This window comes from Rhodococcus sp. ACS1, from assembly GCF_002300155.1.
GTDB classification, from domain to species: domain Bacteria; phylum Actinomycetota; class Actinomycetes; order Mycobacteriales; family Mycobacteriaceae; genus Rhodococcus_F; species Rhodococcus_F koreensis.
Genome location: NZ_NSDZ01000002.1, coordinates 286,601 through 342,793, shown reverse-complemented (window position 1 = coordinate 342,793; position 56,193 = coordinate 286,601). Strand labels below are relative to the sequence as shown.

Sequence of the window (56,193 nt, the reverse complement as noted above, 5' to 3'; positions counted from 1 at the left end):
ACCGGAACGCCCCAGTCGAACGTCGTCCGCGAGATCGACAGGTCCTTGAGACCACCCTTGACGAAGCTGACGATCTCGTTGCGCCGCGTCGCGGGCGCGATGAAGTCGGGATTCTCGTCGTAGAGGGCCAGCAGCTTGTCCTGGTACTCGGACAGCTTGAAGAAATACGTGGACTCCTCCGTCCACTCGACCGGGGTACCCGTCTCGGTGGACAAGCGCGAACCGTCCTCCTGCAGCGTGGTCTCGGCCTCGGTGTAGAACGCCTCGTCGCGGACCGAGTACCAGCCCGAGTACGTGTCGAGGTAGATGTCGCCGTTGTCGAGCATCTTCTGCCAGATCGCCTTGCTGGCTTCTTCGTGGTCGGCATCCGTCGTGCGGATGAACCGGTCGAAGGAGATGTTGAGCGTCTTGTCCATGGCCTCGAACACATCGGAGTTCCGCGCGGCGAGTTCGCGGACGTCGATGCCTTCCTTGGCCGCGGTCTGCTGCATCTTCAGACCGTGCTCGTCGGTTCCCGTCATGAAGAAGACGTCGAACCCGTCCAGACGCTTGAACCGTGCGAGGGCGTCGGAGGAGATGTACTCGTAGGCGTGGCCGATGTGCGGGACGCCGTTCGGGTACGCGATCGCCGTCGTCAGATAGAAAGGTGGCCGCGAGGCGGTGGAATCAGCAGCATTCATGGTGCGACCACTCTATCTGCGCGCCGACGTTTCGTGACGCGCAGATTCGGGATCTAGCCCGGGCCGGCGCCGTCCTCGCCGGTGACGGTGCGCGACTCGTACGCCGCGCGAGCCGACTTGTCCGTGGACCGCACCTGGTCGGGAACCATCCGCCGGACCGCGAAGTCGCGGGCGAACTGGGGAAACACGGTGACCAGCCGGGCCAGCGGCCCGACGTACCAGGGGATGGTCACTTCGAACCGGGGACGCCGGATCGCCGCGACCACCGCCTTCGCGACGTCGGCCGGCTTCAGCAGTTTGGCCGCACCCGTCGCCGTCCCGGCCGCGAGTTCGGTGTCCACGACCCCGGGCATGATCACCGAGATCTGCACACCCGAACCGCGCAGTTCCTCGCGGACCCCGGTCAGGTAGCCGAGAACCCCGTGCTTGGTGGCGGCGTACGTCGACTCGCCGGGCGGTGCGACCTTCGACGCCGCCGACGCCACCGTGACGATCTGGCCGCGGCCCCGCTCGCGCATCGCCGGGGCCGCCAGACGCACTCCCCGGATGACCCCGTGCAGGTTCACCGCGAGCTGCCGGTCCGTCGCGGACTCGGGTTCCTCGTCGAAGCTCCCGACCCACATGACGCCCGCATTGTTGACGAGCACGTCGAGCGGTCCCCAGTGATCCTCGACGGCCGCGAGGAACGCCGTGAACGACGCGGTGTCGGTCACGTCCAGTTCGAGGCCCTCGACCGTCCCGCCCGCCCGGCCGAGTTCGTCCGCCGTGCGCCGGGCCGCGGCACCGTCGACGTCGCCGATCGCGACCCGGGCGCCTGCGACGGCCAGCTGTCGGGCGATCTCCCTCCCGATTCCCCTCGCGCCGCCGGTCACCGCGATCACGCGGCCGTTCATCGAACTCGAAGTCATGGACACGGCTCCCTCCCCGTCGGGGTGAAAAGTACCGCATGTGACACGTGCGGTGGCGGCGTCGACAATGTCCGCATGAGCAAAGACCGTCCCGCCCCGGAAGCCCCTGCGCCGCTGTTCCCGCTCGTCGACTCGCACACGCACCTCGACGCGTGCGGTGCCTCGGACGCGGCGAGTGTCACGGCGATCGTCGACCGGGCGGCCGCGGTGGGGGTCGAACGGGTGGTCACGGTGGCCGACGACCTGGCGGCCGCGCAGTTCGCCGTCGACGCCGCCCACTGGGATCCCCGCGTCTACGCGGCCGTCGCCATCCACCCGACCCGGGCGAACGTGCTCGACGACGTGACCAGGGCGGAGATCGAGCGGCTCGCCGGTGATCCCCGGGTGGTCGCGGTAGGGGAGACGGGGCTCGACTTCTACTGGCCGGGGAAACTCGACGGCTGCGCCACCGTCCCCGAGCAGACCGACGGCTTCCGCTGGCACATCGACCTCGCGAAGCGGCTCGGCAAGACGCTGATGATCCACAACCGGGAGGCCGACCAGGCGCTGCTGCAGGTGCTGCGCGAGGAGGGAGCCCCGGAGACGGTGATCTTCCACTGCTTCTCCTCGGACGCCGAGATGGCGCGCGAGTGCGTCGACGCCGGTTACGTCCTCAGCTTCTCCGGCACCGTCAGCTTCAAGAACGCGAAGGCCCTGCGGGAGGCGGCACCGCTGGTGCCGTCGGATCAGCTGATCGTCGAGACGGATGCGCCGTTCCTCACCCCGCACCCGTTCCGGGGCGCTCCCAACGAGCCGTACTGCCTGCCGTACACGGTCCGGGCGCTCGCCGAGATCCGCGGCGAGGACCCGGACGACCTCGCGAAGGCGTCCACCGCGACCGCCGAGCGCGTGTACGGCCTCCGGCCCGTGAGTGGGTAGCGAGTCCCTGGACTCGTCGGGCGCGCACAGGGCCGCAGGCCTTAAGTTGAAGTTTCAACCTAGAGAACTTAGGATCGTTGCCTGTTCAACCAATGGTCGTCCCGGTCGCGCGGGGACACCTCGATGAAAGGCGCATCCATGAACAACCCCGCAGTTCGGAACCTGGGAATTCTCGTCGCCCGCCTGGGCATCGGCGTCATCTTCCTCGCTCACGGCTGGCAGAAGGCGTTCACCAACGGCCTCGACGCCCAGACCGCCGGCTTCGAGGCCATGGGAGTTCCGCTTCCGGGCATCTCGGCGTTCCTCGCGACGTGGATCGAGCTGATCGGCGGCATCGCGCTCATCGTCGGCGCCGCAGTCCCGGTCTTCGGGATCCTGCTGTTCCTCGACATGGTCGGCGCGTTCTTCCTCGTGCACATCGACAAGGGCATCTTCGCGAGCGAGGGCGGCTACGAACTGGTCCTGGCGCTCGGCGTCGGGTCGCTGCTGCTCGCCGTCGTCGGATCGGGCCGCTTCGGTGTCGACGGACTGCTCGGCGACAAGCTGCCGTGGGCTGCGAAGGAACCCGCCACCGTCTGACCCCCATGTGAGTGGCGAAGTGTGCCCCGGCACGCTTCGCCACTCACATGTCAGAGGACCTTGTTCAGGAAGTCCTGGGTACGGGACTGCTGCGGGTCGCCGAAGATCTGCTCCGGAGTTCCCTCCTCCACCACGTACCCGTCGGCCATGAAGATCACCCGGTCGGACACCTCGCGGGCGAAGCCCATCTCGTGGGTGACCACGACCATCGTCATGCCGCCCTTCGCGAGGTCGCGCAGAACCTGCAGCACCTCGCCCACCATCTCGGGGTCCAGCGCGCTGGTGGCCTCGTCGAACAGCATGATGTCCGGGCTCATCGCCAGGGCCCGTGCGATCGCGACGCGCTGCTTCTGCCCGCCGGACAGGTTCGCCGGCTTCGCGTCCGCCTTCTCCGCCAGCCCGACCTGCTCGAGCAACCGCACGGCCGTCGCCCGCGCCTCCTCCTTGGAGGCCCGCTTGGTCTGCACGGGCGCGAGCATCACGTTCTCGATCGCCGTCATGTGCGGGAACAGGTTGAAGTGCTGGAACACCATCCCGATGTGTTGGCGCACCCGGTCGATGTCGATCTTGGGATTGCTCACGTCGAAGCCGTCGACGACGACGTTGCCGCCGGTGATGTCCTCGAGCCGGTTGAGGCAGCGCAGGAACGTGCTCTTGCCGGATCCCGACGGCCCGATCACGCACACCACCTCGCCGCTCGCGATGTCGACGTCGATGCCCTTGAGCACCTCGTTGTCGCCGAACGACTTCTTCAGGCCCTTCACCCGGATCTTCGGGTCGGCGGCCTCGGCCTTGTTGTCCGTCACCGGTGTCTCGGTCATCTGTTGATCCTCTTCTCGAGCCGGTTCGACAGCTTCGTCAGCGCCATGATGATGATGAAATACATCGCGCCGATGATCAGCCACATGTTGAAGGACTGGAAGTTGCGGGCGATGATGATCCGCCCGGTCTGAGTGAGCTCGGCGAGCCCGATCACGGACAGGATCGACGTGTCCTTCAGCGTGATCACGAACTGGTTGATGTAGGACGGGATCATCGTCCGCACGGCCTGCGGCATCACGACTTTCCGCATCGACTTCAGGTAGCTGATGCCGAGGCTCCGGGACGCTTCCATCTGGCCCTTGTCGACGGACAGGATGCCGCCGCGCACGATCTCGGCCATGTAGGCGCCTGCGTTGAGGCTCAGTGTGATGATGCCCGCGGTGAACGCCGACATCTGGAAGTCCAGCGCCGCCGGGATGCCGAAGTAGATGAAGAAGGCCTGCACCAGCAGCGGAGTGCCGCGGAACACGTCCACGTAGGTGGTGCCGATGCCGCGCAGGACGATGTTGGTCGATACCCGGAACAGGCCGAAGATCGCGCCGAGCACGAGCGCGATGGCGATCGAGACCACGGTCAGGACGATCGTCAGCCACAGACCCTCGAGTAGCAGCGGGTAGGTGCTCTTGATCAGGCCGAGGATCGAGTTGTCGTCGTCGGAGGCGTCGGCGTTGAGGTAGGTGTCGAGGATCTCGTCGTACTTGCCGCTCGCCTTCACGTTGGCGAGACCGGTGTTGAACTCCTGGAGGAGCTGCGCGTTCTGGCCCTTCGCGACGGCGAACCCGTAGCTGGCGCCGGGGACCTTGTCGGTGACGGTCTTGAACCCGTTGCCCTGCTTGATGCCGTAGGCGAGGACGGGGTAGTCCTCGAACACGGCGACCGAGTTACCCGTGCGGACCTCGTCGAACATGCTCGACGAGTCGGCGAAGTACTTGGTGGTGAACCCGTACTGGTCCTTGATGGACTCCGCGTACGTGGCGCCTTCGGTGCCGTTCTTGACGGCGACGGACTTGCCGCGCAGGTCCTCGTACGACGTGATCGAGTCGTTGGACTCGAGCACGCCCATCTGCACACCCGACTCGAAGTACGGGTCGGAGAAGTCGAACGTCGCCTTGCGGGCGTCGGTGATCGACATGCCGGCGATCATGCCGTTGGCCTGACCGCCCGTGACCGCCTGCAGTGCGGCGTCGAATCCGACGGCGTTGACCCGGTAGGTGAATCCCTGGTCCTCGGCGATGGCGGCGAGAAGGTCCATGTCGATGCCGACGAGTTTGCCGCTCTCGTCCTGGAACTCGAACGGGGCGAACGTGATGTCGGTGGCGATGGTGTAGTCGTTGCCCGGAGCGGGCTGCTGCGCGACGGCGATGCCGGGCGCGACGAGTGTGACGAGCAGCGTCAGCGCGGCGATCACCGAGGGCACTCTCGGACGTCTGACGAGTCTCAGAAGTCGATCGGATCTGCTGCGCACGGAACCCCAGCTTTCTTGTCAGTAATGCCCGGTCGCTTCCGGGCTTCTTGGTGCAAGTCGCAAGATACTGCGTTTCGAGGGTGGTCCGGACCAGAAGCGATTGATCCCGGTAAAGCGAAAACTGTCCCCGATCTCAACCTTTTCGTGATCTAGGACGCAGGTCGTAGCGGCAAAGTTGCCAGACCATCGCCGATTCGTTACCGTACCGTGATCAAACGTCCGCCAGCCTTGGGAATTCATGTGTCGCCTCTAGCCAGAATCAACAACGCCAAATCGCCCCTTCTCTACGTAGTTGTCGCGGCACTGCTCGCGACGCTCGTCCTGGGCGGTGCGTTGGCAGTGGCACGGCACAAGACCGTCACGCTCGACGTCGACGGCGAGACCATCTCGCTCGGCACGATGGCGTCCGACGTCAGCGGCGCGCTCGACGACGCCGGATACACCGTCAGTGAGCGTGACGCGGTCGCTCCCGCGGCCGACGCGTCGATCTCCGACGGCGACACGGTGGTGTTGCGGCGGGCGCGCGAGATCGACCTCACCGTCGACGGGCAGCCCAAGACCGTGTGGACCACCGCGCTCACCGTCGACGACGCGCTGAAGCAGTTCGAACTCGCCGACGACGTCCACGTCTCGGCGTCCCGCTCCGAGCGTCTGCCGCTCGAGGGCACCTCGCTCGAGGTCGTCAACGCCAAGCTCGTCAAGGTCGCCGACGGCGGCGCCCCGCTCACCGACGTCCGCCTCGCCGCCCCCACCGTCGGCGAACTCCTCGCCGCCAACGGCGCCCCGCTCGAGCAGGCCGACACCGTCGTCCCCCCGGCCGACGCCCCCGTCGTCGAAGGTGCCGAGATCCACGTGACCCGCGACCGCACCGAGACCCGCACCGAGACGCTGCCCATCGCGCCGCCCGAGAACCGCGTCGACGATCCCTCGCTCGACAAGGGCAAGACCGTCGTCGAGAACCCCGGAGTTCCCGGCGAGCGCACCGTCACTGCCTCCGTGAAGACGGTCAACGGTGTCGAGGCCGGACGCCAGGAACTCAGCTCGCAGGTGCTCCGCGAGCCCGCACCCGCGCTCGTCAAGGTCGGTGTGAAGGAACTCGCCATCTCCAACGCCTCCACCTGGGATTCGATCGCGCACTGCGAGGCCACCGGCAACTGGGCCATCAACACCGGCAACGGATTCTTCGGCGGACTGCAGTTCACCCAGAGCACCTGGGAGGCGTTCGGCGGAAGCCAGTACGCCGCCCGCGCCGACCTCGCCTCCCGCGAACAGCAGATCTCCGTCGCCGAGAAGGTCCAGGCGGCGCAGGGCTGGGGCGCATGGCCCGCCTGCACCAGCAAGCTCGGACTCCGCTGACGATCTGAAGTAAAGGAACCCGATGTCACCCTTCGCGAAGATCAACTCGGCTCGCTCGCCGCTGCTGTACACCGTGGTGGCCCTGCTTCTCGCCACGCTGATCGCCGGCGGAGTGATGGCCGTGGTCCGGCACAAGAACGTCACCCTCGACGTGGACGGCGAGACGATCTCGCTGAGCACCATGACCACGAGCGTCGACGCCGCCCTGGCCGACGCGGGGTATTCGGTCACCGACCGCGACGCGGTGGCGCCGGAACGCGACGCGACTCTGTCCGACGGGGACACCGTGGTTCTGCGCCGCGCGCGTGAGGTGTCGCTGACGGTGGACGGGCAGCCCAAGACGGTGTGGACGACCGCGCTCACCGTCGAGGATGCGCTGAAGCAGTTCGATCTCGGCGAGGACGTGCACGTGTCCGCGTCCCGTTCGCAGCGACTTCCGCTCGACGGCGCCGCACTCGACGTGCTCAACCCGCTCGTCGTCAAGCTCGCCGATGGTGCGCTTCCGGTCGCCGACGTGCGCATGGCCGCGCCGACGGTCGGGGACTTCCTTGCCGCGCACGGTGCGCCGCTCGAGCAGGCCGACACCGTCGTCCCGGCCGCGGGCACTCCGCTGACCGAGGGGATGGACGTCACCGTCACTCGCGACCGCACCGAGACGAAGGTCGAGACGGTGCCGCTGGCTCCGGCGGAGCAGCGGATCGAGGACCCGACGATGAACAAGAGTCGCACCGTCGTCGAGAGTCCGGGACTGCCCGGCGTCCAGGACGTCACGTTCGCGGTCAACACCGTCAACGGCGAGGAAGTCGGACGCAACCAGGTGTCCGCGACGGTCACGACGCCGGCTCAGCCGAAGGTGATCCGCGTCGGCGCGAAGCCGGGCACCGAGGTGCCGCCCGTCGAGAACGGTTCAGTCTGGGACGCCCTCGCGCAATGCGAGGCCACCGGCAACTGGGCCATCAACACCGGCAACGGATTCTTCGGCGGCGTCCAGTTCGACCAGAACACATGGGAACGTCAGGGCGGCCTCAAGTACGCACCGCGCGCCGACCTCGCCACCCGCGAGGAGCAGATCGCCGTCGCGTCGCAGACGCAGAAGACGCAGGGCTGGGGAGCGTGGCCGTCGTGCTCGGGCAGGCTCGGCGTGCGTTAAAGTTCGGCTGGTGTCCGAAGCCGAAGTACCCCCCGTCGCTCGAGGTCAGGCCGCACTGCTCGGCCCCGCCGAGGTGCGTGCGTTAGCCGAGGAGTTCGGTGTGCGCCCCACCAAGCAGCTGGGGCAGAACTTCGTGCACGACGCCAACACGGTCCGGCGCATCGTCGCGACCGCCGGAGTGGGACGTGACGACACCGTCCTCGAGGTCGGCCCGGGGCTCGGTTCGCTGACGCTGGCGCTGCTCGACGTCGTCGACAAGGTGATCGCCGTCGAGATCGACCCCAACCTCGCCGCACGACTCCCGGTCACGGTCGCCGACCGTGCCCCGGAACTCGCGGACCGGCTGACCGTGGTCGGCGCGGACGCGATGCGGGTCAAGCCGTCCGAGATCCCCGGTCAGCCCACGGCTCTCGTCGCGAATCTGCCGTACAACGTCGCGGTGCCCGTGCTGCTGCACCTGTTCTCCGAACTGCCCAGCCTGCGAACCGCACTGGTGATGGTGCAGGCCGAGGTGGCCGACCGCCTGGCGGCGTCCCCGGGCAGCAAGATCTACGGCGTGCCCAGTGTGAAGGCCAATTTCTTCGGCGCCGTTCGACGTGCCGGCGCGGTCGGCCGGGCGGTGTTCTGGCCCGTCCCGAAGGTCGAGTCGGGTCTCGTCCGCATCGACCGGTACGCCGAACCGCCGTGGCCCATCGACGACGAACACCGCCGCCGCGTGTTCGCCGTCATCGATGCGGCTTTCGCTCAGCGCCGCAAGACTTTACGAGCCGCTCTCGGTGGTTGGGCGGGATCACCCGTCGAGGCCGAGCGACGACTGCTCGAGGCAGGCATCCCACCGTCCGCCCGCGGCGAGACTCTCGACGCCGCGGCCTTCGTGCGTCTTGCCGCCACCCACCCGTGAGTACTTGTTAACCGCGGGCGGTTAACAAGTACTCACGGGTGGGAACCGCACCCTGGGGGAGACAACCGACCGGATGTGTGGTTCACTATTGGAGGTCGTAAGTTTTGTGTTTGTGTTTCCCACGCTCGCAAATCGATGGTTGCGAGCGTTTGGACGTCCTCCACAGGAATTGTCATAGACGGTCGTGTTCAATGACCCAGGTAACCGAGCCGGTTGCCTGAAGAAGTTACTGTGTTAGAGGAGATTTACATGGCAGAGGGCATCGTGAAGTGGTTCAACTCCGAGAAGGGGTTCGGCTTCATCGCCCCCGAGGACGGCAGCGCTGACGTGTTCGTCCATTACTCGGAGATCCAGAGCGGCGGCTTCCGCACGCTCGAGGAGAATCAGCGTGTTTCGTTCGAGATCGGCCAGGGCAACAAGGGCCCGCAGGCCACCGGCGTCACCCTGATCTGAGAACGGCCATGACTTCCCGGTTCGCCGGGACATGACGTTCGAGCAAGGCCCCACTCGTCACGGAGTGGGGCCTTGTCTCGTCTCCACACGCCGTCGCTGCTAGGCCGATCTGAGGTGCGCGGCCTGGTACCCGAGATTCATGGCGCAGACCAGCCAGAGTTGCAGCGCCGAACTCTCCGACGGCCCGAACAGTCCGATCACCGCAGCGGCTCCGAGGGCCGCGGCGACGAAGAACGTGGCCGTTCCGAGTGCCCGCCGGGGCCTCGACGAGAAGATCACCGTTCCCGTCACGAAGAGCGCCCACAGCGTGGTGGAGACGATGGCGGCGGCGACGAACCAGGCCGCCGAATACCTGCCTGGCCACGTCCACGGCTGCGCTCCGTTGTCCAGTGTGCAGACGAACGCCAACGAGAACGCCATGATCACCACGGTGGCGCCCCCGAGCGCCAGGTGGCCCCCGACCAGCACCTTCCCGACTGTTCCCGTCCCCGCAGGCGCCCGCGCGCGACCCTCCTCGACAATCGTGTGCTGCATCCCCGACTACCCCGGCCTTTCGTTGTCGTCACCTGGTTGGACGCCGCGCAGGACCGTTCGGTTCCACGGGATTTTCGGTCCGCGGTGACGGCTGAACGGCGTCTCGGTCAGGCGTTACCGTAGCGGTCGGCGAAGAGGCGGTGACGCTCACCCACCCGTCGGCACTCTTCGCGCAGCTCAGGTGGGTCGAGGACGGTGAAGTCGACGCCGAATGCGCTGAGCCAGTTGGCTATCGACGGCACCGAATCGCCGCCGAGCGCGACCGCGCACTGGCCGTCGGGCATCTCTTCGAGAGTTCCCCAGTCTTCGTGCACGAGGACCGCCATCTCGTCGATCGACGCGTGCAGCAGCACTCGTGCGCGGATCCGGGTGACGGCGCGGTTGATTCCGCGTGCGACGAACTCGGCAGCGCCGCCGGGCGGCAGTTCGCGGGGCGTGAACCGTGGTCCCGTCGGGATCTTGGGTGTCAGGCGGTCCACCCGGAACGACCGCCAGTCGGCGCGGGTGAGGTCCCAGGCGACGAGGTACCAGCGCAGTCCGGAGCGCACGAGCCGGTACGGCTCCACTTCGCGGCGGCTCTCGGTGCCGTCGTGGGTGCGGTAGTCGAACCGGAGTCGCTCGTGGTTGTGGCAGACCGACGCGACGGCCGACAGGACCTGCGCGTCGACGGCGCTCTTCGCGGGCTCGCGGTGGACGACGTCGACCTGCAGCGCCTCGAGGCGGTGCCGCAGGCGGGACGGCATCACCTGCCGGAGTTTGGTGAGTGCTCGCATCGACGCCTCGCCGATGCCGACCACGGAGCCGGTGGCGCCGGATTGGAGGCCGAGCGCGACGGCCAGTACTTCCTCGTCGTCGAGCAGCAGGGGCGGCATTTCCGCGCCGGCGCCGAGTTGGTACCCGCCGCCGACCCCGACCGTCGCGTCGACCGGGTAGCCGAGGTCGCGGAGTTTCTCCACATCTCGCCGGACGGTGCGCGGAGTGATGCCGAGCCGGTCGGCGAGTTCTGCCCCGGACCAGTCCTTTCGGGTCTGGAGCAGGGAGAGCAGCCGGAGGAGTCGTGCCGAAGTTTCCCGCATGCACCTCAGGATGCCATCGATAGAGGACATCTTCTGTCCTCTATCGGCGGGAGATAACGGTAAGTAACGATTTTCCCACCAGCCCCACGAGTGTCACTACACTGGCGCCGACGCTCCACGGACCATCGCATGAGTACTTCGTGAAAAATCCGACGGAAAGGTCTTAGCGTGACGCACTTCCGTGCTCGACCCATCACTTCGGCGGTCAGGGCGCTGCTCGCCGCAGTCATGACCACCGCCTTCTGCGTGGCGCTGGCGGTCTCGACCACCGCCACCGCGTCCGCCTCGGCGGCGGACCTCTTCAACAGCGCGCAGGGCAGATTCGCCGCGGGGGACACCCGCGGTGCCCTCGCGGACATCGGCGGCGCCGTCGCCGGAGAGCCCGGCGACACGAACGCGCTGGCGTTGCAGGCCATCTACGCCGACGCCGCGGGCGATCTGATTACCCGTGAGGCCGCGCTCGCCCGGCTGGGCGCGGCGGACGGCGTTATGCGCGCCGGCGTCGACGGGTTGCTGAACGCGATCAGAATCGCCTCGTTCACGCCCCCGAACCCACTTCCGGCAATTCAGGGTCCGTCCACCGCGATCATCGTCCTCGGGTTCGGTCTGCTCCCAGACGGCACGATGCGGCCGGAATTGGTCAACCGCCTGCAGGCCGCCATGGTCCAGTCGTGGGTCTCGCCGATGTCGCCGATCATCGTCACCGGCGGCAACCCGCAGAACGGCGTGACGGAGGCGGCCGCGATGCAGGGTTGGTTGCAGGCGCACGGTGTGCCTGCACAGCGCATCCACCCCGAGCATCGTGCCGGATCGACGGTCGGTAACGCGCTCAACTCGGTTCCGCTCGCCCGCTCGCTCGGTGCGGGCGGCGCGATCCTCGTGACGTCGGCCAACCACATCCGCAGGGCAACGGTCGATTTCAACGTCGCCGGACTGCCGGTGGTCGGGGCGATGAGCGCGATCACCAGCGCGGGTCAGCTGATCGCCGAATTCATGCCCCTGACCAAGGACCAGCAACTGGGCATGTACCGCGACGCGATCAGGGTGTTCGGCATCCCCGCCAGCTATTGACGCGACTGCGCGTCGCTGTCGGGCGGCGGGTGAGGCGGTCATGGGGAGACGGTCAGGGCGGCGCTGTGACGGGTTCGTGTCACGAGTGTTTCCGGGGTGAGAACGGCGGGGTGAGGACGGCGGCAGTTCCGGGGCGTGGGCGGTGGCGGGGTGCAGTTCGTGGCAGTATTGCGACGCACCGACCGCAGGAGGACACATGCGCTTGTCGCCCCACGAGCAGGAGCGTCTGCTCCTGAGCTACGCCGCGGAACTCGCGCGTAGGCGCCGGCAACGCGGACTCGTGCTGAACCACCCGGAGGCCGTGGCCCTCATCACGGATCACATCCTCGAAGGGGCCCGCGACGGCCGGTCGGTGGCGGAGCTGATGGTGTCCGGCCGGGAGGTGCTCACCCGCGCCGACGTGATGGAGGGCGTCCCGGAGATGCTGCACGACGTGCAGGTGGAGGCCACGTTTCCGGACGGCACGAAGCTCGTCACCGTCCATGATCCGATCGCGTAGGGGTGACCGTGATTCCAGGTGAAGTCTTCTGCGCCGAGGGCGTGATCGAGCTCAACGAGGGTTCTCCCCGCACGGAACTCGCGGTGGTCAACACCGGTGACCGGCCGGTGCAGGTCGGTAGCCACGTTCACTTTCCGCAGGCCAATCACGCGCTGCAGTTCGACCGTTCCGCCGCCCACGGGCTGCGGCTGGACATTCCCGCGGGCACCGCGGTGCGTTTCGAACCTGGTATCGCGCAGACGGTTTCACTCGTGCCGCTGCGCGGGACCCGGGAAGTGCACGGGCTGAGCCTCACTCCTCCCGGAAAGCTGGACGCGTCATGACCGATCTCAGCCGCGCACGGTACGCGGAGCTGTTCGGTCCCACGACCGGCGACCGCATCCGGCTCGCCGACACCGACCTTCTGATCGAGATCACCGAGGACCGCAGCGGCGGACCGGGGCTGGCCGGTGACGAAGCGGTGTTCGGTGGCGGAAAAGTGTTGCGCGAGTCCATGGGCCAGGGTCGCGCCACCCGCGCCGAGGGCGCGCCCGACACGGTGATCACCGGCGTGGTGGTCGTCGACCACTGGGGAATCATCAAGGCGGACGTCGGCATTCGGGACGGACGCATCGTCGCGCTCGGCAAGGCGGGCAACCCCGACACGATGTCGGGCGTGCACCCCGATCTCGTGGTGGGCCCGTCCACCGAGATCATCGCCGGGAACGGCAAGATCCTCACCGCAGGCGGTATCGACTGCCACGTGCACTTCATCTGCCCGCAGATCATGGACGAGGCGCTGGGCGGCGGCATCACGACGATGATCGGCGGCGGCACCGGACCCGCCGAGGGCAGCAAGGCCACCACCGTGACCCCCGGTTCGTGGCACACCGCCCGGATGCTGGAGGCACTCGACGGCTGGCCGATGAACATCGCCCTGCTCGGCAAGGGCAACACGGTCAACTCCGAGTCGATGTGGGAGCAGTTGCGCGGCGGTGTCTCCGGGTTCAAGCTGCACGAGGACTGGGGTTCGACACCGGCGGCGATCGACGCGTGCCTCACCGTCGCGGACGCCGCGGGGGTGCAGGTCGCGCTGCACTCGGACACGTTGAACGAGGCCGGTTTCGTCGAGGACACGATCGCGGCGATCGCCGGACGTGCGATCCACGCCTATCACACGGAGGGCGCCGGCGGCGGCCACGCACCAGACATCATCACGGTGGCCGCGCACCCGAACGTCCTGCCCAGTTCGACCAATCCGACCCGGCCGCACACCGTGAACACCCTCGACGAGCACCTCGACATGCTCATGGTGTGCCATCACCTGAGCCCGAAGATCCCGGAGGACCTGGCGTTCGCGGAGAGCCGCATCCGGCCGTCCACCATTGCCGCGGAGGACCTGCTGCACGACCTGGGCGCCATCTCCATGATCGGCAGCGACTCGCAGGCGATGGGACGGATCGGCGAGGTGGTGCTGCGCACCTGGCAGACCGCGCACGTGATGAAACGCAGGCGGGGTTTCCTGTCCGGCGACAACGGCGCCGACAATCAGCGCGTCCAGCGCTACGTCGCCAAGTACACGATCTGCCCCGCCGTCGCACACGGGCTGGAGGACGAGATCGGGTCGGTCGAGGTGGGCAAACTCGCCGATCTGGTGCTGTGGGATCCGGCGTTCTTCGGGGTCCGGCCGCACGCGGTGATCAAGGGCGGGATGATCGCCTGGGCCGCGATGGGAGATGCCAACGCGTCCATACCGACTCCGCAACCGGTGCTGCCCCGTCCGATGTTCGGGGCGGCCCCCAAGGTGGCGGCCGCCACATCCGTGCACTTCGTCGCACCGCACGCCCTCGAGGACGGACTGGCGGATCGGCTGGACCTGAACCGGCGACTGGTGCCGGTCGCGAACGTGCGGTCGCGGGGCAAGGCCGACATGCCGCGCAACGACGCACAGCCGCGGATCGAGGTGGACCCCGACACGTTCACCGTCCGCATCGACGGCGAGGTGTGGGAAGAACAGCCGGCGGCGGAACTGCCGATGGCCCAGCGATACTTTCTGTTCTGATGCGCCTCGCTCACCTGATGTCGCTCGCCGACTCGCGGCTGCCCACGGGCGGTCACGTGCATTCGGGTGGCATCGAGGAGGCCGTCGCCAGCGGTGTCGTCCGCGACGTCGCCACGATGGAGGCGTTCCTGCGTCGCCGGATCCGGACCGCCGGGCTCGTCGGGGGATCGATCACCGCGGCGGTGTGCGCCGGCCGGCTCACCGCCGGACACGCCGACGCCGAGATGGATGCGCGAACCCCGTCCCCGGCGGCGCGGTCGTCGTCGCGGGCGCAGGGGAGAGGTCTGCTGCGGCTGGCCCGCACCACGTGGCCGGAGCACGACTGGTCGCCGGTCGGGACGCGTCCGCACCTGCCCGTGGTGTCCGGAGTGGTCGGATCCGTCACCGCGGTCGAACCACGGGAGGCGGCGCTGGTCTTCGTGTACACCACCATGACCGGGTGCGCGATCGCCGCGCAGCGTCTACTCGCTCTCGACCCCGCGCAGGTCGCCGCGTGCACGTTCGCGCTGGCCGACCTGTGCGACGACATCGCAGACCGGTGCGGCACCGGGCTGGCGAGCGTGTCCGACCCGTTCCTGGACGTCGTCGCCGAACGGCACGTTCTGCGGGACCGCCCCCTGTTCGTGTCGTGACACCGCTGTACCCAGTAAGGAGAAATCAACCATGCCACCACATTTCATCGACGGTGAACCGCACGACCATCAGCACGACCGTCCCCGGCGGGTCCGGGTGGCGGGGGAACCGGTCCGGATCGGGATCGGCGGGCCCGTCGGATCGGGCAAGACGGCGCTCGTCGCCGCGCTCTGCCGGCAACTGCGCGAGGAGTTGTCGCTGGCCGTGCTGACCAACGACATCTACACCACCGAGGACGCGGACTTCCTGCGCCGCCACGCCGTGCTGCCGGACGAGCGGATCGCCGCCGTGCAGACCGGTGGCTGCCCCCACACGGCCATCCGCGACGACATCACCGCCAACCTCGACGCGATCGACGACCTGATCGCGGCCAACCCGCCGCTCGATCTGATCCTGGTGGAGTCCGGCGGCGACAACCTCACCGCGACGTTCTCCTCGGGCCTGATCGACGTGCAGATCTTCGTCGTCGACGTCGCCGGTGGCGACAAGGTTCCCCGCAAGGGTGGCCCCGGTGTGACGTTCTCGGATCTGCTCGTGATCAACAAGACCGACCTCGCTCCGATGGTCGGAGCCGATCTCGGGGTGATGCGCCGCGATGCCGAGCAGGTTCGCGAGGGCAGGCCCACCGTGCTGATCTCGCTGACGGAGGACCCGTCGTCCGGACCGGCGCTGGCATGGGTGCGGGAGCAGGTGCGCACGCTCGCCGCCGTGCACCCGTAGTGCGCACCGAACTGACGATCGTCGCGTCCCCCGACCGCAGTGCGCGGATCTCCGCGGCCGGGGGACTGGCGGCCCGGATCACCGGCCGCGACACGGTCCACGTGATCGGCACCGCCGCGACCCCGCTAGGCGGCGACCACTGGGACATCACCGTCCGGGTGCTGCCGGGTGCCCGGCTGACGCTGCGCAGCGTCGCGGCGTCCCTGGCGCTGCCCGGCCGCGGTCGGGTGCTGTCCACGGCGCGGTGGTCGGTGGAGGTCGGGGACGACGCGGTCCTCGACTGCGCACTGGAACCCACCGTGATCGCGGGCGGCGCGGAGCATCGCGTCGAGACGACGGTGACCCTCGCCGAGTCGGCGACGGTGCTGCTGCGTGAACGGGTGCAGATCGGGCGGGCGGGGGAGAGCGCGGGACGCTGGGTAGGGGTCACCGACGCCGATCTCGGCGACCTGCCACTGCTCCGGCACCAGCTGGAACTCGGTGTCGGCACCGTCTCGCACGACGTGCTGGACGGTCCGGCGGCCGTCACCAGTGAACTGCGGTACCCGGACGACCGGCCGGCTGAAGTCACGGGTGACATCCGGTCGGCGCGGACGCGTCTGCCCCTCGCCCGCGGCGGCAGCCTCACCACCCGGCTCGGCCCGCACCTGTGACGCACGTGAGTGGCAAAGTGCGTGATGGTGCGCATTTCCGCACCCGTACCGGGAGCGCCTAAGCTCTACCCTTGTGCTTTCCGTCGTTCCTCGCCCCGTCGTCGTCAGGGCCCCGTCCAAGGTCAATCTGCATCTGGCTGTCGGGGACCTGCGTGACGACGGCTATCACGAGCTGAAGACGGTGTTCCAGGCGCTCTCGCTCGGGGACACGGTGTCCGTGGTCCCGGCGGAGACGCTGTCGGTGAAGGTCCGCGGTGAGGACGCCCGCGTCGTGCCCACCGACAGCGGCAACCTCGTGTGGCAGGCCGCCGAGATGCTCGCCGCCGAGGCGGGGCGGCGTCCGGACGTCGAGATCGCCATCGACAAGGGCATCCCGGTGGCAGGCGGGATGGCCGGCGGCAGCGCCGACGCCGCGGCGACGCTGGTCGGTCTGAACGCGCTGTGGCAACTCGACCTGTCGCGGGAGGAACTCGACGGGTTCGCCGCGAAACTCGGCAGTGACGTGCCGTTCTCCCTCCACGGCGGCACCGCGGTCGGGACGGGACGCGGCGAGCGACTGCTGCCGGTGCTCTCCCGCAGCACGTTCCACTGGGTGCTCGCGCTCGCGAAGGGCGGCTTGAGCACCCCGACCGTGTTCCGGGAGCTGGACCGGCTGCGTGCCGACGGGAATCCGCCACGACTCGGCGGACCCGAAGACCTGATGCACGCCCTCACGACGGGCGACGCTGCCACGTTGGCTCCGTTGCTGGGCAACGACCTGCAGTCGGCCGCGCTGTCGCTGAATCCGGGACTGCGGCGGACGCTGCGAGCCGGGGTCGCGGCGGGCGCCCTGGCCGGGATCGTCTCCGGGTCCGGCCCGACCTGTGCCTTTCTATGTGCTGAAGCGGATGCCGCGGTCCGTGTCAGCGCAGAACTCGCAGGTGCGGGGGTGTGTCGCACGGTGCGAGTCGCCAGCGGACCCGTACCGGGCGCCCGAATAATCAACGACGCGGCGGAGGGATCGCACTGATGGCGAATCTGATCAATCTCGAGCAGGTATCGAAGTCCTTCGGCATCAAGCCGCTGCTCGATTCGGTATCCCTCGGACTGCAGGAAGGCGAACGCATCGGCGTCGTCGGCCTCAATGGCGGTGGCAAGACCACCATGCTCGAGGTGCTCGCCGGGGTGGAGGCGCCCGATTCGGGACGTGTCAGCCGGGTCGGCGGCCTGCGCATGGCGGTCGTGACCCAGCGCGGTGTCCTGCCGCCCGGGTCCAGCGTCGGCGACGTGGTGCTCGGACCGCTCGGGGTTGCCGACCACGAGTGGGCGGGCGACGCCCGCATCCGGTCGATCCTGGCCGGGATCGGCATCGACAACCTCGGGCTCGAGGTGTCGGTCGACGGACTGTCGGGTGGCGAGCGGCGACGCGTCGCGCTGGCGGCCGCGCTCGTCCAGGACCTCGACCTGCTGGTGCTCGACGAGCCGACCAACCACCTCGACGTCGAGGGTGTGCAGTGGCTGGCGGAACATCTCGTCGGCCGGCGCAGCGCGCTGGTGGTCGTGACCCACGACCGGTGGTTCCTCGACACGGTGGCCAACCGCACGTGGGAAGTGGTGGGCGGCAGGGTCGAAAGCTACGAGGGCGGCTACAACGACTGGATCTTCGCCCGGGCGGAGCGCTCCCGGCAGGCCGACGCCTCCGAGGAACGCCGCCGCAACCTCGCCCGCAAGGAACTGGCCTGGCTGCGGCGCGGCGCGCCCGCCCGCACGTCCAAGCCCAAGTACCGGATCGAGGCCGCCGAGGCGTTGATCGCGGATGTCCCGCCGCCCCGCGACAACGTGGCGCTGGCATCGTTCGCGCAGCGCAGGCTCGGCAAGGTTGTCATCGAACTCGAGGATGCGCGCCTGGAGACGCCGGACGGCCGGGTACTCGTCGACGACCTCACGTGGCGGCTGGCGCCGGGCGAGCGCGTCGGTCTGGTCGGCGTCAACGGCTCCGGCAAGACGACGCTCCTGCGCACGCTCGCCGGGGAGATCGCGCCGGCGTCGGGCAAACGCATCCAGGGGCAGACGGTGCACATCGGCTGGCTCCGTCAGGAACTCGACGACCTGCCGACGAACATGCGGGTGCTCGAGGCCGTCAAGGACGTGGCCGAGCGGATCACGTTGGGCGACAAGGAGGTATCGGCCGGGCAGCTCGCCGAACGGCTGGGCTTCACCCCCGCCCGGCAACGCACACCGGTCGGTGACCTGTCCGGTGGCGAACGTCGCCGGCTGCAGCTGACGCGTGTGCTGATGTCGGAGCCGAACGTGTTGTTGCTCGACGAGCCGACCAACGACCTCGACATCGACACGCTGCAGCAACTCGAGGACATTCTCGACGGCTGGGCGGGAACGATGGTCGTCATCAGCCACGACCGGTACCTGATCGAACGCATCTGTGACTCCACCTGGGCGTTGTTCGGCGACGGCAAGCTGACCAACCTGCCCGGGGGGATCGAGGACTACCTGCGTCGGCGAGCGAAGATGGTCGACACCGGCGCACCGTCAGTGGCGTCGACGGCGACCGGTGCGTCCGCGCCCAAGCAGGTGCGGGACGGGGCCGCCGAACGCGCCGCCCGCAAGGAACTGTCGCGTCTCGAGCGGGCCGTGGCGAAGCTGGACGACCGGGAACGCAAGCTGCACGAGAAGCTGGCGGAGGCCGCCACCGATCCGGACAAGCTGCAGAAGCTCGACACGGAGCTCAAGCAGGTCGTCGCGGAGAAGGAATCCACCGAGGAACAGTGGATGGAGCTGGCCGCCGAGCTGGATTAGCGACTCCGGCCGGTCACCACTCGAGTCGGTAGTCGTACATCCAGCGCAGGCTGTCGCGGCGGCCGATCATCCGCATGACCGTCGGCAGGGTGAGGTCGCGGATCGCGCGCCCGACCGGACCGGGTGCCTTGCCGCTGCCGTTTCGCTTGCCCTGGGCGCCGATTCGCTCGACCCGGGCGCGCCGTGCGGTCTCGTACGCGGCCAGGGCGACGGCGGTGTCCCGGTACTCGCGCAGGCATCGCGCGAGCACGACGGCGTCCTCGATCGCCATGGAGGCGCCCTGCCCGGACGACGGTGACGTGGCGTGCGCCGCGTCCCCGATGATCACCATCCGCTCGTTGCGCCACGTCGGCACGGTCGGAAGGTCGTAGGTGCTCCAGCTGCCGATGATGTGCTCGGTGGCCTCGACGATCTGCAGCGCGGGCCCGGCGTCGCGCGAGAACAACTCGGTCAGTTCGGCGCGCTGCTGCTCCGGCGTGATCGAGGCGAGTTCGCCTGCCGACGGTTCCGTGCGGCGCCCGGGATTGGCGAACCACCAGACGTCGCCGTCCGGATGGATCAGATAGCCGAAGAAGCACCGCTTGCCGAAGACGAAATGGGCCGCGCCGGGTTCACCGTCCAGGGCGAGGCCGGTCGCGAATCCTCCGGTGTTGAGGAGGCTGAGGTATCGGGGTGTGGGCGCCTGCGGGTCGAGGTGGGACCGGGTGCGCGACCACAGCCCGTCGGCGCCCACCAGCAGATCGCCGTCCGCGGACGTGCCGTCCGCGAAATCGGCGTGCACCCGATCGTCGCCCTGGCGGGCGTCCCGGAGTTGTTTGCCGTACTCGATGCGGATGCCGCGCCGGAGTGCTTCGTCGCGCAGGGTGCGGTAGAGGTCGGCGCGGCGCAGCGTCCGAGACGGCGTGCCGAAGGAGGTGAGTCCACCGTTGTCGAACTCGGCCAGGCGTTTCCCGGTTCCGCTGACGATTCGCATCCTGCGGGTGCCCATTCCGAGCGCGGTGACCTGGTGATCGAGGTCCAGCAGGTGCAGTGCCTCCAGGCCGTTGGTGGCCAGGGTCAGGAACGCGCCGACACCGTCGGCGCCGTGACCGCGCGCTTCGTACACCACGGGATCGAGTCCGGCCTTCTGCATGGCCATCGCCGTGACCGGGCCGGCGATGCCTCCTCCGATGATCACAACCTGTTTAGTCATATAAAGACTATACATAAAATGACTAATTACGGTCGACCGATATGCTCGGCAAATGTCCTCACCGCGTAGATCCGTGCTGGCGATGGCCGTGTTGTCGATGCTGTCGGAAGAGCCGATGCACGCCTACCGCATGCAGCAACTGATCAAGGAGCGACACAAGGACGAGGTCGTCAACGTCGCTCAGCGCAACAGCGTGTACCAGACGATCGAGCGCCTGCTGCGCGACGGATTGATCGAGGTCGAGGCGACGGAACGGGCCGAGAATCGACCCGAGCGCACGACGTACCGGCTCACCGCACCGGGTGCGACGACGCTGACGCGCTGGCTGCGCGAGATGGTTGCGGAACCGGCGCGCGAATTCCCGGAATTCCCTGCCGCGCTGGCATTCCTGCCGAGTCTCGACGCCGGCGACGCGCTCGGCGCCCTGCGTTCGCGGATCGCCTCGCTCGAACGGCAACTGGCCGGGCTCGATGCCGGCCTCGCCGAGTCCGGGGCGGTTCTTCCGCGACTGTTCCTCGTCGAGGACGAGTACCGCCGGGCGGTGGTGGCCGCCGAACTCGACTACGTCCGGTCGCTGGCCGACGACGTCGCGGGCGGCGACCTGCGCTGGTAGCGCGTCACGCTAGCGCGGGCCGAGGTATCTGTAGATTCGGGGTCACAGCAATCGTGTCCGACGTTCGGTGCGGGCGGCTCGCCCCGTGCGGCCCGCGGCGGCAACGTTCACTGAAAACGCTGTGCAGCAATGGGATTCGAGCGTCACGGCTCCGGGCATGCCCGGAGGATCGCATCACTATCAGGTGAGGCTGGCCTAAGGTAGGGTGGAGTGTGTGCTGGAGCGCAGGCCATGCAGTCATTTCGTAACCTTTTCGTGTCCCGGATCACGGCCTGAATATGCATGATCCGGGCAAAACGGGGGAATCCAACGCGAACCTGCAGATTCTCGGACTAATCTGCAGTCCAGGGTTTGCATGTCGCTGCACAGGAGGCGGGGGTCATGGATCTCGAAGCGATCAAACAGATCGAGCAGCTCAAGCACCGTTACTCACGTGCACTCGACACGAAGTCGTGGGTGGAGTTCGCCGACACGATGGTCCCGGACGTCACCGCGACGTACAGCGAATACCTCACGTTCGACTCCCGTGACTCGTTCGTGTCCTTCCTCGAGAACACCCTCGGGACACACGTCATCACCGAGCATCAGTGCGGCCAACCCGAAATCACCGTCACCGGTGACACCGCGGTCGGCGTGTGGTTTCTCGCAGACACCACGCTGATTCCCGAGGACGGCATGCTGCTGCGCGGGTCCGCCTACTACCACGATCGTTACCTTCGGTGCGCCGACGGCAACTGGCGGATCACGCACACCGGGTACGAACGCACCTGGGAATCGGTTGCGGCGCTGTCCGATTTCCCGAGTTTCCGGCTCACTTCCAACAAGTGGGCGATGTTGCAACCTCCGGCGTCCGCCTGAGGGGGCACACTGGGACTCGACGCATCACGGACACTGGGAGGTGACGACGTTGCCCGAAGTCCCCGTTCCCGGCGCGCTGCCGTACCTGACGGTGCGGCGCGGTGTCGAGGCGATCGAGTGGTATTCCAAGGTGTTCGGCGCCCAGGTGGTGGGTGAGCCGATCGTCATGGACGACGGCCGGGTCGGTCATGCGGAACTACGGTTGCCGACCGGCATGATCTATCTCGCCGAGGAGTTCCCCGAGATGGGTCTGACCGCGCCGGAGTCCGGGTCGACGTCCGTGAGCCTGATGTTGTCCGTCGACGACCCCGACGCCGTCCTGGTGGGTGCCCGCGACGCCGGCGGCACCGTGGAACGCTGGATCTCGGAGGGTCACGGACACCGCAACGCCACCCTCATCGACCCATTCGGGCATCGCTGGATGCTGGTGGGGCCTGCCGATCCGGCCGTGTCCGACTGAACGATCCGGGCCGCGGCTACTGTCGGCACATGCCGAACATGCCGACTGCACCCGACCGCTCGTCGTTTCCGGACACCCGCGCATGGATCCGCGCACTGCCCGCACTCAGCGGCGCGACGCCTGCGCCCGTCGACACGCTGCCGGACTCACCGACGGCGCTGTTCCTCGACTGGATCGAGCAGGCCGCAGAAGCCGGCGTGCCGGAACCGCATGCCGCTGCGCTGTCGACCGTCGACGCCGACGGAAATCCGGACGCACGTTTCCTGCTCCTCAAGGACGTCACGGAGCAGGGCTTCTGGTTCTCGGGGGACACCCGCTCACCGAAGGGACATGACCTGGCCGCGAATCCCGTTGCCGCACTGTCATTCTACTGGCGCGAGCAGGGCAGGCAGGTGCGGGTGCGTGGCACCGTGATCGAGGGGGAGCCGGCGCTGTCCGCACGCGACTTCCGCGAACGGTCGGTCACCGCACGCGCCGTGGCGGCCGCCAGCAGGCAGAGCGAGGTGCTGGACGATCCCGCCGAATACGAACGCGCGGTCGCGGCGGCGGTGGCCCGCTTCGAGGCCGACCCCGACTTCGTGTCGGCGACCTGGCGGGCATGGTGCATCGTCCCCGACAGCGTCGAATTCTGGCAGGCGGACGCCGGACGCAGACACGTGCGCCGGCTGTACCGCCGGGAGTCGGACCGGTGGATCCGTGAGGTGCTGTGGCCCTGACCGCGCCCGGCGGCAGGAGTCAGCGCGCGGTCGAGGGCGAACGCAGGTCGACGACGATCGACTGGCCGTTCAGCTTCGCGTGGATCTCGGGGCGTTCGAACCCGGCCGCGACGAGGTACTCGCCGAGCAGCGCCAGCAGTTCGTCGGCGTCCACGGTGGGATCGGCGGAGTGGCTGCTCGCCGACGCGAGGTGCTCCTCGAGCAGTTCGGTGTGTGCAAGACGGCCCGCGACTCGCACGGCTGCCACTCCCATCGCGTTGCGTCGCATGACGGTGCGTCCACGAGATTCGGGCGGCGCCGTCGTGTCGGAGGCCGCGGCCGGTTCCTCGGTGCTGTGCGAACCCGAACTGCGCGTCGGCAGCGGGAAGGTGAACGTCTCGGCGGAGCTGGTCGTGGACTTGCCGTTGCCGTTGCTGCTGCCGGTCAGTCCGCCCGTGCCCGGTTCGGCGAAAGGGGACCCCGTCGCCGGGCTCCCCGCGGAGCCGTTGCTGCCCGATCCGTTCGTGGAAATGCCGTTCTCCATCGTTTCGCTTCCTGCTCGTGGCCAAACGGGTACCGCGCAAAGCCCGTCAGTGTGCTCGATTCGGTCTGAAAGCTACCAGCAGCGTCCGGCGGGCCGCGCACCTCGACGGCTCACGACACGGCCCCGTCGCCGCCCGGACTCTCGGCAACGCTGTGTCAGCGGACCCCCTCCGTCCGCAATTCCCTGGCCCATGCCGACGCGTGCCTCGTCAGCACGCCGGCGATCCGCTCCAGCTCACCCGGGTACGACGCGACCTCGGCGGGCATGGACACACTGAGGGCGTCGGTGGCGGGGATCCGGTAGGGCACCACGGTGGCGATGCACACCACGCCGACCGTGCCCTGTTCCCGTTCGAGGGCCCACCCCCGGTTGCGGACCTCGCCGAGTTCGGTGACGAGGTCGTCGAGGTCGACGATGGTGTTGTCGGTGAACCGCTCGAGTTTCGCGGGAAGCAACTCCCGTACCTCGCCGGTGGTGAGTTCGGCGAGAAGGGCCTGCCCGAGTGCGGTGACGTGGCACGGCAGTTTGCGGCCGACGCGGTGCATCCGCCGAACCTCGACCTTCGATCCGCGGCTGGCGAGGTAGATGACGCTTTCCTCGTCGCGTCGCGCGAAGTGCACGGTGTGGCTGACTTCCGACCGGAGCGCCTCGAGCACCGCCGCCGCCCTCGACACGACCGAATCCTTGTCGAGATACGACGTGCCGGTGAGCAGCGCGTGGGTGCCGATGCCGTAGCGGGAACCGGACTCGTCCGCCTCGATCCACCGCAGATCCTTGAGCGTGCGCAGGAGGGCGTGCAGACTCGAGCGCGGATATTTGCATGCTTCCTGCAGCTCGCCGAGGCTCATGCGGGTCGGCGACGCGGCGAGCGTCTCGAGGATGTGGATGGTGCGTTCGGCGGATTTGACCGGCTGGGATTCCGGGGCCGCCCCACGCGTGTCTTCTGTCACCATGAAGACACTATCTCTCATTCTGAACGCGATATCACCTACTGACCCGTGCCCGGTACCGGCGAGGGGTCGCACTCAGTACTCCGCGACGAGGTTGGCCGCGATGTACTCGAGATCGATGTCCTCGCCGAGACCCGGCCGCTGTGGCATCGCCACCATGCCGTTCTCGTCGACGGGGTCGACGATGGACTTCAGGTGCGGCGGCACCCAGTCGTAGTCGACGTGCGGGTGCAGAAGACCGCGCTCGTACCACTGGACGTTGTTGGCGGCGCCGACGAGCGCGAGATTGGGGGCGCCGTTGCCGTGGATCTCGCAGTCGAGGCCGAAGCCCTCGGCCATGTGCATCGTCTTCAGGGCCGGGGTGATGCCACCGCCGTTCATGGCGCCGACGCGCAGGATGTCGCACGCGTCGTTCGCGATCCAGTCGGCACGGGACCGGTGCCTGCCCGGTGTGGTCTCGGGTCCGATCACCGGGGTGTCGATCTGGTCGGCGAGCCACTTGTACGAGCGCAGCGAGAACTCGTCCATCGGCTCCTCGAACCAATCGAACTTCAGCCGGTCCAGTTCGCGCCCGAGTCTCAGGGCGTCGGTGCGTGAGTACCAGTGGTACCCGTCGAGCATCAGCGAGAAGTCCTCGCCGACGGCGTCGCGGACCGCGGCGCACGCGTCGATGTCCCGGCTCAGGCTGGGGGCGCCCGGCAGCGGCGGCATCCAGGTGTGCAGTTTGATGCCCTGGTAGCCACGCCTTTTCAGCTCGACGGCGAAGTTCGCGTAGTCCTCCGGGGTGGCGAGGCCGCCGTCGATGTCGTCACCGCACATGGTGCTGGCATACGCCTTGACCTCGGTGCGCGCGCCGCCGAGCAGTTTCCACACGGGTGTGTCGAACTTGTTGCCCGCGAGGTCCCACAGCGCCTGGTCCAGGTAGCTGCAGGTGTGTTCGGGAAGCTCGACCGCCCGCGTGCGCTGCCGGATCGCCCACTTCTTGTCCGCCGCCTCCCGTGCCAGCGGGTCGGAACCGATGAGGACGGGCCGGAAATGCTGCTCCACCTGGTCCTGACGAAGGTAGTTCGGCTTGCCCAGGACGTACCCGCTGACGCCGTCGGAGTCGGTGATCCGCAGCAGCGCCCCGGTCGTCGGCACGGACGGGCCGGGATGGCGATGACCGTACGAGTCGACCGAGGTCCGTGCCTCCGTCTTGAAAACCTGCACGGCGACTTCTGTGATCACGCTGGACATGATGATTCGCTTCCTCTTCGAAATGTCTTATTTGCCCTGGCGGGCGACGTACTTGGCCATGGAGCGGTCGAGTTTCTCGGCGAAGTCGTCGGCGAAATCCTGCGCACTGAGCTGCCCGATGAGCACCTTCTGCCACTGGCCGAGCATCTGCACCTGAACGATCTTGCCGAAGTCCGGCAGGTAGTCCGGCGGCGTCACCAGCACGGTTTTCGGGTCGTCCAGTGCCGCGAGCGCGGCCTGCACCGACGGCATGCTCGCGAATTCCGGCGCGGAGCGGGCGGCCTTGTTGACCGGGATCTGCCCGACCCGCTCGTTCCAGTACGCCTGCGATTCCTGGGACGTCATGAACTCGAGGAACTTCCACGCCGCGGCCTGGTGCTTGCTGCTCTTGAACACGGTGTACGACGGGAACGGGTCGGTCATGACGGTGCGCTTTCCGTCCTCGTTACGCGGCAGGGCCACGGCGCCGGCCTTGTCGCCGAGCGCCTTCTGGTGGTTGCTCAGCGAGCCGAGGTTGTGCTGCATCATCGCCACGGATCCGCCGCCGAAGCTCGCGACCATCTGCGGGAAGCCGTTGTTGACGTCGGCGGTCGGGGTGGCGACGTCGTAGAGCGCTGCGAAGCGTTCGATGGCGTCGACCATCTCGGGACGGTTCAGCGTCGACTCGCCGTCCTCGAAGAAGCTCTCGATTCCGGTGCTGGCGAACATGTACTGCAGCAGTGGGTAGATCGATCCGGCGCCGCCGCGAATGGTGAATCCGTAACGGCCGTCGTCCTTGTCGGTCAGATCCTTCGCGGCCTCGAAGAACTCGTCGTAGGTGTCCGGCGGTTCGATCCCGGCCTCGGCGAACCAGTCGGCGCGATACCAGAGGGTGGCGTTGTTGCTGGTGTACGGGAGACCGAACAGATGCTCGCCACCACCGGATTCGCGTGCCGACTCGAGAATTCCGGCGTCGTACTCGTCGCGCTGCGGTGACGCCGCCATGAAGTCGTCGAGTGAGATGACCGCGTCCTGGGCGACGAGCGGGGCGAGGTAGGCGGTGGAGACGATGCCGAGATCCGGTGCCGAGCCGCCGGCGAGCGCGGTCTGGTACTTCTGCTGGGCGCTGTCCGACGGAAGGCCCACGTATTGGATGTCGATGCCGGGATTCGCCGCCTCGAACCGGCGGATCAGCTCCTCGTACAGCGGAGTGCGGTCCGGTCCGGCGTTGTTGTCCCAGAACGTGAGCTGGGCGTTGTTCGGATCGCCGAGGGCGCCGTCGGGCAGCGAGGTCTCGGAACTGCAGGAGGCGAGCACGAGCGTGGCCGCCGCCCCGACCAGGGTGGAGCGCAGGAGCGTTCGCCGGTTCATGTGGATCCTCTTTTCGAAAGTCATGATCAGCCCTTGACTGCGCCGGCGCTCAGGCCCTGGACGAGGTATTTCTGGATGACGGCGAAGACGGCGACCACCGGCACCGCGGCGATGAGACCGCCCGCGGCGAGAACTCCGAAGTCGACGTTGTAGGAGCCGATGGTGTAGCTGAGGCCGACCGGCAGCGTGAACTTCTCCTGGCTGCTGATGAACATCAGGCCGAACAGGAAGTTGTTCCAGCTGCCGATGAAGGCGAACGATCCGACGGCGATCAGGCCGGGGCGTAGCAGCGGCAGCATGATGATGCGGAACGCGCGCAGGCGTGAGCAGCCGTCGACCATCGCGGCTTCCTCGAGTTCGACCGGGATCTGCGCGATGAAACCTGCCATGAGCATGGCGGCCAGCGGAAGCTGGAACACGGTGTCGGCGACGATGAGTCCCGTCAGGTTGTTGACGAGGTTCATCTCGCGGAACACCTGGAACAGCGGGATGAGCAGCATGGCGCCGGGGACGAACTGGCTGCAGAGCAGGGCCATCACCAACGGGATCTTGGCGCGGAACTTGAAGCGGGCCAACGCGTATCCGGTGGCCAGCGCGACGAAGGTGGTCAGGACGAGCGACAATGCGGCAACGATGAGGCTGTTCTTGAAGAAGAAGCTGAAGCCGAGGGTGTTCCACACGGTGTCGAAGTGCTCGAACGTGATGGGCCAGGGGAGCATCGAGTTCGATCCGGCGGGCCGGAACGCGAACACGATCATCCAGTAGAACGGCACGAGTGTGAACAGCAGGTACAGGGCGAGCGGCAGTCCGACGCTGAACAGGCGCGGCTTCTTCGTGCGCACCCGCAGCTTCCCGGTGGTGTCCGGCTCGGGCAGCGCAACGGTGGGGCGATCGGTGGTGGTGGTCACGGCGGTCAGACCTTCTCACTGTTGAACTTGCTCAGGCGCAAGTAGAGGATCGAGCAGAACAGCAGGATCACGAATGCGACCGTGGTGAGTGCCGAGCCGTATCCGAAGTCCTGGGCGGTGGTCGCGAGCTGTGAGACGTACAGCGGGAGCGTCGTGGTGACGTCGGCGGGGCCGCCCGCCGTGAGGGTGTAGAGCAGATCGACGTTGTTGAACTCCCACACACCGCGCAGCAGCGTCGACAAGATGATGACGGCCTTCAGGTGCGGGAGGGTGACGAAGCGGAACCGCTGCCAGCGGTTGGCGCCGTCCACGTTGGCCGCCTCGTACAGGTCCTTGGGGGCGCTCTGCAGCTCGGCCAGGATGAGAATGGCGAAGAACGGAACACCGCGCCACAGTTCCGCGACGCCCGTCGCCCAGAACGCGGTGTCCGGATCGGCGATGGGAGCGGCGGTGCCGTCTCCGATGCCCATGTTCCCGAGAAGTTTGAACAGGCCCGTGGACGGGTTGTAGATCAGCAGCCAGATGCCGGTGGTGAGGACGCCGGAGACCGCCCAGGGGGAGAACACCAGGGCGCGGGCCAGGCCGCGGCCCCGGAACACCTCGTTGACCAGCAGGGCCAGCCCGAGGCCGAGGATCAGCTGGAACACGACCTGAAATCCCACCCATTTCGCGGTGGTGACCAGGCTGGTCCAGAAGAGGGAGTCGGCGAACATCAGCCGGAAGTTGTCGAGGCCGGCGAAACCGTTGTCCCACGGCGTCGTCGGATTGTAGTACTGCAGGCTGTAGTAGAAGACGCTGCCGACCGGGTAGAAGATGAAGACCGCCAGCAGGAGGACCACCGGCGCGATCAGGATGTAGGGGGCGGCGGCTCTGCGCCAGGCGGGTCTGCGGCGAATGCGACCGGGAGAGGCCGGCGCCGCCGCCGCGGTCCGCCCTCCTGGCCTGGGGGAGGTGGTGGTGACCATGGTGCACGCTCCGAGGTTCGGTGCCGGTCGCGCCGGCGGGTCAGGGGATTGTGGCTATTGCTGCTGACGCGAGATCACCGAGGGTGGCGCGTCAGCGGGGAAGGAGATGGGGAACGACTGCGGCCTCCGGCCTTCCCGGTGAGCCCGATGTGCTCGGGCCTCCGGTGGCGGTGCGTCCTATCGTTCATGTATGTGAACTCACGTTCTCTATGTGAATTGTCGAACTCACTATGACGGCAGTCACAAGGTCCTGTCAAGCGTGATCGGCTAGACGTTGCACCGGATCCAGTCGGCGGCCCCGGCCTGCATGTCGGCCGAAAACCGGTGCCCGCCCGCGAACCACTGCGTGGTCAGCGCGTCGGATCCGACGTACGCGCGTCGCAGCAGGCTCTCGGAGTCCCGCATCCCCTGCGGGCCGAAGTGCGAATCGTCCCGCGCGAACTGAACCAGCAGCGGCCGCGGCGCAGCGCATGCGGCGACCTCCGGCCAGTCGCAGACCGCCGGCAGGCCTGGAGTGATCATCAGCCACGTCGTGTCGTCTGCCCTGCCGTCTGCGACGTCGGCAAAAGTGCTCATCATCGCGGTGATCACCCCTGCTCGCAGGCGCGTCGAACACGCCAGCAGGTGTGCGACGCGAGCCCCGCCGCCCGAGAATCCCGCCGCGGCCACCCTGTTCGGATCCACGCCGTCGGTCGCGAGGAGAACGTTCAGCGCCCGCAGGTCCTCGGCGACGACCTTGGCGGCGAGCGAGGTGCCGGTCAGGGTCGCTGCCTTGGCGAGGCCGTTCTCGTGCTCGCGGGCCGCCGCCTCGTATCGGCGCAGGCGAACCTCGGGGGTGTCGAGCCCGGGTGGGCATGCGGTGAAACCCGCCGACCTGGCGCGGTCCGGCAGTTCCGGCCAGGGCACGCGCCTGCTGCCCCAGGGGAAGGCGTCGTGCACGAGTACGACGAAACCCGCCTGCACCAGCCCCGTTGCGACGGCCAGGCCGTCGTACCCCCGTGTCCGGAGTTCGGCGACGGCCGGTGTGACGCCGTCGGGGCCATCGGCCACCTTCTCCTTGCCGTAGAACTTGACGCCGTCGTGGGCGTGCATCAGCAGGACCGCGGGACGTGCGGCGGTCTCGGCGTGCCGGTCGGGGCGCAGGAGCCAGGCCGCGGTGTCCGGACCGTCGTCACCGGCCGCCCACGTGAGTTCGCGACCGGCGACGCCGTCTCGGGTCCACGACCTGCCGTACCGCACGTCGGGGGTGGCCGCCGCCTGTTCGCCGGGCACGCCGAGGGCGTCGCGAACGGCGTCGCGGCGTCGATCGGCGGGGGTCGATCGTGGACAGTGGGGCGAAAGGTGTGTTCCCATGTGTGAACTCCGTCTTGTCTACCGAATCCTGTTGTCGAACTGCCGAGGGGTTTTCACATGTCCGAAAGAACCGTCGATCGCATCGTCGCGCACGCCTATCCGTGGGACGTGCTCGGTGATCCGCACTTCGTCGACCGTGCGCGCGCCCTCGGGGTCGCCGAGATCTCGCTCGCCGCCAGCTACCACTCGACCCGCGCCGCAACGCCCCTGCATCCGGCCCACAAGGTGGTCGACGCCCACCACGCTGCGCTGTACCGCCCCATCCGGACCGCCGCGTGGGACGGCCACACCGTCACGGCCAGGGTGGCGACCTGGGCCGGTTCCGAGGATGCGTTCGCGGATGCGGCTCGAATCCTGATCGACGCCGGCATCGAGGTGAACGCATGGATCGTGCTGTCCCACAGCACCGTTCTGGGGCATGCGCATCCGGGCGCCACCGTCGTCAACTGCTTCGGGGACCGCTACCCCTACGCGCTCGCGCCCGGGCACCCGGACATCGTCCGGTACGCCCGAACCCTCGCGGCGGAGGCGGTGCACGGCGTCGCCCTCCACGGTGTGTCGATCGAAGCGTGCGGACAGCTGGGTATCGCGCACGTCGGCCCGCACGAGAAGACCGATGGCGCCTATCCGGGAATCGGCGACACGCTGATGTCGATCAGCTGCACCGAACGGGAACGGGCACTGTGGGCGGATCGGGGCGTCGATCCGGACAAGCTGACGGCCAAACTGCGTGCCGGCGTGGATGCGCTGACCACGGGCACCCTCGCCCCGGACGCCGCGATCACCGATGTCCTCGACGAGGCGGAGGCCGAGGCGGTGCTGTCCGTGCGCCATGCGCAGGCCGATGCCCTCCGGGGTGCGGTGCTCGGCGCCGTGCGGGCCGAGATTCCGTCGGCCCGCGTCACGCTGCACGGTCATCCGAACCCCTGGAAGACCGGGCCTTCGCCGGCGCTGACGTCCGCCGCTGCGGAAGACGTCGACGCCGTGCTCGTCTCGGCCTGGCCGGGAACCGCGGAGACCGTCGCCGTCACCACGCAGACCCGGGCGCTCGTCGGTGATGCCGTCGACGTCGGGGCCTACGTGTCGGTGTTGCCGCCGAAGAACCTGGACGACGTGAGCGGCCACGTCGCAGCCACGGTCGCGGCCGGCGCCAACGAGCTGCACCTGTATCACCTCGGGTTGGTCAACGCGGTGCAGCTCGCCGCGTTGGGCCGTATCATCCGCGACTTCTCGGTCTGACGCAGTCGAGGTGGGCGCCCACGGCGCCCACCTCGGGATGTCACCGCATCCGCTGTCCGAGCGGGTGGTCGCAGAACGCTCCGCCGACCCGCTGGAGGATCGGGTCGTCGAAGGACCACTCGTGGTCGGCGAGGAACTCGTCCGCGAACACCTCCGCGTCGTCCCGGGGTTCGTACCCGATGGCGGCGCCCTCCGCTGCGGACCACCAGCTGCGCGTGTTCCGCGAGATGCCCCACACGGTGTGAAATCCCTTGGCGGAGTCTGATAGTGCGGCCTCGATCAGGCGAGCGGTGTCGGCCGGCGACATCCAGGACGCGAGCCCGCGGTAGTTGGGCGGGCGGTCGAAGCTCGAGCCGATGCGCAGGTTGACGACGTCGATGCCGAAACGGTCGTGGTAGAGCCGGCCCAGTGCCTCGACCGCTGCCTTGCTCCAGCCGTAGAACCCGTCCGGGCGCGGCGGAACGTCGCCGGGCAGCGGGTCACCGCCGGCCTCCGCGTGCGTCCAGAAGCCCACGGCGTGGTTGCTCGACGCTGCGATCACGCGCGTCACGCCGTGCGCGACGGCGGCCTCGAACACCGCCTGGGTGCCGTCGACGTTGACGGACAGAATGTTCTCCCACGAGTCCTCGGTGCTGAGTCCGCCCAGGTGGAGCACGGCGTCGACACCGTCGACCGCGGCGGCCACGGCGGCGCGGTCGGTGACCGAACCCTGTACGTACTCCTCGTGTTCGGGGTCGATGTCGGTGATGTCGGCGATGTCGAACAGGCGGAGGGTGCGGCCGGGCTTGCGGAGCAACGGCCGCAGCATCTTGCCCATGTTTCCTGCGGCGCCGGTGATCAGCAGACGCGAGGCGGTGTCGGTCATGTCTTCTCGTACCTCTCTGGGAGTAAGTCTTGTAATGCACATCACGGTAGTACATACTTCGAAACGAAGTCACTACCTTGGCATAGATTCACGTATGTGAACAACATATGGGGATCGGCGTCTACTTCACACTCCCACTCGGATCGTCCGGCACGTTCCTGCCGGTGAAGGGACCTCCCACCATCATGGCAACAGTCGCATTCCACGGCGTCACCAAGTTGTTCCCCGGCGGCGACAAGGCCGCGGTCGACCACCTGGACCTCCACATCGACGACGGCGAATTCCTCGTCCTCGTCGGACCGTCCGGCTGCGGGAAGTCGACGTCCCTGCGCATGCTCGCCGGACTCGAAGACGTGGACAAGGGCACGATCGCGATCGGCGGCAACGACGTCACCGAGTTCCAGCCGAAGGACCGTGACATCGCCATGGTCTTCCAGAACTACGCCCTCTACCCCCACATGACGGTGGGGGAGAACATGGGCTTCGGTCTCCGGATCGCCGGCGAGGACAAGGCGGAGATCAAGCGGCGCGTCCAGGACGCCGCCAGGATCCTCGACCTCACCAAATTCCTCGACCGCAAGCCCAAGGCCCTCTCCGGTGGCCAGCGGCAGCGAGTGGCCATGGGGCGCGCCATCGTTCGCAAACCGCAGGTGTTCCTGATGGACGAGCCGCTGTCCAACCTCGACGCCAAGCTCCGCGTGCAGACCCGCGCACAGATCTCGGCGCTGCAGCGCCGGCTCGCCACCACCACCGTCTACGTGACGCACGATCAGGTCGAGGCCATGACGATGGGTGACCGCGTCGCCGTCCTGAAAGACGGAGTTCTCCAGCAGTGCGACACTCCCCGCCGCATGTACGAGCACCCGAACAACGTGTTCGTCGCCGGGTTCATCGGCTCGCCCGCGATGAACCTGCTCGAACTTCCCCTCGTCGACGGAGGTGTCAGCTTCGGCGGCTCCGTGGTCCCCGTTCCGCGTGCCGCGATTGCCGGGATCGGGGAGCACTCGGTCACGCTCGGTGTGCGTCCCGAGGATCTCGCGATCACCACGGGCAGCGGGCTCGACGTCACCATCGACGTCGTCGAGGAACTCGGCGCCGACGCATATGTATACGGCCAGGCGGACATTCACGGTCGCAGGCAGCCCATCGTCGTTCGCGCCGACGGTCGCATCCCGCCCAAGCGCGGAGAGGTGATCACGCTGTCGTACGCGGCCGAGCGCACACATCTGTTCTCCACCGTCAGCGGTGAACGGCTCGTCGACTAGCGGCGACCCGGTTCTCCGACGGGCACCCGACCACATCGATCAAGGAGTAAGACCATGCTCGACGGAGTTCTCTTCTTTCCTGTCACCCCGTTCGACGACAACGGCGACGTCGATCTGCCCGCACTGGCACAGCACATCGAATCCGGTGTCGCGGCCGGACCGGGCGGAGTGTTCGCCGCGTGCGGCACCGGCGAATTCCACGCACTGTCCGCGGCCGAGTTCCGGACCGTCGTGGAAACGGTGGTCGCGGTCACCGGCGGCCGGGTCCCCGTCTTCGCCGGCGCCGGAGGGCCGCTGCCCGTCGCGAAAGAGTTCGTGGCCGCCGCCGCGGACGCGGGCGCCGACGGCATCCTGCTTCTGCCGCCCTACCTCGTCGGAGCGCCGGCCGACGGCCTCGTGGAGTACGTCAGGCAGGTGTCGGAGTCGAGCGACCTCCCGGTCATCGTGTACCACCGCGCGAACGGCCAGTTCACCGAGCAGAGCGCTCTCGCGGTCGCGCGACTGCCGAAGGTCGTCGGGTTCAAGGACGGCGTCGGCGACCTCGACCTGACGTCGCGAATCGTGCGCACGCTGCGGGATTCTCTCGGCAACAAAGAGTTTCAATTCTTCAACGGCCTCCCGACGGCCGAGGTCTCGCAGCAGGCCTACCGGAGCATCGGCGTCACCCTCTACTCGTCGGCGACGTTCGCCTTCGCCCCGGACGTGTCGCTCGCCTACTACCGGGCACTCGAGGAGGACGACACCGAACTGGTCGACTCGCTCAACCGCGAGTTCTTCCATCCGCTGGTCCGGCTCCGTGACACCACTCCCGGATACGCGGTCGCACTCGTGAAGGCGGGCGTGACGTTCACCGGCCTCGACGCCGGTTCGGTGCGGGCGCCGCTCGTCGACGCCAGTGCCGAGCACCGGTACGCATTGGAGCAGATTCTGGCAGCGGGCCGGAAGGTGCTGGCGCAGTAGCGTCTTCGGTCATCGGTGGGTCGGAGGACCCGCCGATGACCGAAGAGCGTCTGCACTAGTCGGCGGCGGCCACGAGGGGCTCGAGCGTGAGGTCGGGCAGCTCCTTCTGGATGTACTGCAACCGCCACTTGTCGCTGACGAGGGCCAGCATCACCCCGTCCGAGCGGGTGAACACCTCGACACCGCGCTGACGGTTCAGCTCGTCGGCCGACTCGGCGTCGGTGCGCCGCGCCAACGCGTAGCCCAGCGGTTCCATCCGGGCCTCGACGTTGAACTCGGCCTTCATCCGCGCCGCGACCACCTCGAACTGCATGGGGCCGACGGCGGCCATGACGGGCGAGGCGTCGCCGCGGAGGTCGTTGCGGAGGATCTGCACGACACCTTCGGAATCGAGCTGATCCACGGCCCGCCGGAACTGCTTGTACTTGCCCGCGCTCTCGGCCCGCAGGATGGAGAAGTGCTCCGGCGCGAACGACGGGATCGGCGGGTACTCCACCTTCTTCTCGAAGAACAGGGTATGGCCGGGGGCGAGTGCGGTGGCGTTGACGAGTCCCACCACGTCGCCGGGGTACGCCGATTCGACGGTCGAACGCTCACGGCCGAAGACGGTCTGGGCGTACTTCGTCGTGAACGGCTTACCGGTCTGGGCGTGGGTGACCACCATGCCGCGCTCGAACACCCCCGACACGATGCGCATGAACGCCAGCCGGTCGCGGTGCGCGGTGTCCATGCCGGCCTGGACCTTGAAGACGACTGCGCTGAACGGGTCGGCGACGTCGCGGGGGGTGCCGTCGACGTCCTCCCGGGCGCGCGGCGGCGGCGCCAGCTCGACGAGCGTGTCGAGGATCTGGCGGACACCGAAGTTGAGCATCGCCGACGCGAAGATCACCGGCGACGTCTGACCGCCGAGGAACAGCTCCTGGTCGTGGTCCTGACCGGTGGCCGACAGCAACTCGCTCTCCTCCGCGGCGGTCTCCCACTCGGAGCCCTCCTTCGCGAGGGCGGCGTCGGCGTCCATGACCTCTTCGGGGGCGATCTTCGCGCCGCCGGCGGTGCGCGTGAACCGGATGTACTCCCGCGGGGCACCGTCCTCGCCGCGGCGGAGCAGGCCCCGGAAATCGCCGGCGATCCCGACGGGCCAATACAGGGGAGTGGGGGTGAGCCCGATGCGTTCCTGGATCTCGTCGAGAAGCTCCAGCGGCGTCTGGCCGGGCCGGTCCCACTTGTTGATGACGGTGATCACCGGGATTCCGCGGTGACGGCACACCTGGAACAGCTTCAGCGTCTGCGGTTCGAGACCCTTCGCGGCGTCGATCAGCATGACGGCGGCGTCGACCGCGGTCAGGACGCGGTACGTGTCCTCGGAGAAGTCGGAGTGGCCGGGGGTGTCCACCAGGTTGATCACGTTGTCGACGGGTTCGTCCGCCGACGCCTCGGTGGAGCGGTAGTTGAACTGCAGGGCGGTGGAGCTGACCGAGATGCCGCGGGCCTTCTCCATCTCCATCCAGTCGGACACCGTCGACTTGCGGCCCGCTTTGCCGTGGACGGCGCCCGCCTCGGAGATGACCTTCGCGTGCAGCGCGAGCGCCTCCGTCAGCGTCGACTTACCGGCGTCGGGATGCGAGATCACGGCGAACGTGCGGCGACGCGACGCCTCGGCCCGGACACCCTTCTCGGATTTCCCCTCCGATGAGCCGGACGCGGCGGCAGGCGCCGCCTCGGCTGGAATGGTGTCGGCCGAGTCGGACGGGGTAGTCAACGAAGAACCTCTCGGGGGACGGAATGCGTGCAGGAAGGCCGTGTGGCCGCATACCAGGTTACTCGGGTGCCGAGGACCCACTCGCAGCACAGTCACATCCATGGGCGCACATCCAGGGAGAAGTAACGATCGGAGGCCGGTGGGGGATTTATATGGGTGAGTCGTCGGGGCGCTCCGGAGTTCACCGTTTCTGCGTTCGGACACCCGTATGTGCAGGAGGAAGACAGTGAGCAAGTTCACCGACGAGATGTACGCGACCGCGGCGAGCAGCACCCGTGGTCTCAACACGGGTGAGCCCGACGCGCCACTGCGACAGCCGTGGGGCGAGATCCACAAGGCGGCGCGCCGCATGGCGGGCGCGCTGGCCGAGACAGGCATCGGCCACGGCGACGCCATCGGCATCCTCGCCGGTCAGCCCGTCGACATCGCACCCTCCTGCCAGGGCACCTGGATGCGCGGCGCGTCCGTCACCATGCTGCATCAGCCGACCCCGCGAACCGACCTGGCCGTGTGGGCCAAGGACACCGAAACCGTCATCACCATGATCGAGGCCAAGGCCGTCATCCTCGGTGCGCCGTTCGACGCCGCCAAGCCGCTGCTCGAGGAACGCGGCATCACCGTCGTGACGGTGGCCGAGCTGAACGAGGGCACGCCCATCGACCCGGTCGAGACGTTCGAGAGCGACATCGCCCTGCAGCAACTCACGTCGGGTTCCACCGGTTCGCCCAAGGCCGTGCAGATCACGCACGAGAACTTCTACACCAACGCCTACGCCATGATCGACCGCATCAAGTTCTCCATCGAGGACGACGTGATGATCAGCTGGCTGCCGCTGTTCCACGACATGGGCATGGTCGGGTTCCTCAGCGTGCCGATGCAGGTCGGTGCGGAGGTCGTGAGCATCACCCCGATGGACTTCCTCCGCACGCCGCTGCTGTGGGCGGAACTGATGGGCAAGTACAAGGGCACCGTCACGGCCGCCCCCAACTTCGCGTACTCGCTGCTCGCCCGCCGCCTCAAGCAGGCGGAAGACGGCACCGTCGACCTCAGCACCGTCCGATACATGTGGAACGGCGCCGAACCCGTCGACCCCGAAACGATGAACAAGCTCGCCGAGGCCGGCGCCCGGTTCGGGCTGAACCCGTCCGCACTCGCCCCCGTCTACGGCATGGCCGAGACCACCCTCGCGGTTTCCATCCCGGATCCGGACCAGGGCCAGGTCCTCGACCGTGTGGACCCGGATCTCCTCGAGGCGATGCAGCGTGCCGTCCCGTCGAACAAGCCGAACGCGCGCGCCCTCGCCACCCTCGGGAAGATGGTGCCGAACCTCGAGGGACGCGTCGTCGACAGCGAGGGGGAACTGCTCCCGACCCGCGGTGTCGGCATCATCGAGGTCCGCGGAAAGGCGGTCACCCCCGGGTACATCACCCTCGACGGGCACAAGCCCGCGCAGGACGCGGACGGCTGGCTGAACACCGGCGACGTCGGCTACTTCACCGAAGAGGGCCTCGTCGTCGTGTGCGGTCGCGTCAAGGACGTCATCATCATGGGCGGCCGCAACATCTACCCGACCGACATCGAACGGGCCGCGGGCACCGTCGCCGGAGTGCGTCCCGGCAATGCGGTGGCCGTCCGCCTCGACGCCGGGCAGAAGCGGGAAAGCTTCGCCGTCGCGGTCGAGACCAACGACTACCAGGACCCCGAGACGGTCAAGCGCATCGAGCACGAGGTCGTGCACGCCGTGTTCTCCGAGGTCGGTGTGCGACCCCGCACCGTCGCCGTCCTCGGTCCCGGCAGCATCCCCAAGACGTCGTCGGGCAAACTCCGCCGCGCCACGTCCGCGTACCTGGTGGGGTAGGCGCTCCGCGCCCGTGCGCCTTTTTGGTAGCTGGGACAACCAGATTGGCGCACGGGCGCGAAGCGCCTAATGCAGGCGGTTCTGCGCGGCCTCGAGCCCCACGCGCAGGACCAGTTCGACGGCGTCGGCGGATTCCTCGCAGACGAGGTCTAGTTCCTTGCGTTCCACCGACGAGAACGGCTTCAGCACGTACGACGCCGGATCCATCCGTCCGGGGGGGCGGCCGATCCCGACGCGGGTGCGCAGATAGTCCTTGGTGCCGAGCGACTGCGAGATGGACCGCAGTCCGTTGTGCCCACCCTCGCCGCCGCCCTGCTTGAGGCGGATGGTCCCGAAGTCGAGGTCGAGTTCGTCGTGGATGACGACGATGTTGCCCGGGTCGACGGAGAAGAACCGGGCCAGCCCGGCGACAGCGGAACCGGACAGGTTCATGAACGACCGCGGCTTGGCGAGGATCGTCGGACGGCCTTCGAGCCGTCCCTGGACGATTTCGGCGCCGCTCTTCTTGTGCGCGCTGAACTTGCCACCCATGCGCGCGGACAGCACGCCGGCCACCATGAAGCCGACGTTGTGCCGGGTCTTCTCGTACTGCGGTCCGGGATTGCCCAGACCCACCACCAGGGCGGTGTCTTCACTCACCGACAGGGTCCTTCCGTGCGTGAGGGGTCGTGTCAGACGACAACGGCGCGTCACCCCGGGACAATCCGGGACGACGCGCCGCCGACATCAGTGCGGTTGCGAGAGGATCAGCTCTCGGCGCCCTCTTCGGCCGGAGCCGCGGCGGTCTCGGCTGCGGCTTCGCCGGTCTCCTCTTCGAGGTCGGCAGCGGTCGGGGCTGCGACGACGTTCACGATGAGCAGTTCCTCGTCGGCCTGCAGGGTCGAACCCTTGGGCAGCTCGAGCTGGTTGGCGAGGATCTGGGTGCCGACCTCGAGGCCCTCGACCGAAACCTCGATCTGCTCGGGGATGTGCAGCGCGTCCGCTTCGAGGGAGATCGTGGCGGCGTCCTGCGCGACCAGGGTGCCGGAAGCGGCCTCACCGGTGACGACGACGGGGACGTCGACGGTGACCTTCTCGCCCTTCTTGATGACGAGGAGGTCGGCGTGCTCGATGTAGTTGCGGATCGGGTGAACCACGACCGACTTGGTGAGCGCGACCTGCTCCTTGCCCTCGATGTCGAGGGTCAGGATGGCGTTGGTGCCGTGCGCGCGCAGGATCGCGGCGAAGTCGCGGGAGGGCACGTTCAGGTGGCGGGGATCCTCGCCGTGGCCGTACAGGACTGCGGGGACCTGGCCGTCGCGGCGTGCGCGGCGGGCGGCGCCCTTGCCGAACTCGGTGCGCACGGCGGCTACGAGGCGATTTTCGTCAGACATGGTGAAACGGCTCCTACAACTCACGGTGGTAACTGGCGGGCGGTTCGAGTCGGCGAGGGACGAACGCGCGACGGCCAGGAGCGAAACGCTCGAGCAGAGCCGTAGCCGCGTCGATCACGGTGAGCCAGCCAATTGGAACTTCTGGTTCACCCTCGCCGAGACAACTTATGGAACTCTACCGGATGGGCCGCTGACCTGCTAATCGGGTGCCGCCGGGCGGGTGGTGCGACCGCGCCGGTCCGGCGGCAGGTAGTGGTGTGGCTCACAACGCCGGGGGTAGCCTCGGCGTTGTGAGCGCTGAACGTCCGACCGCCGACCGGCTGACCGCAGTGGCAACCGGTGTGGATCTGCCGCGACATGCGCGGCTGCTCAGCCGGGTGCACGACGCCGTGCTCTCCGGGCAGCGGCCGCCGGCGCTTCCGCGGGGCGTGGTGGCGCGGTCGTGGTCCCGTCTGCAGGCGGGCGGTGTGAGCCCGGACCATTGCGCCGACGTGGAGCCCGCCGACTTCTCCGAGATCGAGGCGCGGCGCACCCGCACGGCGCTGCGCACCGTGCTTCCGGAGTTGCGCAGCACGTTGACGCAGGTCGCGGAGGACGCGAATTTCATCGTCGTCATCGCCGATGCCGACGGTGTCCTGTTGTGGCGGGAGGGATCCCGCGGGGTCCGGAAAGCGGCCGACGCGCTCGGGTTCACGGAGGGTGCGCGCTGGGCCGAACAGGCCGTCGGTACCAACGCGATCGGCACCGCCCTGATCGAAGATGCTGCGGTGCAACTCTTCTCGGCCGAACACTACGCGCCTACGCATCACGGCTGGTCCTGCACCGGGTCGCCGGTGCACGACCCGCGCACCGGCGAGATCCTCGGCGTGGTCGACATCAGCGGGTCGGCGATGTCCGTCCATCCGACCACCGTCGCGCTGGTCCGCACCGCGGTGCGTCTGGCCGAGGCGACATTGTGGCGTGAGCACACGGCCCAACTGGACAGGCTGCGCGGCCGGGCGGCACCGTTGCTCGCGTCGGCGGGAGGTCCGGCGCTGGTCGTCGACAAGCACGGGTGGGTCGCGGAGGCGAGTGGCATCGCGGCGCCGGAGCGGGTCGCGCCGCCGAGCCTCGACAAGCCGCTGCTCGTCCCGGGGCTCGGGCTGTGTGTGCCGGAACCGCTCGGCGACGGCTGGCTGGTGCGCCGGCGCGTCGACGGGGCTGCCATCGAACTGGAACTCGACCTCGGCGATGCGCCGCACGTGACGGTCCGGGGCGACGTCAACTGGACGCGGGCGCTCTCGCCGCGACACGCTCAGATCCTGCGGGTGTTGTCGGCGGCGGGAACGGCGGGCGTCGACGCCGCCTCGCTCAGCGAAGCGTTGTTCGGCGACCGCGACCACGTGGTGGCGGTCCGCGCCGAGGTCTCGCGTCTGCGCAAGAGCCTCGGCGCGGTCCTGAGCACCCAGCCGTATCGATTCGCGGCCGGTGTGACGGTCCGGCGCGTCGGGTAGACACCGGTCAGGGTAGGTCCGGTCAGGCCTGCTTCGCCGCACTGATGCCGGCGCGGCGGCCGTAGAAGCTGCCGTCGCCGAGGGATGTGCCGCTGGCGTAGCCGCCTGCGCACACCCCGGACGTGCACCGTCCTGCTGCGAAGAGGCCGGGAATGGGTTCGCCGGAGACGTGCAGGACCTCGGAGTTCACGGTCGTCCGCAGGCCGCCGAGGGTGAATCCGAGCGTGAACCCGCGCAGGTCGAGGGCGGCGACGGGGGAGCCGATCGGCTTCACCCACTCGGACTTCTTGTGCAGCAACGGGTCCGACCCTTCGGCGGCGTGCTTGTTGTACACCTCGACGGTCGACTGGAGTGCGCCTGCGGGCAGGCCCATGTCGGATTCGAGTTCCTCGACGGTCTCCGCCGCCCACTTCGGCTGGGCGCGCAGGAACGGCGTTGCCGTGGTGGCGGCCGCGCCTTCCTCGTAGGACGCCTCGTCGATAATGAGGAACGCCTGGTTGTCCTGGTGGAACAGGGTCATCTGGCCGATGCGACCGGAGTACGTGTCCTCCGGGACGTAGCGCTGCCCCCGGCCGTTGACGAGGATGCCGCGGACGACCAATTGGGGGTCGCAGAGGAACGCGACCTCGGTGGCGTCCATGTGGGCGAGGTCGGCGCCGAGGGCCTGCGCCATGAGGATCGAGCGCCCGTCGTGCTCCTCGATGGCGGCGCCGGGGCGGCCGATGAGCCGCGGCGCGTGGGCCTCGATCATCTTGTCGTTGTACGCGAAGCTGCCGGTCGCGAGGACGACGCCGCGACGCGCCCGCACGGCCACCTCCTTGCCGTACTGTTTGGCGACGATCCCGACGACGCGTCCGGTGTCGTCGGCGACGAGCGTCTGGACGCGCATGTCGTATTCGGCTCGGACCCCGAGCTTTTCGGCTGTCTCGACGAGCGGCTTCATGAGCATGTAGCCGCCGCCCTTCTCGCCGGTCCGCTTGCCGTCCATCTGCGGAACGTGCCCGCGCGGCGCGGGGGTGGCGATCTCGTTGAACGGCGCCGCGTTCTCGCCGCCGGAGTACATGAGCCCGTCGTCGAACGGGGGCTCCCAGCCGGGTTCGCCCCAGAAGCTCTCCTTGAACGGGACCCCGCAGTCGACGAGCCAGTTGTAGTGCGCGACGCTGCCCTCGCAGTAGTCGGTGATCTTCTCCTCGTCGGCGCCCGGGCCGAGCGCCGCCATCATGAACGTCTTCATGTTCTCGACGGAGTCGTCGAATCCACACGCCTTCTGCAGCGGCGTCCCGCCGCCGAGGTAGATGAAGCCGCCGGCGAGTGCGGCGGCACCGCCCCATCCGCTGGTGCGCTCGAGGACCAGGACGTCGGCGCCGGCCCGCGCCGCCTCGATGGCGGCGGACACACCGGCGATGCCGTAACCCGCGATCACGACGTCGGCCTCGTAGTCCCACTCGGTGACCGTTGCTGCGGACCGGGGGCGGATCGGTGTGGCGTCGACCATGGGTGGAAGTCCTCTCGGGCGGTCACAGGCGTAGTGTGACGTGGGTTACCCCCAAACGGTAACCTGTTACAAAACCCGATTCGGTGGATCTCCCGATGAGTGGGACGTCGCGCTCGGACACGGGCGTGGGCCCGGCCGCCCGACGGGGCTACTTCGCGAGGGTCCGGACCTCGGCGAGGAACCGGTCGAGATCGTCCGGGGAGCAGAAATAGTGCGGCGACGCCCGCACCACGGCGTCCAGCCCGCGGGCGCTCATGTCCAGCAGCGTCGACCCGCGCAGGCTGGCGGTGACGGTGACGTCGCGGGCGGCCAGCTGCTTCCGGACGTCGCCGGGGTCGAACCCGTCGACGGTGAACGAGACGATTCCACACCGGCGGGCGCCGAGGTCCCGCACGGTGACGCGGGGGATCGCCGCGAGCCCCGACCGGAGGTGCTCGGCCCCGGCCGCCACCGCCGCCTCCACCTCGTCCATCCCGAGGGTGAGGAGATAGTCGGCGGCCACCCCGAGTCCGAGGCGGGCGGCGACGTCGCACTCCCAGAACTCGAACCGGCTGGCATCGGTCGCGAGGCGGTACGCGTCCGCCGCGGTCCACTCCGCGCTGTGCAGGTCGAGCGCGGCCGGTTCGAGCGTCGCGGCCAGCTCCGGCCGCACGTACAGGAAGCCGGTGCCCCGCGGCGCGCGCAGCCACTTGCGTCCCGTGGCGGAGAGGGCGTCGACGCCCAGTTCGCTCACGTCGAGGGCGATCTGGCCGACGGACTGGCACGCGTCGAGTAGTACCAGCGCGCCGTGCGAATGTGCCAGCTCCGTCACCTCGCGGACGGGGTTGACCAGGCCGCCGTTGGTGGGCACGTGCACGAGGGACACGAGACGGACCCGGTCGTCGAGGAGCGTCTCCAGGGCGGCGACGTCGATCTGGCCTGCGGGGTCGCTGGGGATCACGTCGACCGTCGCGCCGACGGACCGGGCCCGCTGCAGAACGGCGATGGCGTTGCTGGCGTACTCGACCTCCGAGATCAGCACGCGGTCACCGGCCCGGAGCGGGACGGCATGGAAAAAATCGTTCCAGGCGGTGGTGGCACTGTCCACCAGGGCGATGCTGTCGGCGCTCGCCCCGATCAGCCGGCCGAGGGACGACTTCACGGCCGCGAGATCGTCGGCCCGTTCGGCGGCCGCGACGTAGCCGCCCACGTCGGCCTCCCGGCGCAGGTGCGCGAACACGGCGTCCAGGACCGGCGTCGGCGGAAGGGAGGAGCCCGCGCTGTCCAGGAACACCTTGTCGAGGCAGCCCGGGGTGTCCCGTCGCGCCTGCTCGAGGTCGAGCATGTCCGATACCTCCCTTTTCGCAGTGAATGCACTCGAACGTACATGTGCAGGTTCTCGAGAAGTATGCCGTTGGGGCGTGCATCGGCGGCCGAGGCGCTCTAATGTCGATAACGACGTTCAGGCGGCGCCCGAAGGGGAGGGTCGAATGGCTACAGCAGTTCAGTCCGTCGAGGCAACGTGTTTCACGTCGCGGCCGGCGGCGGAGGCGTACCTCGGTGGTGTGTGTTTCAAACTGGGGCCACCGCAGCTGATCGGCGCGGAATTGGAGTGGCTGACCGCGCAACTGCCGGAATACGTGCGCCCCGACCTCGCCGCTCTCGCCGAAGCTCTCGGGCCGCACACCCCCAGAACCATCGTTCCCTCTTCTCCTGCTCAGCCCCTTCCCGGTGGCAGCGCCGTCACGGTCGAACCCGGCGGACAGATCGAACTGTCCAGCGCCCCCTATTACTCCGCACGCGAATTGTGCGACTATCTCGCCGCCGATCAGGCGGTTCTCGCGGACCTGCTGTCGACCCGATCGATCCTCATGTCGTCCGAGGCCGCGGACACCCGCCGGCCCGCGCAACGTCTCCTCCAATCGCCGCGGTACTGCGCCATGGAATCCCGCTTCACCGGCATCGGGCCCTTCGGGAAGCTGATGATGTGCAACACCGCCGCAACGCAGATCAGCGTGGACGCCGGGGCCGATCCGGTTGCGGTGGAGAGGCGGTGGCACCTGCTCCATGCCATCGGGCCCGCATTGATCGCGGCCTTCGCGTGTTCGCCGCGGCTCTACGGGGTACCCGACGGGCAGTGGGCGTCGCAGCGAATGCGTACGTGGCTCGAACTCGATTCGCCGCGCACCATCGGAACCCCGCACATCGCGGACTATGCGGGGTGGGTGCTGGACGTGCCGTTGCTGTGCATCCGCAACGACGGAACGGACTGGACGGCGCCCGACGGTGCAACTTTCGCGGACTGGGTCGAGGGCGCGTTGGACGACGTGATCGGACGTCCGACGCCCGCCGACCTCGATTATCACCTCACCACCCTGTTTCCGCCCGTTCGTGCGGCCGGTCATCTCGAAGTGCGCTATCTCGATGCGCAACCGGGCGACCAGTGGCGGGTTCCCATCGCGGCGATCGACGCGCTGCTGTCGGGTCCGGGTGCCATGGCCGAGGCGCTCGACGCGGCGCTGCCCACCGCCGAACGCTGGCGGGACGCGGCCGAGTTCGGCCTGGCCGATCTCGAACTACGTGCTGCGGCAACAGCTCTGCTATCGCTTGCGGCGGCATACTCGCCCGATCCCGAATTCGTCAGACTGCTCGATGCCGCCGCCGAACGATGTTGCCGGGGCCAGGCCCCGAGCGAGGAACGCTGATGGGTACTCGCGAGAAGATCGAGACGGTGTTGACACGGGCGCGAGAGCGCACCGCCGGGTTGACGGACTGCGTGGACGGCGATGACCTCGTCGCACAGCATTCCCCGTTGATGAGCCCGCTCGTGTGGGATCTCGCGCACATCGGCAATCAGGAAGAGTTGTGGCTCGTGCGGGATGTCGGGGGCCGGGAACCGGTCCGCCGCGACATCGACGAGTTGTACGACGCATTCAAACATTCGAGGAACTCCCGGCCGTCGCTGCCGCTGCTGAACCCGGACGAGGCCAGGCAATACCTACGCAGTGTTCGAGACAAGGCGTGGGACGTGCTCGACCGCAGCACGTTCCGGGGCCGGCCGCTCGAGGAGAACGGATTCGCGTTCGGCATGATCGCGCAGCACGAGCAGCAGCATGCCGAAACGATGCTCGCCACCCACCAGTTGCGTTCCGGTGCAGCGGTGTTGGCCGCGGAGAGCGCGCCGCGTGTCGGCGGGGCGATCGGCGAGGACGAAGTGGTCGTTCCCTCCGGCGAATTCACGATGGGAACGTCGGACGATCCGTGGGCGCTCGACAACGAGAGGTCCGCGCACCCGGTGCATGTTCCGGCGTTCGTGATCGACGCCGTCCCCGTCACCAACGGCCGCTACCTCGAGTTCATGGACGACGGTGGTTACGCGCGCCCCGAGTTGTGGAGCGAGCGGGGATGGGCGCATCGCCTCGACGCGGGGCTGGAAGCACCCCAGTTCTGGGAGAACGACGGCTGCGGAACGTGGTGGCGCCGTAGGTTCGGGGTCAGCGAGCCGATTCATCCCCAGGAACCGGTGGTGCACGTCTGCTTCTTCGAAGCCGAGGCGTTCGCGCGCTGGGACGGCAAGAGGCTGCCGACGGAAGCCGAATGGGAGAAGGCGGCGCGGTGGGACCCGTTCACCGGCCGGTCGCGCCGATTCCCCTGGGGTGACGCCGAACCCGACTCCTCGCTCGCCAACCTCGGGCAGCGCCACCTCGGTCCCGCGGTGGTCGGGGCATACCCGTCGGGGGCGTCCCCGCTCGGCGTCCATCAGTTGATCGGCGACGTGTGGGAGTGGACGTCGTCGCCCTTCGGGCCCTATCCCGGTTTCTCGGCGTTCCCGTACCGCGAATACTCGGAGGTGTTCTTCGGCGGCGACTACCGCGTGCTGCGCGGCGGTTCGTTCGGTACCGATCCGGTGGCGTGCCGTGGGACGTTCCGCAACTGGGACCACCCGATCCGCAGGCAGATCTTCTCCGGATTCCGCTGTGCCCGGGACCTTCCGGGAGACGACTACTGAGATGTGCCGACACCTGGGCTATCTGGGACCGGAACGATCAGTGGCCGACCTCGTCAGTCGCGGCGAGAACTCGTTGGTGCATCAGTCCTACGCGCCACGCGACATGAGGGGCGGCGGAACCATCAACGCCGACGGGTTCGGCGTCGGGTGGTGGGGTGCGGACGGCTTCTCCCGCTACCGCAGTGCCGCGCCGCTGTGGTCGGATCCGGTCGTGCGAGAGGCGTTGCCGAACATCCGCTCCCGCGCCGTGGTGGCCGCCGCCCGGTCGGCGACGGTCGGGATGCCCGTGCAGCACACGGCCTGCGCACCGTTCTCCGACGACACCTGGGCGTTCAGCCACAACGGTGTGGTGCGTGGGTGGCCCGAGTCGCTCGCCGGGCTCGCCGCGGAACTCCCCGCGAGCGATCTGCTGCAACTCGAGGCGCCGACCGATTCGGCCGCGTTGTGGCTGCTGCTGCGCCGGGCGCTCGGCGAGCAGGACCCCGAGAAGGCGATGAGTTCGCTCGTCCAGTCCGTCGTCGCCGCCGCGCCGAACTCCCGACTGAATCTGCTGCTGGGCAACGGCACGGAACTGTGGGCCACCACCTGGCATCATTCGCTGTCGGTGCTCGTCGACGACGAACGGGCCATCGTGATGTCCGAACCCTACGACGACAACCCCGCATGGCAATCGATTCCGGACCGTCGCTTCGTCAGCGCACGCCCCGGACACCTGATCGTCACCCCGCTCGAGATGGGAGCACGATGACCACCACACCGACACTCGAGGTGTACCTGCAGCCCGAGCAGCTCAGGGCCGCTCTGCGCAAGGACGCCACCGTCGGGCTCACGTCGAACCCGAAGTGGCTGCCGCCCAAATACTTCTACGACGCCCGCGGAAGCGAGCTGTTCGAGCAGATCACCACGTTGCCCGAATACTTCCCGACGCGGACGGAACGGGAACTGCTCAGGCGGTATTCGGGGGAGATCGCCGAGGTCGCGGCGCCGGAGATCCTCGTGGAACTCGGATCCGGGTCGTCGGAGAAGACACGGCTCCTGCTCGGCGCCGGCACCCGGCACGGAAGCCTCCATACATATGTGCCGCAGGACGTGTCGGTGTCCGCGCTCGAGGGGGCGGCGGAGCAGATCGGCACGGAGTTCCCGAACCTCACCGTGCGCGGCGTCGTCAGCGACTTCACCGAGTCGCTGCACCACCTTCCGCGCGGTGGTCGCCGCACGATCGCGTTCCTCGGGGGCACCCTCGGAAACATGGTGCCCGCCGAGCGTGCGGAGTTCCTCTCCGGGATCGCTGACGTCCTCGAACCCAGGGAGCACCTCCTCCTCGGTGTCGGGCTGGTCGTCGATCCCGCCGTTCTCGTCCCCGCTTACGACGACGCCGCCGGAGTGACGGCACAGTTCAACCGCAATGTGCTGCAGGTACTCAACTCGCAGCTCGACGCGGATTTCCCGGTGGACGAGTTCCGGCACGTCGCGTTGTGGGACGCCGGCAACGAGTGGATCGAGATGCGGCTCGAGGCCGAGCGAGCCATGTCGATTCGCATCGCCGAGCTGGATCTTGACGTCGAGTTCGCCGCGGGGGAGCAGCTGCGGACGGAGATCTCCGCCAAGTTCACTCTCGACGGCGTCCGACGGGAGTTGGCGGAGGCGGGATTCGGCGTCGACCGCACCTGGACCGACCCGGACGAGCGCTTCGCGCTGGTGTGCGCCGCGCGGAGGTGACCGACAAGATCAACTGGGGGCGTCGGCGCGCTTTATCGTTGCCGCGTAGCGCGATGGCCCGGGAATTCCAACGGTAGACACCCTTCCGGCTCTGACGGTCACGCTGGTCCTCGACGGGCTCGACCATCCGTGAGACGCAGTGCAGGCTCCGGACCGCGCGGTTCTCACTGGACAGCGGTCGGGCGGGTTCTTCGTCCGGCGTGCCGATGGAAGCACCGGACAGGTCGCCGCCGATCTCTCAGACCTCTACGCACAGTCCGAGACAGGGCTGATGGGGATCGCACTCGAGAGCAACTTCGCGCAGTCCCGCACCCTATACACCTGCCAGGGCTTCCAGGGCGGCGGTGTCACCGAGATCCCCAGTCGTGGACCGTCGACGCCGGCTGGACGGCGCTGACCTGCGGCGAAGCAATCCTGACCGGGATCCCCGTCAACGAGGGACGCCACGGCGGTTGCCGGATCCTGGTGGCCGCCGACGGCACCCTGTTCGTCGGCACCGGCGACACGGCGCAGCCCGCCGTGTCGCAGGACCCGAACTCGCTGGGCGGCAAGACACTCCACATCAATGCCGACGGCACCCCCGCTGCCGGAAATCCGGACCCGGCGAGCCCCGTGTACACCCTCGGCCACCGGAATGCGCAGGGTCTCGCGCAGCAGCCCGGAACGGGCCGCGTCTACGCCGTGGATCAGGGGACGAGCCGGGACGACGAGGTGAACTTCCTGGTCGCGGGCGGCAACTACGGGTACAAGCCGGACCGGATTCCCGGCATCTACGACGAGTCCGTGCCGATGACGGACCCGGTGCGGGTGCCCGGAGCCGTTGCCGCGGCGTGGAGTTCGGGCAGCAGCACCCTGGCGACCGGAAGCGCCGCGTTCGTGACCGGTCCCGGATGGGGACCGTGGGACGGCGCCCTCGTCATGGGCGGACTCAAGACGCAGCAACTGATCTTCCTGCGCCTGGCCGCGGACGGGCAGACGGTGACCGCTCAGACGTTCGGCCTGCAGAATCAGTACGGCCGCCTCCGGTCCGTTACTCCGACCGCCGACGGCTCGTTGCTCGTCACCACGGACAACGGTTCAACCGACCAGGTGCTGCGAGCCACCCCACAAGGCTGACCCCCACGTGAGTGGCGTGGTGTGCCGCCGCACACTTTGCCGCTCACCTGCTCGGACGAACGGGACGCTCGTTGCGTCAGATCGAACGAGCGTCCCGTTCGTTCAGCGGGACAGTTGCTTCCGGATCTCCTCGGCCGCACGCGCCCCGGAGGAGATCGCGCCGTCGATGTAGCCGTTCCAGATGCTCGCGGTCTCGGAGCCCGCCCAGTGGATGCGGTCGGTGGGAGCACGCCAGCCGCCCCGTCCGTGGGCGAACCACGTTCCGGGGGTGGGGCTCGCCGCGTATCCACCTCGCGCCCACACGTCTTGCGGCCAGATCTTCTCCGTGTAGTCGATCGGCGACGCGGCGCGGTCGCCGAAGAGTTCGACGAGAGTGGCGATGATCGCTGCCCGGCGGTCGTCGTCGGAGAGCGCCGACCAGGACCGCTGGCGGTCGCCGTAGACGAAGCACACGAGCACACCGTGCCCGGCATCCTCGGGGGAGTTGTCGAACACGACTCCGACGGCGCGATTGCCGTAGATGGTGGCCTGGCCTGACAGTCCCTCGGCGCGCCAGAACGGGGTGTCGAAGACGGCGTGCACCTTCGCCACGTCGCCCATCGGGCTGCGATCGACCCAGCGGGTGCGCGCGACCGGCAGCGGGGGAGTGAACGCGACGTGCTGGGTGGCCGAGGGCGGCACTGCCATGACGACGCTGTCCGCGAGAATCGATCCCCGAGTCGTCTCGATCCGAACGCCGTCGGTGGTGTGCTCGACTTGGCGCACAGCCGTATTCACGTGAACCCGGTCGCCGAGATGATTTGCGACGGCCAGCGCCGTCGACTGTGCTCCGTCCCGGAATCGGCGCTCCTGCGCGCACCCTTCGGTTTCCATCAGTTGGTCGAATCCGCCGGCCGATGCGACGTAGAACATCAGATGGAACACCGACAGATCGCGCGGCTCGATCGACCACACACCCTCGACGGCGAGCGCGAGTCGCCGACGGGCGTCCTCGTTCGCGACGGTCCGCTCGAAGTAGGAGTGGACCGTTTCGCTGTCCCACCTCTCGATGCCCGGAGTGGCCGTGGGGTCGTCGAGGTCGACGGTTCTCGCGAGTTCGTCGATGCGATCGGCGGCAGCCAGGTAGTCGGCCATTCCGGGACCGCTGTCGGGACCGGCGCCGGTGTACCGCCGCTGCACACCGTCGGGCCACAGTTCGATGTGTTCGCCCATGTTGTACGTCGGGAAGGTCGGGCAGTCGAAGCGTTCGGCGAGGGCGAGCAGATGCTTTTGCGTGGGGCCGACCCATTGCCCGCCGTGGTCGACGACGACACCGTCCTTCCTCCGTTCGGAGCACACCCTTCCGCCGACTCGATCGGATCCCTCGAGAATCAGGGTGTCGATGCCGTCGTCGTGCAGCGAGAGTGCGGCGGACAGGCCTGCGTACCCCGCGCCGACCACGACGGTCCGAACGCGGGCCGGTAGGGCAGTCGGGTGATCCTTCGTGTTCGTCATGACCAGCATCCTGTTCTTGATTGGCTCGCCAGTCAATACTCAATCCTGGTTTCCTGCGCAAGAATTCGAGGGTTGACACGATGTGACCCGTGCCACAGACTATTGATAACTGGCCCGCCAATCAGAAATGGGGATCGCGTGGACGACGCATTCGAACAGGAACTCGAGAGGCGACTGCTCCTCCTGGAATCCCCCGACGCAGGCGGGATGATCCTGCCCGACCTTCCGTGGCGGGACGTCGTGGCGGCGATCGTCGGGATCGTCGCCACGATCACCGTCATGCTGTGGTGGGGGTACTGATGCTGGACGGGCAGCGGGAGGACCGCACCACGACAGTGGGCAGTGCAGGCGCCAGCGGCACGGACGCCACGCTGAACGAACTACCGTTGGTGCCGTCGGAGCGGATCTGGGGCTTCTGGGACTACTCGGCGGTCAACATCGGCTTGGCCGTGGCCACCTGGGCGTTTCTGCAGGGCGCGGCCGTCGCGTACTACGTCGGCGCAGTACAGGCGATCGCGAGCATCGTCATCGGCTACGCGATCAGCGTCTTCCTCGTCTCACTAGCGCCGTGCCTGCCGTCGGCGAAATACGGCATCGAGCAGTTCGTCGGGCTGAGAAGCGTGTTCGGCAGCAACGGCGCCCGAATCGTGATGGTCGTGATGTCCACGCTCTTCGCGGCGGCGTGGTCTGCAGTTCTGGCCATCATGTTCGGGCACGGCCTGGTGAACGTCATCGACAACGTCTTCGGGGTCGAGATCTCCCAGACGGGTGCGGCCGTGAGCCTGCTGGCACTGGTCGCGGTGGCCCTGTCCTGGCTCGTCCTCGCCCGGGGACCGGTCTCGGTGGAGTCCGTGTGCCGGGTGATCGCACCCGTGCTGGTCCTCATCATCGTCGGGATCCTCGTCATGGTGTTCACCAAGCGATCCTGGTCCGAACTGGCCAGTCTGCCCCCGCTCGATCCGGAGAGCGATCCGCACACCAGTTTCATGGTCGCGATCGAGCTGAACATCGCCGGCGGGTTCGCGTGGTGGCCGAACGTCGGGAACCTCGCGCGGCTCACCCGTGGTCCGCGTGCGGCGTTCTGGCCGAACTGGCTCGGACTCTTCGCCGCGTCGGTGGCCGCGGCCGTCGTCGGTGTCTTCGCCGCGCTGGCCCTGAACATCGAGGATCCGACGGAGTGGATGATTCCCCTCGCGGGAGTCGTGCTCGGTGTCCTGGCCCTGATCGTCATCGGCTTCGCCAATGTCACGGCCATCCTCTCCCAGGGATACGCGTCCATGGTCGCCCTCAAGGGCGGTGGCGGGAAGCTTCTCCGTGGCACACCGTGGCCCGTGCTCGTGGCGTTCATCCTCGGGCCCGCGGCGATCCTCGTGTTCTTCCCGTCGGCCGTCTACGACAACTACGGTCGATTCCTGTCCTGGGGTGCGATCCTCGTCGCGCCACTGTGCGCCGTCCAGATCGTGGACTTCTTCCTGCTGCGCAGAGGCGTCCTCCGGATCCGCGACCTGTACCTGCCCAGTGAGCGCTCCTGCTACGGCTACTGGGGCGGTGTCAACGCCTTCGCGTTCGCGTCCGTGGCTGCCGGTGCGGCGACGTACGCTCTGCTGCTCAATCCGGTCACCTACATTCCGTCCTCGATCTTTCCGTACACCACCGCCTCGATTCCGGCGTTCCTTGTCGCCGGCACGCTCCATGCCGTGTTGACCAAGACGTTCGTGCAGCCGCTCGGACTCGGCGGCTACGACCCTCTACCGCGGGTCGCCGCCGGCGTCGAAAGGTGAAAGATATGACGTCACAGCTCTTTCCCCACCTGTTTCCCCGCTTCGCATCGGGAACGTGACGCAGTTCTCGTGCAACAGGGGAAGGTGGCCGACACGACTGAATCCCGGGATACCGGCGCATCGCCGACGTCTGTCACCGCCACGAGTGCGTCGTCGTCGGGTAGATCTTCCATCCCGGCCGGGAGATCTTGGAGTCGCAGGATGGGTCCACCCCGGTCGCGCTGGCGCCGTCTGCCGTGCCGAGCGAACGCTTCCACGTGATGCCGAGAGCGATGACGGGGAGAGATCGACGCGGTCCTACAGGGGTACGGCGACGCTGCCCGGAGACTGCAGCGCGCCGGCGTCCATGGGGCACTTCCAGAGCGGCTGCGCGATCTCGTGCATCCAGCACCCGGAGACCGGCCGCGAACTGCGCTTCGGGACTCTGCAGCACACACTCACCGAGCGGTCCGCACCGTGGAAGAGGCTGTGCTGGAGGGGCTCACCGTCGCATCGGCGCTCTGACGGTCACTTCGCGGTGCGTTTGCCGGCGGTCGACGCGACCCGGTGCTTGTCGACGGTGATGGCGTCGATGAAGTCGTCGCACACGGCCCGCATCCGCGTCGGGGTCATCAGGGTGGAACCGGTGAGCACCTGGATCGCGAGGCCGTCGAGGAGACCGAGGAGCATGTCGGTGGCGGCCCCGGGATCCTTCACCCGCAGAGCGCCCTGTTCGACGCCGGCCTCGACGGTCTCCCGGACCACCCCGCGCCACTCCCCGTACACGGTGTCGTTGAGTTCCTGGAGTTCGACGTTGCCGAGTGCGGACGCCCACAGTTCCACCCACACCCGCCAGGCCGTGATCGTCTCCGGCCCGGCGGGAAGGTACGACTCCACGAGCCGGTGGAGCCGCACGAGCGGAACGTCGCTCTTCTCCATGATCCATCGCCGACGTTCCAGCGAGTGCTCGAAGTTGAACTGGAACGCCGCATGCAGCAGCGCATCCTTGGAATCGAAGTAGTAGTGGATGGTCCCGTTGCTCACCCCGGCCCGTGACGCGACGTCGGCGATCCGGACGGCGCGGAAGCCGAGTTCGGCGATGGCTTCACACGTCGCTTGAAGGATCTGTTCTCGACGTTCCGCTTCAACGCTCGGGCGTGGCATCGCGCTCTCAACTCCTAGGATGTGACGTCTCGTCTACAGAGACCGTAGTCGAGAGTTCGGCCGAACCAGCGTAGCCGTCACACCTGCTGCGTCGCCCTGCTGTTCTCGCGGATGTGCAGGAGAGTCGGGCGATCCGCGTCGAACGCCGCCGTGATCGCGTCCGTCAGCGCCGCGGGAGACTCGACGGCTCGTCCGTGACATCCCATCGCCCGCGCCACGGCGGGGAAATCGATGCCGCCGAGCGCGACCGAGTGGACGGTGTCGCCGCGGTCTGCCATCTCGTTGCGGATCTCCCCGTAGCCGCCGTTGTCGACGACCACGATGGGCAGCGGCAATCGGAGCTGCGCCGCCGTCGCGAGTTCGGGAAGCGTGAACATCACCCCGCCGTCACCGAGGATCGCCAGGACCCGTGCGTCCGGGTCGGCGACGGACGCGCCGATCGCCGCGGGCAGACCGTATCCCAGCGTTCCCTGTCCCGTCGGGTACAGGAATCCGCCGGGACGGTGCACGGTGAGGTTTGACAGCGCACCGTAGTAGCAGGCCATCGTGCTGTCCCCGGCGATCACCGTGGAGTCGTCGACGACCGGTGCGATGGCGGCCATCATCTCCAGCCACGGGGCCCCCTCGGCGGCGGCGTCGGCCCGCAACCCGCGTCGGAGCGACGCGGCCCGCTCGTGGGCGCCGGAATCCTCGCGCATCTTCGTGACGTCGAGCAGTTGCGACACCGTCGTCCCGGCATCGCCCAGCAGGCGGACGGCGGGATCGGCGTTCGTGGTCATCGACGTCGGATCGACGTCGATGCGAATCAGCTTGTGGTCCAGCTCGACCGGGCCGTACCAGAAGTCGGAGGGAGCGAATTCCGTGCCGATCGCGAGAACGCAGTCGGCGGCCTCGAGCACGGCGCGGACCGACGGATGGTGAACGCCGGCTCCCACCGACAGTGGGTGGTCCTCGTCGAGGACTCCCTTCCCGTTGGTCGTCGTGAGCACGGGGGCGGACAGACGTTCGGCGAGGGCGCGGACCTGCGGGGCCGCCGACCGGGCCCCGCCGCCCACGACCAGCACAGGAGACTGTGCGGCGGCGAGGCGCTGCGCCGCGTCGGTCACCGCGTGCACGGGAGCGGCGAGTGGAGCGGACTCGACCGGGGCCACGATCCGGACGTCGGCTTCCGCGTCGAGGATGTCGACGGGGATCTCGATGTGCACCGGCCGCGGTCTACCGGAGCTCATGGCGGCGAACGCGTAGGCGATCGCCCGGGGGATCTCGTCGACGCTGGTGACCCGGTGGCTGTAGGACACGATCGCCTCGAGCGCCGCGTGCTGATTCTTCACCTCGTGGAGGTAGCCGTTTCCCCTCCCCGGGTGGGTCAGCGGCAGGGCCGGTGAGATGAAGAGAACCGGGACCGAATCCGACCACGCCTGCGCCGCTGCGGCAGCGGCATTGAGGATGGCGGGACCGGTGGTGGTCAGGCAGACGCCGGGTTTGCCCGTGACGCGCGCATATCCGTCGGCGGCGTAACCGGCCCCCTGCTCGTGCCGCGTCAGGACGGAGCGGATCGGCGAGTCGGCGAAGGCGGCGTAGATGGCGAGGTTGTGGGTGCCCGGAATGCCGAAGACCGTGTCGACTCCGTGTGCGGCGAGGGCCGCGACGAGTGCCTGGCCGCCGTTCTGGCTTGTCATCGATGCCCTCCCATGGGCTGTGCAGTGTTCGTGTGCGGATGGTGCGCGGGTGCCCGGACGGGCGCGCGGCGACGGTGTGTCCGCCGCCGCGCACCCACGTCGTTCAGTCCAGGTTCCGGGAAATGACGAGCTTCATGATGTCGGACGTGCCTTCCTCGATCTCCTCCAGTTTGACGTCGCGCATCCACTGCTCGACGGGGTACTCGCGGGAGTACCCCCAGCCGCCGAGCGTCTGCACCGCGGCATGCGTGACGAACATGGCGGTCTCGGATGCCGTCAGCTTCGCCATGGCGGCGATGCCCCGGGCGTTGCCGCCGCTGTCGATGATGCGGGCGGCGTGATGGACCAGCAGCCGTGCGGATTCGATCCGCGTCGCCATGTCTGCCAGCCGGAAGGCGACCGCCTGATGCTCGATGATCGGCACCCCGAACTGCTTCCGTGTCTTGGCGTAGTCGAGGGCGTATTCGTAGGCGGCGCGGGCGGCGCCGACGGCGGCCGCCCCGAGCACGACCCGTGAGATGTCGAATGTGCCCATCAGTCCGTAGAAGCCCTGTCCTTCCGCGCCGAGACGATTCTCCTCGGGGACGAAC

Annotated in this window: 54 protein-coding genes and 1 pseudogene (2 of these 55 only partly in view); 31 read left to right on the top strand and 24 right to left on the bottom strand. The window is 68.2% G+C overall.

What is annotated here, in order from left to right; translation table 11 throughout:
• Positions 1 to 680 carry the beginning of a methionine--tRNA ligase gene (metG, locus tag CJ179_RS08885; RefSeq protein ID WP_072941121.1) on the bottom strand. Its footprint begins 880 nt before the window's first position, so the window shows 680 of its 1,560 coding nt (coding positions 1–680); it begins with the start codon at positions 678 to 680; the stop codon falls past the left edge of the window.
• A 53-nt stretch (positions 681 to 733) separates the two neighbouring features.
• The gene (locus tag CJ179_RS08880; protein WP_095861214.1) at positions 734 to 1,588 is read right to left on the bottom strand and encodes an SDR family oxidoreductase; all 855 of its coding nucleotides are present in this window, start codon (positions 1,586 to 1,588) and stop codon (positions 734 to 736) included.
• A 75-nt stretch (positions 1,589 to 1,663) separates the two neighbouring features.
• Between CJ179_RS08880 and CJ179_RS08875 the strand changes: the two genes are divergently transcribed.
• Positions 1,664 to 2,506, top strand: a complete 843-nt coding sequence (locus CJ179_RS08875; RefSeq protein WP_072941115.1) for a TatD family hydrolase — start codon at positions 1,664 to 1,666, stop codon at positions 2,504 to 2,506.
• A 138-nt stretch (positions 2,507 to 2,644) separates the two neighbouring features.
• Positions 2,645 to 3,085 carry a DoxX family protein gene (locus CJ179_RS08870; RefSeq protein ID WP_072941112.1) on the top strand — a complete coding sequence of 147 codons (441 nt, stop codon included), beginning with the start codon at positions 2,645 to 2,647 and terminating at the stop codon, positions 3,083 to 3,085.
• Positions 3,086 to 3,135: 50 nt separating this feature from the next.
• Here CJ179_RS08870 and CJ179_RS08865 read toward each other — a convergent pair whose 3' ends face one another.
• Both CJ179_RS08865 and CJ179_RS08860 read right to left on the bottom strand, forming a co-directional pair.
• Positions 3,136 to 3,906: an amino acid ABC transporter ATP-binding protein gene (locus CJ179_RS08865; protein ID WP_072941110.1), complete on the bottom strand. Its 771-nt coding sequence runs from the start codon at positions 3,904 to 3,906 to the stop codon at positions 3,136 to 3,138.
• The gene (locus tag CJ179_RS08860; RefSeq protein ID WP_373560133.1) at positions 3,903 to 5,372 is read right to left on the bottom strand and encodes an amino acid ABC transporter substrate-binding protein/permease; all 1,470 of its coding nucleotides are present in this window, start codon (positions 5,370 to 5,372) and stop codon (positions 3,903 to 3,905) included. Before CJ179_RS08860 ends, CJ179_RS08865 begins: the two co-directional genes overlap by 4 nt.
• Positions 5,373 to 5,612: 240 nt before the next feature.
• On the opposite strand from CJ179_RS08860, the gene CJ179_RS08855 reads away from it, so the two are divergent.
• The 4 genes from CJ179_RS08855 to CJ179_RS08840 all read left to right on the top strand — a co-directional run bounded on the left by CJ179_RS08855 (position 5,613) and on the right by CJ179_RS08840 (position 9,232).
• Positions 5,613 to 6,728, top strand: a complete 1,116-nt coding sequence (locus tag CJ179_RS08855) for a resuscitation-promoting factor (RefSeq protein WP_095861212.1) — start codon at positions 5,613 to 5,615, stop codon at positions 6,726 to 6,728.
• Positions 6,729 to 6,750: 22 nt separating this feature from the next.
• Positions 6,751 to 7,878 (top strand): resuscitation-promoting factor, encoded by a 1,128-nt coding sequence (locus CJ179_RS08850; protein WP_072941103.1) that lies wholly within the window; start codon positions 6,751 to 6,753, stop codon positions 7,876 to 7,878.
• Between the two features lie 10 nt (positions 7,879 to 7,888).
• Complete coding sequence (gene rsmA, locus CJ179_RS08845; RefSeq protein WP_095861211.1) at positions 7,889 to 8,779, top strand: 16S rRNA (adenine(1518)-N(6)/adenine(1519)-N(6))-dimethyltransferase RsmA; 891 nt, start codon at positions 7,889 to 7,891, stop codon at positions 8,777 to 8,779.
• Positions 8,780 to 9,028: 249 nt separating this feature from the next.
• A complete protein-coding gene (locus tag CJ179_RS08840; RefSeq protein ID WP_005255446.1) occupies positions 9,029 to 9,232 on the top strand; it encodes a cold-shock protein in 204 nt (67 codons plus the stop codon).
• Between the two features lie 99 nt (positions 9,233 to 9,331).
• Here the strand turns inward: CJ179_RS08840 and CJ179_RS08835 are convergent, their stop codons facing one another.
• Positions 9,332 to 9,766: a hypothetical protein gene (locus tag CJ179_RS08835; RefSeq protein ID WP_095861210.1), complete on the bottom strand. Its 435-nt coding sequence runs from the start codon at positions 9,764 to 9,766 to the stop codon at positions 9,332 to 9,334.
• Positions 9,767 to 9,873: 107 nt separating this feature from the next.
• Positions 9,874 to 10,842 (bottom strand): YafY family protein, encoded by a 969-nt coding sequence (locus CJ179_RS08830; protein ID WP_072941098.1) that lies wholly within the window; start codon positions 10,840 to 10,842, stop codon positions 9,874 to 9,876.
• A 228-nt stretch (positions 10,843 to 11,070) separates the two neighbouring features.
• On the opposite strand from CJ179_RS08830, the gene CJ179_RS08825 reads away from it, so the two are divergent.
• The 9 genes from CJ179_RS08825 (at position 11,071) to CJ179_RS08785 (ending at position 19,252) form a co-directional block, all read left to right on the top strand.
• Positions 11,071 to 11,913: a YdcF family protein gene (locus tag CJ179_RS08825; RefSeq protein ID WP_095861431.1), complete on the top strand. Its 843-nt coding sequence runs from the start codon at positions 11,071 to 11,073 to the stop codon at positions 11,911 to 11,913.
• 196 nt (positions 11,914 to 12,109) lie between these two features.
• Positions 12,110 to 12,412 carry an urease subunit gamma gene (locus CJ179_RS08820; RefSeq protein ID WP_005255454.1) on the top strand — a complete coding sequence of 101 codons (303 nt, stop codon included), beginning with the start codon at positions 12,110 to 12,112 and terminating at the stop codon, positions 12,410 to 12,412.
• Between the two features lie 8 nt (positions 12,413 to 12,420).
• Positions 12,421 to 12,735 carry an urease subunit beta gene (locus tag CJ179_RS08815; protein WP_072941223.1) on the top strand — a complete coding sequence of 105 codons (315 nt, stop codon included), beginning with the start codon at positions 12,421 to 12,423 and terminating at the stop codon, positions 12,733 to 12,735.
• Positions 12,732 to 14,453, top strand: a complete 1,722-nt coding sequence (locus CJ179_RS08810; protein ID WP_072941096.1) for an urease subunit alpha — start codon at positions 12,732 to 12,734, stop codon at positions 14,451 to 14,453. Before CJ179_RS08815 ends, CJ179_RS08810 begins: the two co-directional genes overlap by 4 nt.
• Positions 14,453 to 15,085, top strand: coding sequence for an urease accessory protein UreF (locus CJ179_RS08805; RefSeq protein ID WP_095861209.1), 633 nt, complete (start codon positions 14,453 to 14,455; stop codon positions 15,083 to 15,085). The genes CJ179_RS08810 and CJ179_RS08805 overlap by 1 nt, the downstream gene beginning before the upstream one ends.
• 31 nt (positions 15,086 to 15,116) lie before the next feature.
• A complete protein-coding gene (gene ureG, locus CJ179_RS08800; protein WP_072941093.1) occupies positions 15,117 to 15,806 on the top strand; it encodes an urease accessory protein UreG in 690 nt (229 codons plus the stop codon).
• Positions 15,806 to 16,459, top strand: a complete 654-nt coding sequence (locus CJ179_RS08795) for an urease accessory protein UreD (protein ID WP_095861208.1) — start codon at positions 15,806 to 15,808, stop codon at positions 16,457 to 16,459. The genes ureG and CJ179_RS08795 overlap by 1 nt, the downstream gene beginning before the upstream one ends.
• Positions 16,460 to 16,532: 73 nt before the next feature.
• On the top strand, positions 16,533 to 17,468 hold the full coding sequence (locus CJ179_RS08790) for a 4-(cytidine 5'-diphospho)-2-C-methyl-D-erythritol kinase (protein WP_072941090.1): 936 nt from the start codon (positions 16,533 to 16,535) through the stop codon (positions 17,466 to 17,468).
• On the top strand, positions 17,468 to 19,252 hold the full coding sequence (locus CJ179_RS08785; RefSeq protein ID WP_072941089.1) for an ABC-F family ATP-binding cassette domain-containing protein: 1,785 nt from the start codon (positions 17,468 to 17,470) through the stop codon (positions 19,250 to 19,252). Before CJ179_RS08790 ends, CJ179_RS08785 begins: the two co-directional genes overlap by 1 nt.
• A gap of 13 nt (positions 19,253 to 19,265) precedes the next feature.
• On the opposite strand, the gene CJ179_RS08780 is transcribed toward CJ179_RS08785, so the two are convergent.
• The gene (locus CJ179_RS08780; RefSeq protein ID WP_095861207.1) at positions 19,266 to 20,444 is read right to left on the bottom strand and encodes an NAD(P)/FAD-dependent oxidoreductase; all 1,179 of its coding nucleotides are present in this window, start codon (positions 20,442 to 20,444) and stop codon (positions 19,266 to 19,268) included.
• Positions 20,445 to 20,496: 52 nt separating this feature from the next.
• Here CJ179_RS08780 and CJ179_RS08775 point away from each other — a divergent pair, with 52 nt between their 5' ends.
• From CJ179_RS08775 to CJ179_RS08760, 4 genes are all read left to right on the top strand, one after another.
• Positions 20,497 to 21,057 carry a PadR family transcriptional regulator gene (locus CJ179_RS08775; RefSeq protein ID WP_095861206.1) on the top strand — a complete coding sequence of 187 codons (561 nt, stop codon included), beginning with the start codon at positions 20,497 to 20,499 and terminating at the stop codon, positions 21,055 to 21,057.
• Between the two features lie 381 nt (positions 21,058 to 21,438).
• Positions 21,439 to 21,915 (top strand): nuclear transport factor 2 family protein, encoded by a 477-nt coding sequence (locus tag CJ179_RS08770; RefSeq protein ID WP_015889488.1) that lies wholly within the window; start codon positions 21,439 to 21,441, stop codon positions 21,913 to 21,915.
• Between the two features lie 40 nt (positions 21,916 to 21,955).
• The gene (locus CJ179_RS08765) at positions 21,956 to 22,375 is read left to right on the top strand and encodes a glyoxalase/bleomycin resistance/extradiol dioxygenase family protein (protein WP_174705485.1); all 420 of its coding nucleotides are present in this window, start codon (positions 21,956 to 21,958) and stop codon (positions 22,373 to 22,375) included.
• Positions 22,376 to 22,413: 38 nt separating this feature from the next.
• Positions 22,414 to 23,091, top strand: a complete 678-nt coding sequence (locus CJ179_RS08760) for a pyridoxal 5'-phosphate synthase (protein ID WP_095861430.1) — start codon at positions 22,414 to 22,416, stop codon at positions 23,089 to 23,091.
• Between the two features lie 19 nt (positions 23,092 to 23,110).
• Here CJ179_RS08760 and CJ179_RS08755 read toward each other — a convergent pair whose 3' ends face one another.
• The 7 genes from CJ179_RS08755 to CJ179_RS08725 all read right to left on the bottom strand — a co-directional run bounded on the left by CJ179_RS08755 (position 23,111) and on the right by CJ179_RS08725 (position 30,376).
• Positions 23,111 to 23,614: a hypothetical protein gene (locus CJ179_RS08755; protein ID WP_072941081.1), complete on the bottom strand. Its 504-nt coding sequence runs from the start codon at positions 23,612 to 23,614 to the stop codon at positions 23,111 to 23,113.
• Between the two features lie 155 nt (positions 23,615 to 23,769).
• Positions 23,770 to 24,567 (bottom strand): IclR family transcriptional regulator, encoded by a 798-nt coding sequence (locus CJ179_RS08750; protein ID WP_072941079.1) that lies wholly within the window; start codon positions 24,565 to 24,567, stop codon positions 23,770 to 23,772.
• A gap of 72 nt (positions 24,568 to 24,639) precedes the next feature.
• Positions 24,640 to 25,800, bottom strand: coding sequence for an enolase C-terminal domain-like protein (locus CJ179_RS08745; protein ID WP_072941077.1), 1,161 nt, complete (start codon positions 25,798 to 25,800; stop codon positions 24,640 to 24,642).
• A 27-nt stretch (positions 25,801 to 25,827) separates the two neighbouring features.
• A complete protein-coding gene (locus CJ179_RS08740) occupies positions 25,828 to 27,150 on the bottom strand; it encodes a sugar ABC transporter substrate-binding protein (protein ID WP_072941074.1) in 1,323 nt (440 codons plus the stop codon).
• Positions 27,151 to 27,176: 26 nt separating this feature from the next.
• Positions 27,177 to 28,058, bottom strand: coding sequence for a carbohydrate ABC transporter permease (locus CJ179_RS08735; RefSeq protein ID WP_072941071.1), 882 nt, complete (start codon positions 28,056 to 28,058; stop codon positions 27,177 to 27,179).
• Between the two features lie 5 nt (positions 28,059 to 28,063).
• Positions 28,064 to 29,023, bottom strand: coding sequence for a carbohydrate ABC transporter permease (locus CJ179_RS08730; protein ID WP_072941069.1), 960 nt, complete (start codon positions 29,021 to 29,023; stop codon positions 28,064 to 28,066).
• Positions 29,024 to 29,290: 267 nt separating this feature from the next.
• Positions 29,291 to 30,376, bottom strand: coding sequence for a hypothetical protein (locus CJ179_RS08725; RefSeq protein WP_072941067.1), 1,086 nt, complete (start codon positions 30,374 to 30,376; stop codon positions 29,291 to 29,293).
• A gap of 57 nt (positions 30,377 to 30,433) precedes the next feature.
• On the opposite strand from CJ179_RS08725, the gene CJ179_RS08720 reads away from it, so the two are divergent.
• Positions 30,434 to 31,615, top strand: a complete 1,182-nt coding sequence (locus CJ179_RS08720) for a hypothetical protein (RefSeq protein ID WP_095861205.1) — start codon at positions 30,434 to 30,436, stop codon at positions 31,613 to 31,615.
• Between the two features lie 40 nt (positions 31,616 to 31,655).
• On the opposite strand, the gene CJ179_RS08715 is transcribed toward CJ179_RS08720, so the two are convergent.
• A complete protein-coding gene (locus tag CJ179_RS08715) occupies positions 31,656 to 32,480 on the bottom strand; it encodes an NAD(P)-dependent oxidoreductase (protein ID WP_072941063.1) in 825 nt (274 codons plus the stop codon).
• A 185-nt stretch (positions 32,481 to 32,665) separates the two neighbouring features.
• On the opposite strand from CJ179_RS08715, the gene CJ179_RS08710 reads away from it, so the two are divergent.
• Positions 32,666 to 33,745 carry an ABC transporter ATP-binding protein gene (locus tag CJ179_RS08710; RefSeq protein WP_072941216.1) on the top strand — a complete coding sequence of 360 codons (1,080 nt, stop codon included), beginning with the start codon at positions 32,666 to 32,668 and terminating at the stop codon, positions 33,743 to 33,745.
• Positions 33,746 to 33,799: 54 nt separating this feature from the next.
• Positions 33,800 to 34,705 carry a 5-dehydro-4-deoxyglucarate dehydratase gene (locus CJ179_RS08705; protein ID WP_095861204.1) on the top strand — a complete coding sequence of 302 codons (906 nt, stop codon included), beginning with the start codon at positions 33,800 to 33,802 and terminating at the stop codon, positions 34,703 to 34,705.
• 55 nt (positions 34,706 to 34,760) lie between these two features.
• Here CJ179_RS08705 and CJ179_RS08700 read toward each other — a convergent pair whose 3' ends face one another.
• Positions 34,761 to 36,464, bottom strand: coding sequence for a peptide chain release factor 3 (locus CJ179_RS08700; RefSeq protein ID WP_095861203.1), 1,704 nt, complete (start codon positions 36,462 to 36,464; stop codon positions 34,761 to 34,763).
• A gap of 226 nt (positions 36,465 to 36,690) precedes the next feature.
• Between CJ179_RS08700 and CJ179_RS08695 the strand changes: the two genes are divergently transcribed.
• Positions 36,691 to 38,322, top strand: coding sequence for a fatty acyl-AMP ligase (locus CJ179_RS08695; RefSeq protein ID WP_095861202.1), 1,632 nt, complete (start codon positions 36,691 to 36,693; stop codon positions 38,320 to 38,322).
• A gap of 66 nt (positions 38,323 to 38,388) precedes the next feature.
• Here CJ179_RS08695 and pth read toward each other — a convergent pair whose 3' ends face one another.
• The gene (gene pth, locus CJ179_RS08690) at positions 38,389 to 38,961 is read right to left on the bottom strand and encodes an aminoacyl-tRNA hydrolase (protein ID WP_087560038.1); all 573 of its coding nucleotides are present in this window, start codon (positions 38,959 to 38,961) and stop codon (positions 38,389 to 38,391) included.
• Between the two features lie 107 nt (positions 38,962 to 39,068).
• Positions 39,069 to 39,695: a 50S ribosomal protein L25/general stress protein Ctc gene (locus tag CJ179_RS08685; protein ID WP_072941051.1), complete on the bottom strand. Its 627-nt coding sequence runs from the start codon at positions 39,693 to 39,695 to the stop codon at positions 39,069 to 39,071.
• 290 nt (positions 39,696 to 39,985) lie between these two features.
• Between CJ179_RS08685 and CJ179_RS08675 the strand changes: the two genes are divergently transcribed.
• Positions 39,986 to 41,188 (top strand): helix-turn-helix domain-containing protein, encoded by a 1,203-nt coding sequence (locus CJ179_RS08675; protein WP_072941046.1) that lies wholly within the window; start codon positions 39,986 to 39,988, stop codon positions 41,186 to 41,188.
• A 22-nt stretch (positions 41,189 to 41,210) separates the two neighbouring features.
• On the opposite strand, the gene CJ179_RS08670 is transcribed toward CJ179_RS08675, so the two are convergent.
• Both CJ179_RS08670 and CJ179_RS08665 read right to left on the bottom strand, forming a co-directional pair.
• Positions 41,211 to 42,683: an FAD-dependent oxidoreductase gene (locus CJ179_RS08670; RefSeq protein WP_095861201.1), complete on the bottom strand. Its 1,473-nt coding sequence runs from the start codon at positions 42,681 to 42,683 to the stop codon at positions 41,211 to 41,213.
• Positions 42,684 to 42,831: 148 nt separating this feature from the next.
• Positions 42,832 to 44,007: an aminotransferase class V-fold PLP-dependent enzyme gene (locus CJ179_RS08665; RefSeq protein WP_095861200.1), complete on the bottom strand. Its 1,176-nt coding sequence runs from the start codon at positions 44,005 to 44,007 to the stop codon at positions 42,832 to 42,834.
• Positions 44,008 to 44,152: 145 nt separating this feature from the next.
• On the opposite strand from CJ179_RS08665, the gene egtA reads away from it, so the two are divergent.
• The 5 genes and pseudogenes from egtA to CJ179_RS08640 form a co-directional block, all read left to right on the top strand.
• Positions 44,153 to 45,367, top strand: coding sequence for an ergothioneine biosynthesis glutamate--cysteine ligase EgtA (egtA, locus tag CJ179_RS08660; protein WP_095861199.1), 1,215 nt, complete (start codon positions 44,153 to 44,155; stop codon positions 45,365 to 45,367).
• Positions 45,367 to 46,671 carry an ergothioneine biosynthesis protein EgtB gene (gene egtB, locus CJ179_RS08655; protein ID WP_095861198.1) on the top strand — a complete coding sequence of 435 codons (1,305 nt, stop codon included), beginning with the start codon at positions 45,367 to 45,369 and terminating at the stop codon, positions 46,669 to 46,671. The genes egtA and egtB overlap by 1 nt, the downstream gene beginning before the upstream one ends.
• Before the next feature lies 1 nt (position 46,672).
• On the top strand, positions 46,673 to 47,419 hold the full coding sequence (egtC, locus tag CJ179_RS08650) for an ergothioneine biosynthesis protein EgtC (RefSeq protein ID WP_095861197.1): 747 nt from the start codon (positions 46,673 to 46,675) through the stop codon (positions 47,417 to 47,419).
• Entirely contained in the window at positions 47,416 to 48,390 is a 975-nt protein-coding gene (egtD, locus tag CJ179_RS08645; RefSeq protein ID WP_095861196.1) for an L-histidine N(alpha)-methyltransferase, read from the top strand. The genes egtC and egtD overlap by 4 nt, the downstream gene beginning before the upstream one ends.
• Positions 48,391 to 48,442: 52 nt before the next feature.
• Positions 48,443 to 49,506: pseudogene (locus CJ179_RS08640) on the top strand (sorbosone dehydrogenase family protein); the annotation flags it as partial.
• A 102-nt stretch (positions 49,507 to 49,608) separates the two neighbouring features.
• Here the strand turns inward: CJ179_RS08640 and CJ179_RS08635 are convergent.
• A complete protein-coding gene (locus CJ179_RS08635) occupies positions 49,609 to 51,009 on the bottom strand; it encodes a flavin monoamine oxidase family protein (RefSeq protein ID WP_095861195.1) in 1,401 nt (466 codons plus the stop codon).
• A 129-nt stretch (positions 51,010 to 51,138) separates the two neighbouring features.
• On the opposite strand from CJ179_RS08635, the gene CJ179_RS51310 reads away from it, so the two are divergent.
• Positions 51,139 to 51,300, top strand: a complete 162-nt coding sequence (locus CJ179_RS51310; RefSeq protein WP_179377545.1) for a hypothetical protein — start codon at positions 51,139 to 51,141, stop codon at positions 51,298 to 51,300.
• Positions 51,300 to 52,781 carry a cytosine permease gene (locus CJ179_RS08625; RefSeq protein WP_095861428.1) on the top strand — a complete coding sequence of 494 codons (1,482 nt, stop codon included), beginning with the start codon at positions 51,300 to 51,302 and terminating at the stop codon, positions 52,779 to 52,781. Before CJ179_RS51310 ends, CJ179_RS08625 begins: the two co-directional genes overlap by 1 nt.
• A 507-nt stretch (positions 52,782 to 53,288) precedes the next feature.
• On the opposite strand, the gene CJ179_RS08615 is transcribed toward CJ179_RS08625, so the two are convergent.
• The 3 genes from CJ179_RS08615 to CJ179_RS08605 form a co-directional block, all read right to left on the bottom strand.
• Positions 53,289 to 53,924, bottom strand: coding sequence for a TetR/AcrR family transcriptional regulator (locus CJ179_RS08615; RefSeq protein ID WP_072941028.1), 636 nt, complete (start codon positions 53,922 to 53,924; stop codon positions 53,289 to 53,291).
• Positions 53,925 to 54,001: 77 nt separating this feature from the next.
• Positions 54,002 to 55,603: a thiamine pyrophosphate-binding protein gene (locus CJ179_RS08610; protein WP_095861194.1), complete on the bottom strand. Its 1,602-nt coding sequence runs from the start codon at positions 55,601 to 55,603 to the stop codon at positions 54,002 to 54,004.
• Between the two features lie 103 nt (positions 55,604 to 55,706).
• On the bottom strand, positions 55,707 to 56,193 hold the 3' portion of the coding sequence (locus CJ179_RS08605; RefSeq protein WP_095861193.1) for an acyl-CoA dehydrogenase family protein. The gene runs 674 nt beyond the window's last position; 487 of the gene's 1,161 nt are visible here — the last part of the coding sequence; its start codon lies beyond the right edge, outside the window — the gene reads right to left on this strand; it ends in the stop codon at positions 55,707 to 55,709.

Bases quoted from the DNA above. Each gene is read 5' to 3' on its own strand.
- CJ179_RS08880 (WP_095861214.1), bottom strand. From the start codon at position 1,588: ATGACTTCGAGTTCGATGAACGGCCGCGTGATCGCGGTGACCGGCGGC.
- CJ179_RS08875 (WP_072941115.1), top strand. From the start codon at position 1,664: ATGAGCAAAGACCGTCCCGCCCCGGAAGCCCCTGCGCCGCTGTTCCCG.
- CJ179_RS08870 (WP_072941112.1), top strand. From the start codon at position 2,645: ATGAACAACCCCGCAGTTCGGAACCTGGGAATTCTCGTCGCCCGCCTG.
- CJ179_RS08865 (WP_072941110.1), bottom strand. From the start codon at position 3,906: ATGACCGAGACACCGGTGACGGACAACAAGGCCGAGGCCGCCGACCCG.
- CJ179_RS08850 (WP_072941103.1), top strand. From the start codon at position 6,751: ATGTCACCCTTCGCGAAGATCAACTCGGCTCGCTCGCCGCTGCTGTAC.
- CJ179_RS08840 (WP_005255446.1), top strand. From the start codon at position 9,029: ATGGCAGAGGGCATCGTGAAGTGGTTCAACTCCGAGAAGGGGTTCGGC.
- CJ179_RS08835 (WP_095861210.1), bottom strand. From the start codon at position 9,766: ATGCAGCACACGATTGTCGAGGAGGGTCGCGCGCGGGCGCCTGCGGGG.
- CJ179_RS08830 (WP_072941098.1), bottom strand. From the start codon at position 10,842: ATGCGGGAAACTTCGGCACGACTCCTCCGGCTGCTCTCCCTGCTCCAG.
- CJ179_RS08825 (WP_095861431.1), top strand. From the start codon at position 11,071: ATGACCACCGCCTTCTGCGTGGCGCTGGCGGTCTCGACCACCGCCACC.
- CJ179_RS08820 (WP_005255454.1), top strand. From the start codon at position 12,110: ATGCGCTTGTCGCCCCACGAGCAGGAGCGTCTGCTCCTGAGCTACGCC.
- CJ179_RS08810 (WP_072941096.1), top strand. From the start codon at position 12,732: ATGACCGATCTCAGCCGCGCACGGTACGCGGAGCTGTTCGGTCCCACG.
- CJ179_RS08805 (WP_095861209.1), top strand. From the start codon at position 14,453: ATGCGCCTCGCTCACCTGATGTCGCTCGCCGACTCGCGGCTGCCCACG.
- ureG (WP_072941093.1), top strand. From the start codon at position 15,117: ATGCCACCACATTTCATCGACGGTGAACCGCACGACCATCAGCACGAC.
- CJ179_RS08785 (WP_072941089.1), top strand. From the start codon at position 17,468: ATGGCGAATCTGATCAATCTCGAGCAGGTATCGAAGTCCTTCGGCATC.
- CJ179_RS08780 (WP_095861207.1), bottom strand. From the start codon at position 20,444: ATGACTAAACAGGTTGTGATCATCGGAGGAGGCATCGCCGGCCCGGTC.
- CJ179_RS08775 (WP_095861206.1), top strand. From the start codon at position 20,497: ATGTCCTCACCGCGTAGATCCGTGCTGGCGATGGCCGTGTTGTCGATG.
- CJ179_RS08770 (WP_015889488.1), top strand. From the start codon at position 21,439: ATGGATCTCGAAGCGATCAAACAGATCGAGCAGCTCAAGCACCGTTAC.
- CJ179_RS08760 (WP_095861430.1), top strand. From the start codon at position 22,414: ATGCCGACTGCACCCGACCGCTCGTCGTTTCCGGACACCCGCGCATGG.
- CJ179_RS08755 (WP_072941081.1), bottom strand. From the start codon at position 23,614: ATGGAGAACGGCATTTCCACGAACGGATCGGGCAGCAACGGCTCCGCG.
- CJ179_RS08750 (WP_072941079.1), bottom strand. From the start codon at position 24,567: ATGGTGACAGAAGACACGCGTGGGGCGGCCCCGGAATCCCAGCCGGTC.
- CJ179_RS08745 (WP_072941077.1), bottom strand. From the start codon at position 25,800: ATGTCCAGCGTGATCACAGAAGTCGCCGTGCAGGTTTTCAAGACGGAG.
- CJ179_RS08740 (WP_072941074.1), bottom strand. From the start codon at position 27,150: ATGAACCGGCGAACGCTCCTGCGCTCCACCCTGGTCGGGGCGGCGGCC.
- CJ179_RS08730 (WP_072941069.1), bottom strand. From the start codon at position 29,023: ATGGTCACCACCACCTCCCCCAGGCCAGGAGGGCGGACCGCGGCGGCG.
- CJ179_RS08725 (WP_072941067.1), bottom strand. From the start codon at position 30,376: ATGGGAACACACCTTTCGCCCCACTGTCCACGATCGACCCCCGCCGAT.
- CJ179_RS08720 (WP_095861205.1), top strand. From the start codon at position 30,434: ATGTCCGAAAGAACCGTCGATCGCATCGTCGCGCACGCCTATCCGTGG.
- CJ179_RS08715 (WP_072941063.1), bottom strand. From the start codon at position 32,480: ATGACCGACACCGCCTCGCGTCTGCTGATCACCGGCGCCGCAGGAAAC.
- CJ179_RS08710 (WP_072941216.1), top strand. From the start codon at position 32,666: ATGGCAACAGTCGCATTCCACGGCGTCACCAAGTTGTTCCCCGGCGGC.
- CJ179_RS08705 (WP_095861204.1), top strand. From the start codon at position 33,800: ATGCTCGACGGAGTTCTCTTCTTTCCTGTCACCCCGTTCGACGACAAC.
- CJ179_RS08685 (WP_072941051.1), bottom strand. From the start codon at position 39,695: ATGTCTGACGAAAATCGCCTCGTAGCCGCCGTGCGCACCGAGTTCGGC.
- CJ179_RS08670 (WP_095861201.1), bottom strand. From the start codon at position 42,683: ATGGTCGACGCCACACCGATCCGCCCCCGGTCCGCAGCAACGGTCACC.
- CJ179_RS08665 (WP_095861200.1), bottom strand. From the start codon at position 44,007: ATGCTCGACCTCGAGCAGGCGCGACGGGACACCCCGGGCTGCCTCGAC.
- egtA (WP_095861199.1), top strand. From the start codon at position 44,153: ATGGCTACAGCAGTTCAGTCCGTCGAGGCAACGTGTTTCACGTCGCGG.
- egtB (WP_095861198.1), top strand. From the start codon at position 45,367: ATGGGTACTCGCGAGAAGATCGAGACGGTGTTGACACGGGCGCGAGAG.
- egtC (WP_095861197.1), top strand. From the start codon at position 46,673: ATGTGCCGACACCTGGGCTATCTGGGACCGGAACGATCAGTGGCCGAC.
- egtD (WP_095861196.1), top strand. From the start codon at position 47,416: ATGACCACCACACCGACACTCGAGGTGTACCTGCAGCCCGAGCAGCTC.
- CJ179_RS08635 (WP_095861195.1), bottom strand. From the start codon at position 51,009: ATGCTGGTCATGACGAACACGAAGGATCACCCGACTGCCCTACCGGCC.
- CJ179_RS08625 (WP_095861428.1), top strand. From the start codon at position 51,300: ATGCTGGACGGGCAGCGGGAGGACCGCACCACGACAGTGGGCAGTGCA.
- CJ179_RS08615 (WP_072941028.1), bottom strand. From the start codon at position 53,924: ATGCCACGCCCGAGCGTTGAAGCGGAACGTCGAGAACAGATCCTTCAA.
- CJ179_RS08610 (WP_095861194.1), bottom strand. From the start codon at position 55,603: ATGACAAGCCAGAACGGCGGCCAGGCACTCGTCGCGGCCCTCGCCGCA.